General features: G+C 68.9%; 52 protein-coding genes, 4 tRNA genes and 1 pseudogene (1 of these 57 running past the window's edge). 13 read left to right on the top strand and 44 right to left on the bottom strand.

The annotated features are described in order from the left end of the window. Window positions 1-380, bottom strand: the 5' portion of a protein-coding gene (locus tag I004_RS37310) for a MarR family winged helix-turn-helix transcriptional regulator (protein WP_051344548.1). It extends 136 nt beyond the left edge of the window; the window shows 380 of its 516 coding nt (coding positions 1-380); it begins with the start codon at window positions 378-380; its stop codon lies beyond the left edge, outside the window. A gap of 97 nt (window positions 381-477) precedes the next feature. After that, window positions 478-1422 carry a helix-turn-helix domain-containing protein gene (locus I004_RS0100280; protein ID WP_028433859.1) on the bottom strand — a complete coding sequence of 315 codons (945 nt, stop codon included), beginning with the start codon at window positions 1420-1422 and terminating at the stop codon, window positions 478-480. A 69-nt stretch (window positions 1423-1491) separates the two neighbouring features. Between I004_RS0100280 and I004_RS0100275 the strand changes: the two genes are divergently transcribed. After that, window positions 1492-2454, top strand: a complete 963-nt coding sequence (locus tag I004_RS0100275; RefSeq protein ID WP_037974500.1) for an NADP-dependent oxidoreductase — start codon at window positions 1492-1494, stop codon at window positions 2452-2454. Between the two features lie 76 nt (window positions 2455-2530). Here I004_RS0100275 and panD read toward each other — a convergent pair whose 3' ends face one another. From panD to rplK, 14 genes are all read right to left on the bottom strand, one after another. Then, window positions 2531-2962, bottom strand: coding sequence for an aspartate 1-decarboxylase (gene panD, locus I004_RS0100270; protein ID WP_028433857.1), 432 nt, complete (start codon window positions 2960-2962; stop codon window positions 2531-2533). 177 nt (window positions 2963-3139) lie between these two features. Further along, entirely contained in the window at window positions 3140-3697 is a 558-nt protein-coding gene (locus I004_RS0100265) for a YceI family protein (protein ID WP_028433856.1), read from the bottom strand. A 190-nt stretch (window positions 3698-3887) separates the two neighbouring features. Continuing rightward, window positions 3888-5081, bottom strand: a complete 1194-nt coding sequence (gene tuf, locus I004_RS0100260) for an elongation factor Tu (protein WP_028433855.1) — start codon at window positions 5079-5081, stop codon at window positions 3888-3890. Window positions 5082-5303: 222 nt separating this feature from the next. Then, window positions 5304-7427, bottom strand: a complete 2124-nt coding sequence (fusA, locus tag I004_RS0100255) for an elongation factor G (protein ID WP_028433854.1) — start codon at window positions 7425-7427, stop codon at window positions 5304-5306. A 39-nt stretch (window positions 7428-7466) separates the two neighbouring features. Then, entirely contained in the window at window positions 7467-7937 is a 471-nt protein-coding gene (rpsG, locus tag I004_RS0100250) for a 30S ribosomal protein S7 (protein WP_028433241.1), read from the bottom strand. Window positions 7938-7939: 2 nt separating this feature from the next. Beyond that, entirely contained in the window at window positions 7940-8311 is a 372-nt protein-coding gene (rpsL, locus tag I004_RS0100245; protein ID WP_003948652.1) for a 30S ribosomal protein S12, read from the bottom strand. Window positions 8312-8629: 318 nt separating this feature from the next. Beyond that, on the bottom strand, window positions 8630-9163 hold the full coding sequence (locus I004_RS0100240; RefSeq protein WP_028433853.1) for a DUF1707 and DUF4190 domain-containing protein: 534 nt from the start codon (window positions 9161-9163) through the stop codon (window positions 8630-8632). A gap of 88 nt (window positions 9164-9251) precedes the next feature. Further along, complete coding sequence (locus tag I004_RS0100235; RefSeq protein WP_028433852.1) at window positions 9252-13151, bottom strand: DNA-directed RNA polymerase subunit beta'; 3900 nt, start codon at window positions 13149-13151, stop codon at window positions 9252-9254. Window positions 13152-13278: 127 nt separating this feature from the next. Further along, a complete protein-coding gene (gene rpoB / locus I004_RS0100230; protein ID WP_028433851.1) occupies window positions 13279-16764 on the bottom strand; it encodes a DNA-directed RNA polymerase subunit beta in 3486 nt (1161 codons plus the stop codon). Between the two features lie 517 nt (window positions 16765-17281). Continuing rightward, window positions 17282-17671, bottom strand: a complete 390-nt coding sequence (gene rplL, locus I004_RS0100225; protein WP_028433850.1) for a 50S ribosomal protein L7/L12 — start codon at window positions 17669-17671, stop codon at window positions 17282-17284. Between the two features lie 117 nt (window positions 17672-17788). Then, entirely contained in the window at window positions 17789-18328 is a 540-nt protein-coding gene (rplJ, locus tag I004_RS0100220; protein WP_028433849.1) for a 50S ribosomal protein L10, read from the bottom strand. Window positions 18329-18624: 296 nt separating this feature from the next. Further along, on the bottom strand, window positions 18625-19518 hold the full coding sequence (locus I004_RS0100215; RefSeq protein WP_028433848.1) for an SCO4651 family lipoprotein: 894 nt from the start codon (window positions 19516-19518) through the stop codon (window positions 18625-18627). A gap of 153 nt (window positions 19519-19671) precedes the next feature. Further along, on the bottom strand, window positions 19672-20394 hold the full coding sequence (rplA, locus tag I004_RS0100210; protein WP_028433847.1) for a 50S ribosomal protein L1: 723 nt from the start codon (window positions 20392-20394) through the stop codon (window positions 19672-19674). Between the two features lie 100 nt (window positions 20395-20494). After that, complete coding sequence (rplK, locus tag I004_RS0100205; protein ID WP_028433846.1) at window positions 20495-20929, bottom strand: 50S ribosomal protein L11; 435 nt, start codon at window positions 20927-20929, stop codon at window positions 20495-20497. Window positions 20930-21125: 196 nt separating this feature from the next. Here rplK and I004_RS31260 point away from each other — a divergent pair, with 196 nt between their 5' ends. Then, a complete protein-coding gene (locus I004_RS31260) occupies window positions 21126-21584 on the top strand; it encodes a GNAT family N-acetyltransferase (protein WP_486579626.1) in 459 nt (152 codons plus the stop codon). A gap of 188 nt (window positions 21585-21772) precedes the next feature. Here the strand turns inward: I004_RS31260 and nusG are convergent, their stop codons facing one another. From nusG to I004_RS0100185, 3 genes are all read right to left on the bottom strand, one after another. Next, window positions 21773-22621, bottom strand: a complete 849-nt coding sequence (nusG, locus tag I004_RS0100195) for a transcription termination/antitermination protein NusG (RefSeq protein WP_028433845.1) — start codon at window positions 22619-22621, stop codon at window positions 21773-21775. A gap of 71 nt (window positions 22622-22692) precedes the next feature. Then, window positions 22693-22974, bottom strand: coding sequence for a preprotein translocase subunit SecE (gene secE / locus I004_RS0100190; RefSeq protein ID WP_028433844.1), 282 nt, complete (start codon window positions 22972-22974; stop codon window positions 22693-22695). A gap of 110 nt (window positions 22975-23084) precedes the next feature. Continuing rightward, window positions 23085-23157, bottom strand: a tRNA-Trp gene (locus I004_RS0100185). A 175-nt stretch (window positions 23158-23332) separates the two neighbouring features. Between I004_RS0100185 and I004_RS0100180 the strand changes: the two genes are divergently transcribed. Both I004_RS0100180 and I004_RS0100175 read left to right on the top strand, forming a co-directional pair. Beyond that, window positions 23333-24571: a pyridoxal phosphate-dependent aminotransferase gene (locus I004_RS0100180; protein ID WP_028433843.1), complete on the top strand. Its 1239-nt coding sequence runs from the start codon at window positions 23333-23335 to the stop codon at window positions 24569-24571. A 161-nt stretch (window positions 24572-24732) separates the two neighbouring features. Next, complete coding sequence (locus tag I004_RS0100175) at window positions 24733-25746, top strand: adenosine deaminase (protein ID WP_037974498.1); 1014 nt, start codon at window positions 24733-24735, stop codon at window positions 25744-25746. A 40-nt stretch (window positions 25747-25786) separates the two neighbouring features. Here I004_RS0100175 and I004_RS0100170 read toward each other — a convergent pair whose 3' ends face one another. Next, window positions 25787-26437 carry a TetR/AcrR family transcriptional regulator gene (locus I004_RS0100170; RefSeq protein ID WP_028433841.1) on the bottom strand — a complete coding sequence of 217 codons (651 nt, stop codon included), beginning with the start codon at window positions 26435-26437 and terminating at the stop codon, window positions 25787-25789. Between the two features lie 111 nt (window positions 26438-26548). Between I004_RS0100170 and I004_RS0100165 the strand changes: the two genes are divergently transcribed. Next, a complete protein-coding gene (locus tag I004_RS0100165) occupies window positions 26549-27193 on the top strand; it encodes an NAD(P)H-binding protein (RefSeq protein WP_028433840.1) in 645 nt (214 codons plus the stop codon). An 88-nt stretch (window positions 27194-27281) separates the two neighbouring features. Here I004_RS0100165 and I004_RS0100160 read toward each other — a convergent pair whose 3' ends face one another. The 6 genes from I004_RS0100160 to I004_RS0100135 all read right to left on the bottom strand — a co-directional run bounded on the left by I004_RS0100160 (window position 27282) and on the right by I004_RS0100135 (window position 29911). Beyond that, complete coding sequence (locus I004_RS0100160; protein WP_486579625.1) at window positions 27282-28409, bottom strand: UDP-N-acetylmuramate dehydrogenase; 1128 nt, start codon at window positions 28407-28409, stop codon at window positions 27282-27284. An 8-nt stretch (window positions 28410-28417) separates the two neighbouring features. Continuing rightward, the gene (locus I004_RS0100155) at window positions 28418-28852 is read right to left on the bottom strand and encodes a MaoC family dehydratase (protein WP_028433838.1); all 435 of its coding nucleotides are present in this window, start codon (window positions 28850-28852) and stop codon (window positions 28418-28420) included. Next, window positions 28852-29331 (bottom strand): MaoC family dehydratase N-terminal domain-containing protein, encoded by a 480-nt coding sequence (locus I004_RS0100150; RefSeq protein ID WP_028433837.1) that lies wholly within the window; start codon window positions 29329-29331, stop codon window positions 28852-28854. Before I004_RS0100150 ends, I004_RS0100155 begins: the two co-directional genes overlap by 1 nt. 133 nt (window positions 29332-29464) lie before the next feature. Then, window positions 29465-29629 (bottom strand): 50S ribosomal protein L33, encoded by a 165-nt coding sequence (gene rpmG / locus I004_RS0100145; RefSeq protein WP_028433836.1) that lies wholly within the window; start codon window positions 29627-29629, stop codon window positions 29465-29467. A 90-nt stretch (window positions 29630-29719) separates the two neighbouring features. After that, window positions 29720-29792 (bottom strand) — tRNA-Met (locus I004_RS0100140). 46 nt (window positions 29793-29838) lie between these two features. Beyond that, a tRNA-Thr gene (locus I004_RS0100135) sits at window positions 29839-29911 on the bottom strand. Window positions 29912-30426: 515 nt separating this feature from the next. Between I004_RS0100135 and I004_RS31255 the strand changes: the two genes are divergently transcribed. Together I004_RS31255 and I004_RS0100125 are read left to right on the top strand one after the other, a co-directional pair. Continuing rightward, window positions 30427-31632 (top strand): amidohydrolase family protein, encoded by a 1206-nt coding sequence (locus I004_RS31255; RefSeq protein WP_486579722.1) that lies wholly within the window; start codon window positions 30427-30429, stop codon window positions 31630-31632. A gap of 62 nt (window positions 31633-31694) precedes the next feature. Further along, window positions 31695-32366, top strand: a complete 672-nt coding sequence (locus I004_RS0100125; RefSeq protein ID WP_028433835.1) for an SDR family oxidoreductase — start codon at window positions 31695-31697, stop codon at window positions 32364-32366. 48 nt (window positions 32367-32414) lie between these two features. On the opposite strand, the gene I004_RS0100120 is transcribed toward I004_RS0100125, so the two are convergent. Then, window positions 32415-33377: a YihY/virulence factor BrkB family protein gene (locus tag I004_RS0100120; RefSeq protein ID WP_078510699.1), complete on the bottom strand. Its 963-nt coding sequence runs from the start codon at window positions 33375-33377 to the stop codon at window positions 32415-32417. Window positions 33378-33513: 136 nt separating this feature from the next. Continuing rightward, window positions 33514-34236 carry a GAP family protein gene (locus I004_RS0100115; RefSeq protein WP_486579624.1) on the bottom strand — a complete coding sequence of 241 codons (723 nt, stop codon included), beginning with the start codon at window positions 34234-34236 and terminating at the stop codon, window positions 33514-33516. Window positions 34237-34360: 124 nt separating this feature from the next. Here I004_RS0100115 and I004_RS31250 point away from each other — a divergent pair, with 124 nt between their 5' ends. Then, complete coding sequence (locus tag I004_RS31250; RefSeq protein ID WP_051344547.1) at window positions 34361-34810, top strand: DUF7144 family membrane protein; 450 nt, start codon at window positions 34361-34363, stop codon at window positions 34808-34810. Window positions 34811-35221: 411 nt separating this feature from the next. Beyond that, entirely contained in the window at window positions 35222-35656 is a 435-nt protein-coding gene (locus I004_RS0100105; protein ID WP_028433832.1) for a hypothetical protein, read from the top strand. Between the two features lie 469 nt (window positions 35657-36125). On the opposite strand, the gene I004_RS40025 is transcribed toward I004_RS0100105, so the two are convergent. The 4 genes and pseudogenes from I004_RS40025 to I004_RS31240 all read right to left on the bottom strand — a co-directional run bounded on the left by I004_RS40025 (window position 36126) and on the right by I004_RS31240 (window position 41606). Next, window positions 36126-36911 (bottom strand): MSCRAMM family protein, encoded by a 786-nt coding sequence (locus I004_RS40025; protein ID WP_486579721.1) that lies wholly within the window; start codon window positions 36909-36911, stop codon window positions 36126-36128. A gap of 57 nt (window positions 36912-36968) precedes the next feature. Continuing rightward, window positions 36969-39164, bottom strand: a pseudogene (locus I004_RS31245) (MMPL family transporter); the annotation flags it as partial. Between the two features lie 111 nt (window positions 39165-39275). Further along, window positions 39276-39866 carry a TetR/AcrR family transcriptional regulator gene (locus I004_RS0100095; RefSeq protein ID WP_028433831.1) on the bottom strand — a complete coding sequence of 197 codons (591 nt, stop codon included), beginning with the start codon at window positions 39864-39866 and terminating at the stop codon, window positions 39276-39278. 1173 nt (window positions 39867-41039) lie between these two features. Continuing rightward, window positions 41040-41606, bottom strand: coding sequence for a GrpB family protein (locus I004_RS31240; RefSeq protein WP_078510697.1), 567 nt, complete (start codon window positions 41604-41606; stop codon window positions 41040-41042). 181 nt (window positions 41607-41787) lie between these two features. Here I004_RS31240 and I004_RS0100080 point away from each other — a divergent pair, with 181 nt between their 5' ends. Then, a complete protein-coding gene (locus I004_RS0100080) occupies window positions 41788-42366 on the top strand; it encodes a DUF4352 domain-containing protein (RefSeq protein ID WP_158676969.1) in 579 nt (192 codons plus the stop codon). 195 nt (window positions 42367-42561) lie between these two features. Here the strand turns inward: I004_RS0100080 and I004_RS0100075 are convergent. Next, a tRNA-Tyr gene (locus I004_RS0100075) sits at window positions 42562-42643 on the bottom strand. Between the two features lie 189 nt (window positions 42644-42832). On the opposite strand from I004_RS0100075, the gene I004_RS0100070 reads away from it, so the two are divergent. Further along, window positions 42833-43321 (top strand): YajQ family cyclic di-GMP-binding protein, encoded by a 489-nt coding sequence (locus I004_RS0100070; RefSeq protein WP_028433829.1) that lies wholly within the window; start codon window positions 42833-42835, stop codon window positions 43319-43321. 317 nt (window positions 43322-43638) lie between these two features. On the opposite strand, the gene htpX is transcribed toward I004_RS0100070, so the two are convergent. The 11 genes from htpX to I004_RS0100015 all read right to left on the bottom strand — a co-directional run bounded on the left by htpX (window position 43639) and on the right by I004_RS0100015 (window position 55086). Next, complete coding sequence (gene htpX / locus I004_RS0100065) at window positions 43639-44499, bottom strand: zinc metalloprotease HtpX (RefSeq protein WP_028433828.1); 861 nt, start codon at window positions 44497-44499, stop codon at window positions 43639-43641. A gap of 192 nt (window positions 44500-44691) precedes the next feature. Next, window positions 44692-46338, bottom strand: coding sequence for an NADH-quinone oxidoreductase subunit N (locus I004_RS0100060; RefSeq protein ID WP_078510695.1), 1647 nt, complete (start codon window positions 46336-46338; stop codon window positions 44692-44694). Then, a complete protein-coding gene (locus I004_RS31235) occupies window positions 46335-48203 on the bottom strand; it encodes a complex I subunit 4 family protein (RefSeq protein ID WP_486579720.1) in 1869 nt (622 codons plus the stop codon). The genes I004_RS0100060 and I004_RS31235 overlap by 4 nt, the downstream gene beginning before the upstream one ends. A 26-nt stretch (window positions 48204-48229) precedes the next feature. Beyond that, window positions 48230-50260, bottom strand: a complete 2031-nt coding sequence (locus I004_RS0100050) for an NADH-quinone oxidoreductase subunit L (protein WP_028433826.1) — start codon at window positions 50258-50260, stop codon at window positions 48230-48232. Next, window positions 50257-50676 carry an NADH-quinone oxidoreductase subunit NuoK gene (nuoK, locus tag I004_RS0100045; protein WP_028433825.1) on the bottom strand — a complete coding sequence of 140 codons (420 nt, stop codon included), beginning with the start codon at window positions 50674-50676 and terminating at the stop codon, window positions 50257-50259. Before nuoK ends, I004_RS0100050 begins: the two co-directional genes overlap by 4 nt. Continuing rightward, window positions 50676-51245: an NADH-quinone oxidoreductase subunit J gene (locus I004_RS31230; protein ID WP_051344546.1), complete on the bottom strand. Its 570-nt coding sequence runs from the start codon at window positions 51243-51245 to the stop codon at window positions 50676-50678. The genes nuoK and I004_RS31230 overlap by 1 nt, the downstream gene beginning before the upstream one ends. Beyond that, complete coding sequence (locus I004_RS0100035) at window positions 51242-51880, bottom strand: NuoI/complex I 23 kDa subunit family protein (RefSeq protein ID WP_028433824.1); 639 nt, start codon at window positions 51878-51880, stop codon at window positions 51242-51244. The genes I004_RS31230 and I004_RS0100035 overlap by 4 nt, the downstream gene beginning before the upstream one ends. Then, window positions 51880-52842, bottom strand: a complete 963-nt coding sequence (locus tag I004_RS0100030; RefSeq protein WP_028433823.1) for a complex I subunit 1 family protein — start codon at window positions 52840-52842, stop codon at window positions 51880-51882. The genes I004_RS0100035 and I004_RS0100030 overlap by 1 nt, the downstream gene beginning before the upstream one ends. Continuing rightward, window positions 52839-54014: an NADH-quinone oxidoreductase subunit C gene (locus tag I004_RS31225; protein ID WP_078510694.1), complete on the bottom strand. Its 1176-nt coding sequence runs from the start codon at window positions 54012-54014 to the stop codon at window positions 52839-52841. The genes I004_RS0100030 and I004_RS31225 overlap by 4 nt, the downstream gene beginning before the upstream one ends. Then, complete coding sequence (locus tag I004_RS0100020) at window positions 54011-54724, bottom strand: NuoB/complex I 20 kDa subunit family protein (protein WP_028433822.1); 714 nt, start codon at window positions 54722-54724, stop codon at window positions 54011-54013. Before I004_RS0100020 ends, I004_RS31225 begins: the two co-directional genes overlap by 4 nt. Then, window positions 54715-55086 (bottom strand): NADH-quinone oxidoreductase subunit A, encoded by a 372-nt coding sequence (locus tag I004_RS0100015; RefSeq protein WP_028433821.1) that lies wholly within the window; start codon window positions 55084-55086, stop codon window positions 54715-54717. Before I004_RS0100015 ends, I004_RS0100020 begins: the two co-directional genes overlap by 10 nt. Before the next feature lie 383 nt (window positions 55087-55469). Between I004_RS0100015 and I004_RS0100010 the strand changes: the two genes are divergently transcribed. Then, on the top strand, window positions 55470-56309 hold the full coding sequence (locus I004_RS0100010) for a serine protease (RefSeq protein WP_028433820.1): 840 nt from the start codon (window positions 55470-55472) through the stop codon (window positions 56307-56309). 194 nt (window positions 56310-56503) lie between these two features. Beyond that, on the top strand, window positions 56504-57671 hold a 1168-nt coding region (locus I004_RS0100005; RefSeq protein ID WP_037974648.1), incomplete at its 3' end, for a sensor histidine kinase.

Here is a 57671-nt window from a genome sequence, read left to right as displayed (position 1 = left end):
CTTCTGGTCTCCTCCGGCGAGAGCCGTCCGACGATGCCCTCCAGCGCTTCCCGTCGCGCCCGCAGCATCCGGCGGCCCAAGTCCTCGCCGGCCTCGGTCAGCCGGAGCCCGCGGGTACGGCCGTCGGGGCCCGGCCCGCGCAGCAGCAGCCCCGAGTCGACGAGGCGTCCCACGACCCGCACGCAGCCCGAGTGCGTCATGGCGAGGGTCGCGGCCAGGTCCGAGACGGACTGGCCGGGCCGTGCCCGCACGGTCAGCACCGCGGCCACGGCCGCCGGGTCGAGCCCGGATTCCTCCCGGAGCGAGTGGTCCAGCAGGTCTCCGAGGCCGACGGCCAGGGCGCCGAGCCAGTTAGCCGTCAGTTCCTTCGTCGGTGCCATCGAAGAAGTGTGACACAGACACATGTTTCCCGCATACGTGTGCGCACGGCCGGGGTCGGACCAGGACGGGGGCGGTCGCGGAGCGCCCCGGCGTCGTCTAGACGGGATCGGCGGTCCGGAAGGTGCGCCTGTACGCGAGCGGCGAGACTCCGATGGCCGCCTGCAGGTGCTGCCGGAGCGAGGCCGCCGTCGCGAAGCCCACCCGGGAGGCCACCTGGTCCACGGACAGTTCGCTGCTCTCCAGCAGATGGCGCGCCCTGACCACGCGCTGCTGGATGATCCAACGGCCGGGGCTCATCCCCACCTCGCCGCGGAACCGGCGGGCGAAGGTGCGGCCACTCATCCTCGCGTGCCCCGCCAGGTCGGTCACCGTCAGCGGCAGATGCAGTCGCTCAAGTGCCCACTGCCTGGTCGCGGACGTGCCCGCGGCGGGGGCGTCCGGAACGGGATGCTCGATGTACTGCGCCTGGCCTCCGTCCCTCCAGGGCGGGACCACGCAGCAGCGCGCCACGCTGTTCGCCAGTTCGGCGCCGTGGTCCTTGCGCACGACGTGCAGGCACACGTCCATGCCGGAGGCGGCACCGGCCGAGGTCAGCACGTCGCCGTCGTCGATGAACAGCACATCCGCGTCCAGCGCCACGGCTGGGAAGAGACGCCGGAAGTCATCGGCCAGCGCCCAGTGCGTGGCTGCCGGACGGCCGTCGAGCCGGCCGGCCGCGGCCAGCACGAAGGCCCCGGTGCAGATGGACACGGTACGGGCGCCCGGCGGGATGAGATCGAGCGCTCGAGCGACCGGCTCCGACAGCGGAGCCGTGGCCTGCGACATGTCGAAGGGAGGGATCACCACCGTGTCGGCCGTCCTCAGCACCTCCGGGCCGTGTCCGACGACGATGCCGAAGTCGGAGTCGCTGCGCACCGGGCGCCCGTCGACGCTGCAGGTGATCACCGCGTAGTGACCGCCCGCGGAGCCGAACACCCGGTTGGGGATACCGAGTTCGAAGGGATAGACGCCGTCCAGGGCCAGAACCACGACGCGATGCATGGCATGATCCTATCGGATGCTGGCAATCCTGCCATTGCCGGTGGCAGCCGAAGACGACAGCCTTTAGGCATGAGACAAACCGAAACATCCGGCACCATGCGTGCGATCAGCCAGGACGAGCTGGGCGATCCCGGGGTGCTGAAGGAAGTCGAGCTGGAGCGGCCTGAGCCGGGGCCGGGCCAGGTCCTCGTCAGAGTCCGCGCCGCCGGGCTCAACCCGACGGACTGGAAGCACCGGCGGCTGCGCCTCTTCCTCGGCGATCCCCCGTACGTCCTGGGCTGGGACGTCTCCGGCGTGGTGGAGGCCACCGGGCTCGGCGTCACCTTGCACGAACCCGGCGACGAGGTCTTCGGGATGCTGCCGTATCCGCACGGGGCGGGCTCCCACGCCGAGTACGTCACCACACCGGCGCGGGCCGTCTTCCGCAAGCCCGCCGGGCTGTCACACGTGCAGGCCGGCGCCCTGCCTCTCGCGGCACTGACAGCCTGGCAGGCGCTGGTCGACACTGCGGGGCTCCGCTCGGGCCAGCGCGTGCTGATCCATGCCGCGGCCGGCGGCGTCGGCCACCTGGCCGTGCAGATCGCCAAGGCCAAAGGCGCCCACGTGACGGGCACAGCCAGCTCGGGCAAGCACGAGATGCTCCGCGAACTCGGCGCGGACGAGCTGATCGACTACCGGGAGACGGACTTCGCGGAGGCGGCTCGCGACATGGACGTCGTCCTCGACACCATCGGCAGCGACGACTACCGCAACCGCTCCCTGCGGACCCTCCGCCCGGGCGGCACCCTCGTCTCGATCATCCTGCGGGAACAAGAGGCGTTGGCCGAGGAGGCGAGGAAGCTCGGCGTCCACGGCACGGTCATGCTCGTCGAGGCCGACCAGGCCGGCATGGGCGCCGTGGCGGCACTTGCCGCGGAGGGCAAGCTGAAGGCGGTCATCGCCGGAACGTTCCCGCTCGCGGACGCGGCCAAGGCCCACGAGCTGGGTGAGACCGGACGCACCACCGGAAAGCTGGTGCTGGAGGTCGACTGAGCCGACGGCTGCGGCACCGGCGCGGTCCGGCGCCGCGGCCGTCGCAATCCGGTCCGCGCCCTCGCCGGCACCCGGGTCAACTGGCCATCGACGTGGCGGACGCGTGCGGACCGCGGACGGTCTCGCCACCGGGCACGGGCTCGCCGGCGTCGGTACCCGTACCGACGATGCGGTTGTCCGCGTCCACATGGACGACGGCGGGCCGCAGCCGCCGGGCCTCAGCGTCGTCGACCTGCGCATAGCTGATCAGGATGACCAGGTCACCGGGGTGGACGAGGTGGGCGGCGGCTCCGTTGATACCGATGACGCCCGAGCCGCGCTCGCCCTCGATGACGTACGTCTCCAGACGCGACCCGTTGGTGATGTCGACGATGTGGACCAGCTCGCCCGGCAGCAGATCGGCGGCTTTCATCAGTTCGGCGTCGACCGTGACGGACCCCACGTAGTGCAGATCGGCCTCGGTCACGGTGGCACGGTGGATCTTCGACTTGAACATGGTGCGCAGCATGCGTCGCTCCTGAGGGAAGAAGGTCGCGCCCTCGCGAAGAGGTGCGCGCCGACCCGGCCATCGTAGGCGACCGCACGAGGAGACCCGCAGGACGGGCACAGGCAGCGCGGTCCCACGGAGCGGCCCACGTCGTGGCCTCGTGGCTCACGACGCGGGCCGCCGCACGCTTGCGGTCGATCAGCCCTGCTTGACGGCCGAGATCTCGAACTCGAGCGTCACCTTGTCGCTCACGAGGAATCCGCCCGTCTCCAGGGCGGCGTTCCAACTCACGCCGAAGTCCTGGCGGTTGATCGTGGTGCTGCCCTCGAGACCGATCCGGCTGTTGCCGAACGGGTCGGTGGCCTGGCCCTCGTACGTGAACGGGACGGTCACCGGACGGGTCACGCCCTTGATGGTGAGGTCGCCGGTGACCTCGAACGTGTCGTCGCCGTTCTGCCGGACCCCCGTGGACCGGAAGGTGATCTCCGGGTGCTCGTCCATCTTCAGGAAGTCGTTGCTCCGCAGATGGGCGTCGCGGTCCGCGTTGCGGGTGTCGATGCTCTCGGCCTTGATGACCAGCTCCACCGACGACTGCTCGGGCTTCTCACCGTCGACACGGGCGGTGCCGGTGAAGTCGTTGAAGGCTCCCCGGACCTTGGTCACCATCGCATGACGTGCGACGAAACCGATGCGGGTGTGGGTCGGGTCGAGGGCGTACTCCCCGGTCAGCGTGGCGTAGTCGTTGGCAGTGGTCATTGCGTTCCTCCAAGGGTCACGATGCTTACGCCAGCACCAACCTTGTTGAAGGATTAACTATTCCTGCCGGAGCTCTGCCTCCACTCCCCGATGCCGGACCTCCCCGTCACAGCACGGAGGGCCCGCACGACCGGAGTCGTACGGGCCCTCCCCCGACTTCAGCAGCCGGGTAACGCTCAAGGCGTCGAGGTCACTTGACGATCTTCGTGACCTGACCGGCGCCCACGGTACGGCCACCCTCACGGATGGCGAACTTGAGGCCCTCTTCCATGGCGACGGGCTGGATGAGCGAAACGCTCATCTCGGTGTTGTCGCCCGGCATGACCATCTCGGTGCCCTCGGGGAGGGTCACGACGCCGGTCACGTCGGTGGTGCGGAAGTAGAACTGCGGACGGTAGTTGTTGAAGAACGGGGTGTGCCGACCGCCCTCGTCCTTCGACAGGATGTAGGCCTGACCCTCGAACTCCGTGTGCGGGGTGACCGAGCCCGGCTTGATGATGACCTGGCCGCGCTCGACGTCCTCGCGCTTGATGCCGCGGAGGAGCAGACCGACGTTCTCACCGGCCTGGCCCTCGTCGAGGAGCTTGCGGAACATCTCGATGCCGGTGACGGTCGTCGAGGTCTTGGTCTCCTTGATGCCGATGATGTCGACATTCTCGTTGACCTTGAGCACACCGCGCTCGATACGGCCGGTGACGACCGTGCCGCGGCCGGTGATCGTGAAGACGTCCTCGATCGGCATCAGGAACGGCTTCTCGACGTCACGCTCCGGCTGCGGGATCGCACCGTCGACGGCGTCCATGAGCTTGGCGACCGAGTCGGCCCACTCCGCGTCGCCCTCGAGGGCCTTGAGCGCGGAGACCTTGACGACCGGTACGTCGTCACCCGGGAACTCGTACTCCGAGAGAAGCTCACGGACCTCGAGCTCGACGAGCTCCATGATCTCCTCGTCGTCCACCATGTCCGCCTTGTTGAGGGCGACCACGATGTACGGAACGCCGACCTGGCGGGCCAGGAGCACGTGCTCCTTGGTCTGCGGCATCGGGCCGTCGGTGGCGGCGACCACGAGGATGGCGCCGTCCATCTGCGCCGCACCGGTGATCATGTTCTTGATGTAGTCCGCGTGCCCGGGGCAGTCCACGTGAGCGTAGTGACGGTTCTCCGTCTGGTACTCGACGTGCGCAATGGAGATCGTGATTCCGCGCTGGCGCTCTTCGGGCGCCTTGTCGATGTTCTCGAACGCGGAAGCCTCGTTCAGGTCCGGGTACTTGTCGTGCAGCACCTTGGTGATCGCCGCGGTAAGAGTCGTCTTACCGTGGTCGATGTGACCGATGGTGCCGATATTGACGTGCGGCTTAGTCCGCTCGAACTTCGCCTTCGCCACTGGGGTCCTCCTGTGGACTGGTGCTGTACACCCTCCACATTCTGCGGAGGGGTTCAGATGGTCGTTATGAACCGGTCAGGACCCCGAGGGGGATGCCCTTGACCAGTTCGCTTGGGGGGCTGGCGGACGGGGACCCCGGCACAGCCGACGGACGAGCCGAACGGTCTGTACCGAAGTGCCCCGAATGCCTTTGCTCCAGCCTAAGGGGTGAGGAACGGTGAGTTACTCGCCCTTGGCCTTCGCGATGATCTCCTCGGCGACGCTCCGCGGAACCTCGGCGTAGGAGTCGAACTGCATGGAGTAGTTGGCACGGCCGGAGGTCTTGCTGCGCAAGTCCCCGACGTAGCCGAACATCTCCGACAGCGGGACCAGGCCGGTGATGAGCTTGGCGCCACTCCTGTCGTCCATGGACTGAACCTGGCCACGACGGGAGTTGATGTCGCCGATCACATCGCCCATGTACTCCTCGGGCGTGGTGACTTCGACCTTCATCATCGGCTCCAGCAGTGCCGGGCTCGCCTTCCGCGCGGCCTCCTTGAACGCCATGGAACCGGCGATCTTGAAGGCCATCTCCGAGGAGTCGACGTCGTGGAAGGCACCGTCGAGCAGCGTCACGCGGACGCCGGTCAGCGGGTAACCCGCCAGCACACCGAACTCCATGGCCTCCTGGCAGCCGGCGTCCACGGACGGGATGTACTCCCGCGGGATGCGGCCACCGGTGACCTGGTTGACGAACTCGTAGCCGTCACCCTCGAGCGGCTCGACAGCGATCTGCACCTTCGCGAACTGACCGGAACCACCGGTCTGCTTCTTGTGGGTGTAGTCCACCTTGTCGACCGTCTTGCGGAGCGACTCGCGGTACGCAACCTGCGGCTTACCGACGTTGGCCTCGACCTTGAACTCGCGCTTCATGCGGTCGACCAGCACATCAAGGTGCAGCTCGCCCATGCCCGCGATGATCGTCTGGCCGGTTTCCTCGTCGGTCTTGACCTGGAAGGACGGGTCCTCCTCGGCCAGACGCTGGATCGCGACGCCCAACTTCTCCTGGTCGCCCTTGGACTTCGGCTCGATCGCGACCTCGATCACGGGAGCCGGGAACTCCATCGACTCCAGGATCACCGGGTTGCTCGCGTCGCAGAGGGTCTCACCGGTGGTGGTCTGCTTGAGACCCATGACGGCGACGATGTCGCCGGCACCCACCGACTCGATCTCCTCACGCTTGTTCGCGTGCATCCGGTAGATCTTGCCGATGCGCTCCTTCTTGCCCTTCACCGAGTTCATCACCTGCGAGCCGGTTTCCAGCTTGCCGGAGTAGACCCGGATGAAGGTGAGCTTGCCCAGGTGCGGGTCGCTCGCGATCTTGAATGCGAGCGCCGACATGGGCTCCTGCTCCGACGGCTTCCGCGTCAGGACCTCTTCGGGGTTCTTGACGGAGTGGCCCTCGATCGCCTCGACGTCCAGGGGGGACGGGAGGTAGCGGGCGATGGCGTCGAGCAGGGGCTGAACGCCCTTGTTCTTGAACGCCGTTCCGCAGAAGACGGGGGTCACGGTCGTGGTGCCCTCGGCGCCGGTGGAGGCGAGGGTGATGCGGCGGATCGCCGCGTAGAGCTGGTCCTCGGTGGGCTCCTGGCCCTCGAGGTACAGCTCCATCATCTCCTCGTCGTTCTCCGCGACGGCCTCGAGCAGATTGCCGCGCCACTCGTCGGCGGCCTCGGCGTGCGTGGCCGGGATGTCGACGGTGTCGTACATCTCGCCCATCTTCGCCTCGGGCGACCAGACCAGCGCCTTCATGGTGACGAGGTCGACGACGCCCTTGAAGTCCGCCTCGGTGCCGATCGGGATCTGCATGACCAGCGGTACCGCGCCGAGGCGGTCCACGATCATGTCGACGCAGCGGTGGAACTCCGCGCCGGTGCGGTCCAGCTTGTTGACGAAGCAGATGCGCGGCACGCCGTAGCGGTCCGCCTGACGCCAGACAGTCTCGGACTGCGGCTCGACGCCGGCCACACCGTCGAACACCGTCACGGCACCGTCGAGCACACGCAGCGCACGCTCCACCTCGACGGTGAAGTCGACGTGGCCGGGAGTGTCGATGATGTTGATGGTGTAGTCGACGTCGTTGAGCGGCCAATGAGTGGTGGTCGCGGCAGACGTGATCGTGATGCCGCGCTCCTGCTCCTGGGCCATCCAGTCCATCGTGGCAGCGCCGTCGTGGACCTCACCGATCTTGTAGCTGCGACCGGTGTAGAACAGGATCCGCTCGGTGGTCGTCGTCTTGCCCGCGTCGATATGGGCCATGATCCCGATGTTCCGGACCTTGGCCAGGTCAAGTGAAGTGGTAGCCATAAGGCTTCAGTCTTCTCTCGGTCTCGATGGGGTCTGCGACTACCAGCGGTAGTGCGCGAAGGCCTTGTTGGACTCGGCCATCTTGTGGGTGTCCTCACGCTTCTTCACGGCGGCGCCGAGCCCGTTGGAGGCATCGAGCAGCTCGTTCAGCAGACGCTCGGTCATGGTCTTCTCGCGGCGGGCGCGGGAGTAACCCACGATCCAGCGCAGCGCGAGAGTGGAGGAGCGGCCGGGGCGGACCTCGACCGGAACCTGGTACGTGGCGCCACCGACGCGCCGCGAGCGGACCTCGAGGGTCGGCTTGACGTTCTCCAGCGCGCGCTTGAGGGTGATGACCGGGTCGTTGCCGGTCTTCTCCCGCAGACCCTCCATGGCGCCGTAGACGATGCGCTCCGCAGTGGAGCGCTTGCCGTTCAGCAGCACCTTGTTGATGAGGGAGGTCACCAGAGGAGAACCGTAGACCGGGTCGATGATGACCGGGCGCTTCGGGGCGGGGCCCTTACGAGGCATGCTTACTTCTCCTTCTTGGCGCCGTAGCGGCTGCGAGCCTGCTTGCGGTTCTTGACGCCCTGCGTGTCGAGGGAGCCGCGGATGATCTTGTAGCGAACACCCGGCAGGTCCTTCACACGGCCGCCGCGCACGAGCACGATGGAGTGCTCCTGCAGGTTGTGGCCCTCACCCGGAATGTAGGCCGTGACCTCGATCCCGCTGGTCAGACGCACACGCGCGACCTTACGCAGGGCCGAGTTCGGCTTCTTCGGGGTGGTGGTGAAGACACGCGTGCAGACGCCGCGACGCTGAGGGGAACCCTCGAGTGCGGGCGTCTTGTTCTTCTCGACCTTGTCCTGCCGGCCTTTACGGACCAGCTGCTGGATCGTAGGCACAATTTCTCCGGTTTCTGTGTGCCGTCTCGGTAAAGCTAACCTGGGCCACTCTCCCGACCCACGAGGTCGGGCGTGTCGAAGACTGCAGAGTCCCGCGCGAAGGCGAAGGGCCCCTCAGGTGAGAAGCATGCAGATCCGGTGCCACCGTCCGCACGTCCCGAGCGTCTGATCGCTTACGAGAGCGCAGGGGGCACCCCAGGCACAAGGTCAGAGCGTACCTATCGCGTCGTCCCCGGTCAAAACAAGCCTCCACGCGGCACACGGGCCCCCGTAGCCCCAGGTCGGCGGCCCGTCAGAACAACGTGACAGGAAGGCCGCTCAGCTCGACGCCGTGGCGACGAGCGCCGTCAGACCGCTGAGCACAAGGAAGATCCAACTGAGAATCAGTCCGGTCGTCGCCGAGCCCTCGCCGCGCTCTCCCGTACGGCGGATCTCGTTGCGCGCCTTGTGCCCCAGGATCACACCGGGAGCCGCTCCGATCCAGAACAGATATGGGGCGTGGAGCCCCCACAGCAGCGGTGCGGTGATGAGGGAGAGGACAGGGGCCGCGATGCCGCAGACGAGCGCCGCAGCCGCCGTGCTGTTGTGCCGGCGGGGAACCGCGTACGGCACGATGTGCTGCGGCTGGAAGGGCATCAACTGGCCATGTGCGACGGAGCGTTGAAAGGTCGGAGGGACGGCGCTGGGCCCGTTGGGCACATCGCTCGTCAGCTGCTGGAGCTCCTCCACCGTTCGGGCCGCGAGAGCCCGCCCCACTCGGTAGTCGTACTCGTCCTTGGTCAGCCGGCCCTCCGCGTAGGCGGCCTTCAGTACGTCTCCCGCCCGGTCCCGGTCGGCGTTGCCAGCGAGCATCCGCACCACCCCCTTTGATTCATCATGCACAGAGGGCGACCGTCCCGGTAGGGACGGCCGCCCTCTGTAGCAGAGCTATGACCTCGGGTCAGGCGTTGTACGGACCGTAGTCGTAGTCCTCCAGCGGGACCGCCTGGCCGGAGCCGGTGCCGAACGGCGAGTAGTCGATGTCGTCGTAACCGACGGCCGAGTACATCGCGGCCTTGGCCTCCTCGGTGGGCTCCACCCGGATGTTGCGGTAGCGGGACAGGCCCGTACCGGCCGGGATGAGCTTACCGATGATGACGTTCTCCTTGAGGCCGATCAGGGAGTCGGACTTGGCGTTGATCGCCGCGTCCGTGAGGACCCTGGTCGTCTCCTGGAAGGACGCCGCCGACAGCCACGACTCGGTCGCCAGCGAAGCCTTGGTGATACCCATCAGCTGCGGACGGCCGGAGGCCGGGTGGCCGCCTTCCGCCACGACGCGACGGTTCTCACCCTCGAACTTCGTACGCTCCACGAGCTCGCCCGGCAGCAGCTCCGCGTCACCGGACTCGATGATCGTCACACGGCGCAGCATCTGCCGGATGATGATCTCGATGTGCTTGTCGTGGATCGACACACCCTGCGAGTTGTAGACCTTCTGGACCTCGCCGACCAGGTGCACCTGGACCGCACGCTGGCCGAGAATGCGCAGCACGTCGTGCGGGTTGGTGGCACCCACGGTCACCGCCTGGCCGACGGTGACATGGTCGCCCTCGCCCACCAGCAGCCTGGCGCGCTTCGAGACGGGGTACGAGGTCTCGTCCGAGCCGTCGTCCGGGGTGACGACGACCTTCTTGGTCTTCTCCGTCTCCTCGATACGGACCCGGCCGGCCGACTCGGAGATCGGCGCGACGCCCTTGGGCGTACGGGCCTCGAACAGCTCGACCACACGCGGCAGACCCTGCGTGATGTCGTCACCAGCCACACCACCGGTGTGGAAGGTACGCATCGTCAGCTGGGTGCCGGGCTCACCGATCGACTGGGCCGCGATGATGCCGACGGCCTCGCCGATGTCGACCAGCTTGCCGGTGGCCAGCGAACGCCCGTAGCACATGGCGCAGGTGCCGACCGCCGACTCACAGGTGAGGACGGAGCGGGTCTTGACCGTCTCGACGCCGTACCGCACCAGCTCGTCGATGAGCACGTCGCCCAGGTCGGTGCCGGCCGGGGCCAGCACCTTGCCGTCGACGACGATGTCCTCGGCGAGGCAGCGCGCGTACACGCTCGTCTCGACGTCCGCCGCCTTGCGCAGCACCTCGTCCGCACCCTTGGCCGCGATCTCCAGCTTGAGGCCGCGGTCGGTGCCGCAGTCCTCCTCGCGGATGATCACGTCCTGCGAGACGTCGACGAGACGACGCGTCAGGTAGCCGGAGTCGGCGGTACGCAGAGCGGTGTCCGCGAGACCCTTACGGGCACCGTGCGTGGAGATGAAGTACTCCAGCACGGAGAGACCCTCACGGAACGACGCCTTGATCGGCCGCGGGATGGTCTCGTTCTTGGCGTTGGACACCAGACCGCGCATACCGGCGATCTGACGCATCTGCATCATGTTCCCTCGGGCACCCGAGTCGACCATCATGAAGATCGGGTTCGTCTTCGGGAAGTTGTCGCTCATCGCCTCGGAGACCTCGTTGGTCGCCTTGGTCCAGATCGCGATGAGCTCCTGCGTGCGCTCGTCCTTGGTGATCAGGCCGCGCTCGTACTGCTTCTGGACCTTCTCGTCCTGAGCCTCGTAACCGGCGATGATCTCCGGCTTGGCGTCGGGCACGACGACGTCCGAGATGGCGATGGTGACGCCGGAACGGGTCGCCCAGAAGTAACCGGCCGACTTCAGGTTGTCCAGCGCCGCCGCCACGGTGACCTTCGGGTAGCGCTCGGCCAGGTCGTTGACGATCTGGGAGAGCTCCTTCTTGCCGACCGAGTACTCGACGTACGGGTACTCCTCGGGCAGCAGCTCGTTGAAGAGCGCACGGCCCAGCGTCGTACGCAGCCGGAAGCCGTCGCCGGGCTGCCACTCGGGCTCACCCTGCTCGGGCAGCGGCGGCGTCCAGTCCGCCGGCGGTACGGAACCGATCGGGAAGCGGACGTCGATCTCCGCCTGGAGCGAGAGCTCCCCGGCGTCGAAGGCCATGATCGCTTCGGCGGTCGAGTTGAACGACCTGCCGTCGCCGATGGTCTCGCGCTGCTCCTCGGTGGTGGTGAGGAAGAACAGCCCGAGCACCATGTCCTGCGTCGGCATGGTCACCGGCCGGCCGTCGGCCGGCTTGAGGATGTTGTTCGAGGACAGCATCAGGATGCGGGCCTCGGCCTGCGCCTCCGCGGACAGCGGCAGGTGCACGGCCATCTGGTCACCGTCGAAGTCCGCGTTGAACGCGGTGCACACGAGCGGGTGGATCTGAATGGCCTTGCCCTCGACCAGCTGCGGCTCGAAGGCCTGGATGCCGAGGCGGTGCAGCGTCGGCGCACGGTTCAGCAGAACCGGGTGCTCGGCGATGACCTCTTCCAGCACGTCGTAGACGACCGTGCGGCCGCGCTCGACCATGCGCTTCGCCGACTTGATGTTCTGCGCGTGGTTCAGGTCCACCAGGCGCTTCATCACGAACGGCTTGAACAGCTCCAGCGCCATCGCCTTCGGCAGACCGCACTGGTGCAGCTTGAGCTGCGGGCCGACGACGATCACGGAACGGGCCGAGTAGTCGACGCGCTTGCCGAGCAGGTTCTGGCGGAACCGGCCCTGCTTGCCCTTGAGCATGTCGGACAGCGACTTCAGCGGACGGTTGCCGGGACCCGTGACGGGGCGGCCGCGGCGGCCGTTGTCGAAGAGCGCGTCGACGGCCTCCTGCAGCATCCGCTTCTCGTTGTTCACGATGATCTCGGGGGCACCGAGGTCCAGAAGCCGCTTGAGGCGGTTGTTGCGGTTGATGACGCGGCGGTAGAGGTCGTTCAGGTCGGAGGTCGCGAAGCGGCCACCGTCCAGCTGCACCATCGGACGCAGGTCCGGCGGGATCACCGGCACGCAGTCCAGCACCATGCCCTTGGGGCTGTTGCTGGTCTGCAGGAACGCGGAGACGACCTTGAGGCGCTTGAGCGCACGGGTCTTCTTCTGGCCCTTGCCGGTACGGATGATCTCGCGGAGCCGCTCCGCCTCCTCGTCCAGGTCGAAGGTCTCCAGGCGCTTCTGCAGGGCAGCAGCACCCATGGAGCCGTCGAAGTAGGTCCCGAAGCGGTCGCGCAGCTCGCGGTAGAGCAGCTCGTCGCCCTCCAGGTCCTGGACCTTGAGGTTCTTGAAGCGGGACCACACCTCGTCGAGACGGTCGATCTCACGCTGCGCGCGGTCGCGGAGCTGCTTCATCTCGCGCTCTGCGCCCTCGCGCACCTTGCGCCGGACGTCCGCCTTGGCACCCTCGGCCTCGAGTTCGGCCAGGTCGGACTCCTGCTTCTTGGCGCGTGCCTCCAGGTCGGCGTCGCGGCGCTGCTCGATCTGCTGGCGCTCGACACCGACGTGCGCCTCCAGGGACGGCAGGTCGCGCGTGCGGCGCTCCTCGTCGACGTACGTGATCATGTACGCCGCGAAGTAGATGACCTTCTCCAGGTCCTTCGGAGCGAGGTCCAGCAGGTAGCCCAGGCGCGACGGAACGCCCTTGAAGTACCAGATGTGGGTGACGGGTGCGGCCAGTTCGATGTGGCCCATCCGCTCACGGCGCACCTTGGCGCGGGTCACCTCGACGCCGCAGCGCTCACAGATGATGCCCTTGAAGCGGACGCGCTTGTACTTGCCGCAGTAGCACTCCCAGTCCCGCGTCGGACCGAAGATCTTCTCGCAGAAGAGTCCGTCCTTCTCGGGCTTGAGGGTGCGGTAGTTGATGGTCTCGGGCTTCTTGACCTCACCGTGCGACCACTGACGGATGTCGTCAGCGGTGGCGAGGCCGATCCGCAGTTCGTCGAAGAAGTTGACGTCGAGCACTCTCGTCAATCCCTCTCAGGGTTGTGTCGATGAATGGTCTGAGCGGGGTTTGGAGGGGTCGCCTCCAGGCCCCCAGGGCCGAAGGGGGAGGCCGGAACGCCTGGCGAACGCGTTCCGGCCGGACCCGTCAGACCTCTTCGACGCTGCTCGGCTCACGCCGGGACAGGTCGATACCGAGCTCTTCCGCCGCGCGGAAGACGTCCTCGTCCGTGTCACGCATCTCGATGGACATGCCGTCCGAGGACAGCACCTCCACGTTGAGGCAGAGCGACTGCATCTCCTTGATGAGCACCTTGAACGACTCAGGGATGCCCGGCTCGGGGATGTTCTCGCCCTTGACGATGGCTTCGTAGACCTTCACGCGGCCGGTGACATCGTCCGACTTGATGGTGAGGAGCTCCTGCAGCGCGTACGCGGCGCCGTACGCCTCCAGGGCCCACACCTCCATCTCACCGAAGCGCTGGCCACCGAACTGTGCCTTACCGCCCAGCGGCTGCTGGGTGATCATGCTGTACGGACCGGTCGAGCGGGCGTGCAGCTTGTCGTCGACCAGGTGGTGCAGCTTGAGGATGTACATGTAGCCGATCGAGATCGGGTCCGGGAACGGCTCACCGGAGCGGCCGTCGAACAGGTGGGCCTTGCCGGAGGGCAGAACCATCCGGTCGCCGTCCCTGTTGGGGACCGTGGCCTGGAAGAGGCCGGTGATCTCGTCCTCGCGCGCACCGTCGAAGACCGGGGTGGCCACGTTGGTGCCCGACGAGACCTCGTCGGCGCCGATCTGCTTCAGGCGCCGTGCCCACTCCTCGTCGATGCCGGCCACGTTCCAGCCCTGGCTGGCGAGCCAGCCCAGGTGGATCTCCAGCACCTGTCCCGGGTTCATGCGGGACGGGACGCCGAGCGGGTTGAGGATGACGTCGACGGGCGTGCCGTCCTCGAGGAACGGCATGTCCTCGACCGGGAGGATCTTGGAGATGACGCCCTTGTTGCCGTGCCGGCCGGCGAGCTTGTCACCGTCGGTGATCTTCCGCTTCTGCGCCACGTACACGCGCACCAGCTGGTTCACACCGGGGGGCAGCTCGTCCCCTTCCTCGCGGTCGAAGACGCGTACGCCGATGACCTTGCCGGTCTCGCCGTGCGGCACCTTCAGCGAGGTGTCACGGACCTCGCGGGCCTTCTCACCGAAGATCGCGCGCAGCAGCCGCTCCTCCGGCGTCAGCTCCGTCTCACCCTTCGGGGTCACCTTGCCGACGAGGATGTCGCCCGCCTCGACCTCGGCGCCGATGCGGATGATGCCGCGCTCGTCGAGGTCGGCGAGGACCTCCTCGGAGACGTTCGGGATGTCCCGGGTGATCTCCTCGGGGCCGAGCTTGGTGTCGCGCGCGTCGACCTCGTGCTCCTCGATGTGGATCGAGGAGAGGACGTCGTCCTGCACCAGGCGCTGGCTGAGGATGATCGCGTCCTCGTAGTTGTAGCCCTCCCAGGGCATGAAGGCGACCAGCAGGTTCTTGCCGAGCGCCATCTCACCCTCGTCGGTGGACGGGCCGTCGGCGAGGACCTGGCCGTCGATCACGCGGGAGCCCTCGTCCACGAGCACCTTCTGGTTGAAGGAGGTGCCCTGGTTGGAGCGGGTGAACTTCGCGACGCGGTACGTGGTGTACGTGCCGTCGTCGTTGGCCACCGTGACGTAGTCGGCGGAGACCTCCTGGACGACACCGTCCTTCTCGGCCTTGATGACGTCGCCGGCGTCGACCGCGCAGCGGTACTCCATACCGGTGCCGACCAGCGGCGACTCGGCCTTGATGAGCGGCACGGCCTGCCGCATCATGTTCGACCCCATGAGCGCGCGGTTGGCGTCGTCGTGCTCGAGGAAGGGGATCATGGCCGTCGCGACCGACACCATCTGGCGCGGCGAGACGTCCATGTAGTCCACGTCGTCGCCCGGGATCAGGTCGACCTCGCCGCCACGGCGGCGGATGAGCACCCGGTCCTCGGCGAAGCGCATCTCCTCGGTGAGCGGCGCGTTCGCCTGTGCGATGACGAAGCGGTCCTCTTCGTCAGCCGTCAGGTAGTGCACCTCGTCGCCGACGACACCGTCGACCACCTTGCGGTACGGCGTCTCGACGAAGCCGAAGGCGTTCACCCGCCCGTACGAGGCGAGCGAACCGATCAGACCGATGTTCGGGCCTTCCGGCGTCTCGATCGGGCACATGCGGCCGTAGTGCGAGGGGTGCACGTCACGGACCTCGAAGCCCGCGCGCTCACGGCTCAGACCACCCGGGCCCAGCGCCGAGAGGCGGCGCTTGTGGGTGAGACCCGAGATCGGGTTCGTCTGGTCCATGAACTGCGACAGCTGGCTGGTGCCGAAGAACTCCTTGATGGAGGCGACGACCGGCCGGATGTTGATCAGCGTCTGCGGCGTGATCGCCTCGACGTCCTGGGTCGTCATCCGCTCACGGACGACACGCTCCATACGGGCGAGACCCGTGCGGACCTGGTTCTGGATCAGCTCGCCGACGTTGCGCAGACGGCGGTTGCCGAAGTGGTCGATGTCGTCGGTCTCGATGACGATCTGGTCGCCCTCGGCCGAGGTCGACTCGGTCTCCCCGGCGTGCAGCTTGACCAGGTACTTGATCGTGGCGATGACGTCGGCCGACGTGAGCACGCCCGAGTCGAGCGGCTCGTCTCCGCCCAGCTTCTTGTTGATCTTGTACCGGCCGACCTTGGCCAGGTCGTACCGCTTCGGGTTGAAGTAGAGGTTCTCGAGCAGCGTCTGCGCGGCCTCACGCGTCGGAGGCTCACCCGGACGCAGCTTGCGGTAGATGTCGAGCAGCGCGTCGTCCTGCCCCTGGGTGTGGTCCTTCTCCAGGGTGGCGCGCATCGACTCGTACTGGCCGAACTCCTCGAGGATCTGCTCGTTCGTCCAGCCGAGCGCCTTGAGGAGGACGGTCACCGACTGCTTGCGCTTGCGGTCGATGCGCACACCGACCATGTCGCGCTTGTCGACCTCCATCTCCAGCCAGGCGCCCCGGGACGGGATGATCTTGGCGGAGTAGATGTCCTTGTCGGAGGTCTTGTCGATGGAGCTGTCGAAGTAGACACCGGGCGAGCGGACGAGCTGCGAGACGACGACACGCTCTGTGCCGTTGATCACGAACGTGCCCTTGTCCGTCATGAGCGGGAAGTCGCCCATGAAGACGGTCTGGGACTTGATCTCGCCGGTCTCGTTGTTGGTGAATTCAGCGGTGACGAAGAGCGGAGCCGCGTACGTGAAGTCGCGCTCCTTGCATTCGTCGATCGAGTTCTTGGGGGGCTCGAAACGGTGATCGCGGAAGGTCAGCGACATCGACCCGGAGAAGTCCTCGATCGGGGAGATCTCCTCGAAGATCTCTTCCAGACCGGACTTCGTCGGGACGTCGTTTCCGCTCTCCAGCGCCGCCTCGACCCGGGACTTCCAGGCCTCGTTGCCGAGCAGCCAGTCGAAACTCTCGGTCTGGAGGGCAAGGAGGTTGGGAACCTCAAGAGGTTCCTTGATCTTCGCGAAAGAGATACGCAGCGGGGCGGTGCTGGCGCCGTTGTTCGAATTGGCAGTCGAGGCAGTGCGCGAGGCGGCCAAGAGGGGGTCCTTCCGAGGGCTCGGACTCTCTGCGCGCATACCGGTGCCCCTGGCGACGGGCAGGGAGCAGCTAACAGGCAGCGCAAAGGGTCAGTGTAGCCTCAAGGCCCACTGATGTCCAGAGCAGATTTCGGGACCGGGCTCGGTCCCGGTCTCCGCCTCCAGCCGGTGGCAATCTCTCCTCCGGGAGGACCCTGTCCTTTGTTCCCTCCGGGAGGGCCCCCTAGTTGTTCATCTCCGCCGCGGCCCGTCCCGACGGCCTCGGTACGTCGGGACGGAACGTGCTTGCCGCAACACTTCCCGCTTCGTGCTCGATCCATGCCTCGGAACCCGGATCGATGCGAACGGCGCGTCCAGAGAATTACGTGCCGAGTGGAGTTCGTCAAGGGCCCCACGGCGGCGGAGATCACGATACCCGCCGGTTCCGGGCACCCATGGGACCGCTTCGGAGACGCCGAAGGGCGACCACCCGGCTGGGTGATCGCCCCTGGCTGAGGGGGTCGTACGACCCCGTTGATCACTTGACCTCGACGGAGGCGCCGGCGCCCTCGAGGGACTCCTTCGCCTTCTCCGCGGCGTCCTTCGCGACCTTCTCGAGGACGGGCTTCGGGGTGCTGTCCACGAGCTCCTTGGCCTCCTTGAGACCCAGGGAGGTCAGCTCACGCACGACCTTGATGACCTGGATCTTCTTGTCGCCGGCGCCGGTGAGGACGACGTCGAACTCGTCCTGCTCCTCGACCTCCTCGGCGGCACCGCCACCCTGGCCGGGGGCGGCGACGGCGACGGCGGCCGGAGCGGCGGCCTCGACGTCGAACTTCTCCTCGAACTTCTTCACGAAGTCGGAGAGCTCGATGAGGGTCATCTCACTGAACTGCTCGAGCAGCTCGTCCTGGCTGAGCTTCGCCATGGTGGCGGTCCTTCCACTAGTCCGGCTGGTGCCGTGTGTACGTATCGACGGGTTCGTCAGACTTCGAGCCCGCTGCGACCGGGTGCGTGTGCTTGCCCGGCCTCGACGGGAGCCGAATTACTCGGCACCGCCCTGCTCGACCTTGCTGCGCAGCGCGTCCGCGGTACGGGCGAACTTCGACAGCGGGGCCTGGAAGGTCGCCGCGGCCTTCGCCATGGACGCCTTCATGCCGCCGGCCAGCTTGGCGAGCAGCACCTCGCGGGATTCGAGCGCCGCGAGCTTGTTCAGGTCGGCGGCGCTGTAGAGCGCGCCGTCGACGATGCCGCCCTTGATTTCCAGGGCGGGGTTGTCCTTGGCGAAGTCACGAAGACCCTTCGCCGCCGCGACCGGGTCACCGGTGACGAAGGCGACGGCCGACGAGCCCGTGAAGAACTCGTCGAGCTCGTTGAACCCGGCCTCTTTGGCCGCGATCTTGGTCAGAGTGTTCTTCACCACGCGGTACTGGGCGTCCCCACCGAGCGAGCGGCGCAGCTCCCTGAGCTGGGCAACCGAAAGCCCTGTGTACGCGGTGACCACTGCGGCGTTGGAGTCACGGAACTTGTTCGTGATCTCCTCAACGGCGGCGATCTTGTCGGGCGCGACCTGCTCCCTCGCCATGAGCCTCGGCCTCCTTCCGGGTGATGAGACCGCTCGGAAGGGGCTGGAACGACGAAACGCCCCAGCGCAGGCGCATGGGGCGTGGCTCGACCGGGACGACGTACGTCTCCCCCGGGAGCTTTCCTCATCACCTACGCGGGTCGCCCGCAGCTAGCGGATCCTTCGGCCGCCGTGCCTCTTGGATGAGCACGACGACGACCAGCGGTCTTTGGCTTCGTACGAGATTACGCGAAGGCCCCCTCCGGCACCAAATCCGATGTCTGAGGGGGCCTTCCGAAATGCCTGCCGGACGGCGCTCAGCTGCGGCCGGGCAGCGCGTCCTCGAAGGCCAGGGTGTCGGACGCGGCGGGCGCCTCGACGGAGACGTCGGTGCCGTAGTCCGAGTAGTAGACCGTCGAGTCCAGGTTGCCGTTCTTGCCCTTGGCACGCTCCTGCTTCTTCACGATCAGGTCGTCGCCGTCGATCCAGAGGTCGACCTTCTCGGTGTCGAAGCCCTGCTGCTCGAGCTGGTCGGAGAGCTGGTCCAGTTCCTTCTCGGACAGGTTCTTGGACTGCATGCGCGCCAGCTCGGCGACCTCGACGGTGCCGCTGTAGTGGTCGGTCTTCTTGCCCCTGACGGTCTCCGAGCCGACCTTCTTCACCTTGCCGCTGGCCAGGAGCAGATCGACCGAGCGGGCCGGGTTGTTGTTCTGCATCTGGTCCTTGATCAGTGCGCCCGACGGGCCGGCCTGCTTCGCCAGCCTGTCGTAGTCGTACTTCATCCAGTGCTTGCCCTTGCCGGCCGTGGAGGCGAACTGGTCACCGAGGTTCACGTACATGGCGTCCTCGGTGTAGCGGGCCGGCATGGGCTTGCCGCTCGTCGGGAGGGCGCTCGCGCCGGCGCCCTGCTGCGTGACGGTCATCTCGGCGGTGGTGCCGCCGCCGGACCAGTCGATCGAGCCCTCGGTCTTCGTGGAGATCTCGCCCTGCGGGGTGCCCTGCTTCTGGTCGCCCTCGACCTTCGCGGACTTCTTCTCCTCGGTGCTCTTCGACGCCTGCTCCAGCTCGCTGACGGCCACCTGGGCCGGTGAGAGGCCCTCCTTGTCCTTGGAGCCGCCGCCGGAGTCCGTACCGCCGGAGCCGCCGCAAGCCGTGAGACCGGCCGCCATCACAACTCCGGCCGCCATCATGGCAATTCGGGCCTGGCGCATCTGATTCCCCCTGTTTTTCCACTTGTTGAGCAGTACGCACAGGACCTTATCCCGGCCGGAGCCGGCTCGTGTGCAACACAGCACCGGGCCCCGCCCTCCGGGGAGGACGAGGCCCGGTGTTCAGTGCGGCCCGCGCGGGCCCGAGCGTGGCGCTCAGACGGCGGCGGGGTCCTCCTCGGCGAGGAGGTTGCGGATGCGGTTGGGGTCGACAGGGATGCCGGGGCCCATCGTGGTGGTGATGGACGTCTTCTTCACGTACCGGCCCTTGGCGGCCGAGGGCTTCAGCCGCTGAACCTCGTCGATCGCCGCGGCGTAGTTCTCGACGAGCTGTGTCTCGTCGAAGGACGCCTTGCCGATGATGAAGTGGAGGTTGGCGTGCTTGTCGACACGGAACTCGATCTTGCCGCCCTTGATGTCGTTGACGGCCTTGGTCACGTCGGGCGTGACCGTGCCGGTCTTCGGGTTCGGCATCAGACCACGCGGACCGAGCACGCGGCCGAGGCGGCCGACCTTGCCCATCAGGTCCGGGGTGGCGACGACGGCGTCGAAGTCCAGACGGCCGCCGGCGACCTCCTCGATCAGCTCGTCGCCGCCGACGATGTCGGCTCCCGCGGCCTCCGCGGCTGCTGCACGGTCACCGGTCGCGAAGACCAGGACCCGGGCGGTCTTGCCGGTGCCGTGCGGCAGGTTCACGGTGCCGCGCACCATCTGGTCGGCCTTGCGCGGGTCGACGCCCAGACGCAGGGCGACCTCGACGGTCGCGTCGAACTTCTTGGTGGAGGTCTCCTTGGCGAGACGCACGGCCTCGAGCGGGGCGTAGAGGCGCTCCCGGTCGATCTTGGCGTCCGCCTCGCGGAAGTACTTGCTGCGCTTCACTTCTGCTCCTGAGTGTGTCGTCGTGCGGCTGTGACCACACGGCGGTTACGGAGTCGTGGTGCGGGCCTGCGCGGGCCCTTCCACGGGAGGGACGGGCCGGTCAGCCCTCGACGGTCACGCCCATCGAACGGGCGGTGCCGGCGATGATCTTCTCGGCCTGGTCCAGGTCGTTGGCGTTCAGGTCGGGCATCTTCGTCGTGGCGATCTCGCGGACCTGGTCGCGCGTGATCTTCGCGACCTTGGTCGTGTGCGGAGTGCCGGAGCCCTTGTCCACGCCCGCGGCCTTCAGGATCATCTTCGACGCCGGCGGCGTCTTGGTGATGAAGGTGAAGGAGCGGTCCTCGTAGACCGTGATCTCCACGGGGATGACCCAGCCGCGCTGCGACTCGGTCGCCGCGTTGTAGGCCTTGCAGAACTCCATGATGTTGACGCCGTGCTGGCCGAGTGCCGGACCGACCGGCGGTGCCGGGTTGGCGGCGCCGGCCTGGATCTGGAGCTTGATCAGCCCCGCGACCTTCTTCTTCTTGGGAGGCATGCTCTCTCCGGGTCTTTAGTGAGAGGTGATTCGTCCTCCACCCTGTGAACGGATGGAGGCATACCGCACCACGATAGCCCGTACCGTGGTCGGCCCTGAAATTGGCTGCTCAGTAACGCCGCGCGGGCGCCGTCGAACTGCCGGACAAATCCGGTTGATCGGCCCGTCGGCTTCCGGTCGCAATGCCGGATGCTACGTGGCGACAAGGCCGGGCTGCGTGCACGGCAACGAGGCTGACGTACGGGCGCTCCACGTCCTCCACGACGACGTGGTGACCCGTTCGCGCGAGGACACCCGGCCCTGGCAACCGATACCTCCGGGATCGGCGCGCTCGCCCTTCGCCGTGGCCGAGCCGTCGGACGACACAGCCCGCTGCTCCGTGGTCGAACTCGAGACTCAGGCACTGGCCGGTGCGGCCCTTCTGTGGGCCATCGACATGCACAACAGGAAGGCGCACCTGGGGATTTCACTCCTCCTCGACTTCCGCGGCCGTGGCCTCGGCTCGGACGTCGTCCGCGTGCTGTGCGAGTACGGATTCGCGGTACGCGGCATGCAGCGCCTGCAGGTGGAGACCCTCGTGGACAACGACAGGATGATCCCGGCGGCCAAGAACGCGGGATTCACGGTCGAAGGCACGCTGCGGCGCTCGGCCTAGGTCTACGGGTCCTTCGCCGACACGGTCGTCCTCGGTCTGCTCGCCGACGAATGGGCTTCCTGAGCACGGGCCGCCGCCCGAACTCATCGTGTACGCAAGGGGGGCCCGCCGCGTACGGCCCACAGGGCACGAAAGAGCCCCTGCTCAACGCCCAGGCGCTGGTCAGGGGCTTTCGTTTGCTTTGTCGCTCAGTTCTTCTGGATCTGGTCGAAGCTCAGCTCGACCGGGGTCTCGCGGCCGAAGATCTCGACGAGGCCCTTGACCTTCTTGGAGTCGGGGTTGATCTCGTTGATCGTCGCCTGGAGCGTGGCGAACGGGCCGTCCGTGACGGTGACGGAGTCGCCGACCTCGAAGTCCAGCACCTGGACCTCGACCTTGCGCCCCGGGCCGCCCGCGGGCTTGCCCTCCTCGTCGGCGACCGCGGCCTTGGCGGCCTTCTCCTCGGCCTCCGGCGCGAGCATCTTGACGATCTCGTCGAGGGTCAGCGGGTACGGGTCGTAGGCGTTGCCGACGAAGCCCGTCACACCCGGGGTGTTGCGGACGACGCCCCAGGACTCGTTGGTGAGGTCCATGCGCACGAGGACGTAGCCCGGGAGCTTGTTCTGCCGGACCGTGCGGCGGTCGCCGTTCTTGATCTGGACGACCTCTTCCTGCGGCACCTCGGCCTGGAAGATGAAGTCCTCGACGTTGAGGGAGACGGCGCGCTGCTCGAGGTTCGTCTTCACGCGGTTCTCGTAGCCCGCGTAGGTGTGGATCACATACCACTCGCCGGGGAGGAGACGAAGCTCGTCGCGGAGCACGGCGACAGGGTCCTCGGCCTCCGGCTCCAGCTCGTCGGCCTCCTGCGCGGCGGCGTCCTCGGCGGTCTCCGCGATCTGATCCGACTCGACGTGGAGAGCGGCTTCCTCCGCCGGCTCACCGGCGGCGGCCTCGGCTGCTTCTGCCTGGTCCGCGTCGTCCGCACCCTCGACGATGTCGCGTGCGGTGTCGTCGCCCTCGCCGGGCTCGACGGCATCGTTCAGGTTGGGATCAGACACGGTGACTGCTTCTTCCTGACTTCATGGGTTCGAACATACGCAGAGCACCGCGCGGCAGTGCCTTCGCGGGCTCAGCCGAAAACGTACTTGACGGCCTCGGTGAACCCGTAGTCAATCACGGTCACAAGACCAATCATGATGACAACGAAGACAATCACCACGGAGGTGTACGTCGACAGCTGATGCCGGGTGGGCCAGACGACCTTGCGGAGTTCGGCGATGATCTGGCGGTAGAACAACCCCAGACGACCGAAGGGGCCCTTCTTGCCTCGCTTGCCCCCACGACGGGGCTTGTTGCCCTCCGACGATCCGCCGGGCTCTGGGACCTGGGTGGTATCCGTGATCTCCGTCACTCGTCCTCACCTGATCCGGGTCGATGCCGCGCGGCATCCGGCCCGGCCGCACAGCGGTGCATTTCAGTACGTACGCAAGCACTCACACGCCGCTCGGGCGGTGTGTGGAGCAGGGCCGGAGGGACTCGAACCCCCAACCGCTGGTTTTGGAGACCAGTGCTCTTCCAATTGAGCTACGACCCTTTGTGATTCCCCAACTTACCCCATCGGAACGACTGCTCGTTGATTGCAGCGGGCGACGAGCCGGGAACCGACGACGTGTGAGTGTACGTGGTCGCCGCCCGGGCGTCGAACACGTAAGGCAACCCCCGCGCAATCCCCGGTGCCGGGGTCCGGGGCCGTCTGGGACCATGCCTCTATGAGCGCTGCAACGCCACCTGCACAGTCACCCACCGAACGACGTGTATCGGCCCGTGTCGGGTCGATCTCCGAGTCCGCGACGCTCGCCGTCGACGCCAAGGCGAAGGCCCTGAAGGCCGCCGGGCGTCCGGTGATCGGCTTCGGCGCGGGCGAACCGGACTTCCCGACGCCCGACTACATCGTCGACGCGGCGGCAGAAGCATGCCGCGACACGAGGAATCACCGGTACACACCGGCCGGTGGCCTCCCCGAGCTGAAGACCGCGATCGTCGAGAAGACGCTGCGCGACTCCGGCTACGAGATCGACCCCGCGCAGGTGCTGGTCACCAACGGCGGCAAGCAGGCGATCTACGAGTCGTTCGCCGCCGTCCTCGACCCGGGCGACGAGGTCATCGTCCCGGCGCCGTACTGGACGACCTACCCCGAGTCGATCAGGCTCGCGGGCGGCGTGCCCGTGCCCGTCGTCGCGGACGAGACGACCAACTACCTCGTCAGCATCGAGCAGTTGGAGGCGGCGCGCACGGAGCGTACGAAGATGATCGTCTTCGTCTCCCCCTCCAACCCCACCGGCGCCGTCTACTCACGCGCGCAGGTCGAGGCCGTCGGTAAGTGGGCCGTGGAGCACGGTCTGTGGGTCATGACGGACGAGATCTACGAGCATCTCGTCTACGGCGACGCCACCTTCACCTCCCTCCCCGCGGTCGTTCCCGAGCTGCGTGACAAGTGCGTGGTCGTCAACGGCGTCGCCAAGACGTACGCGATGACCGGCTGGCGCGTGGGCTGGATCATCGGCCCGAAGGACGTCGTGAAGGCCGCGACGAACCTGCAGTCGCACGCCACGTCGAACGTCAGCAACGTGGCGCAGGTCGCCGCCGTCGCGGCGGTCTCGGGCGACCTCGACGCGGTCGCGGAGATGCGCACGGCCTTCGACCGCCGGCGTCGCACGATCGTGCGGATGCTGAACGAGATCCAGGGCGTCGTCTGCCCCGAACCGGAGGGCGCCTTCTACGCCTACCCTTCCGTGAAGGGCCTGCTCGGCAAGGAGATCCGCGGCAAACGCCCGGCCACGAGCGTCGAGCTGTCGGAACTGATCCTGGAGGAGGCGGAGGTCGCGGTCGTTCCGGGCGAGGCCTTCGGCACCCCCGGCTACCTGCGGCTCTCCTACGCGCTCGGGGACGAGGACCTGGCCGAGGGCGTCTCGCGCATGCAGAAGCTGCTGGGCGAGGCCCGCGACTGAGCAGTCAGGTCGAGGGCTCCGCGTAGTCCCTCTCCCCTTTCCTTGTTCGTCAGGACGGTCCTCCGGTGTACGCACCGGGGGACCGTCCTGACGTTCGGCCGAGCGCTCGTTCAGGGATGGGCGGCTACCGGCATCCGGGAGGTTTGCGGCAGGATCTGTGGATGGCTGTCCGAGATCTGCGCACCTTGCCCAAGGCCCATCTGCATCTGCACTTCACGGGTTCGATGCGTCCGTCCACGCTGCTGGAGCTCGCCGACAAATACGGCGTGCACCTGCCGGCCGCGCTGAGCGGCGGCGAGCCCCCCAGCCTGAGGGCGACGGACGAGCGGGGCTGGTTCCGCTTCCAGCGGCTCTACGACATCGCCCGCTCCTGTCTGCGGGAGCCGGAGGACATCAGGCGGTTGGTGCGCGAGGCCGCCGAGGAGGACGTCCGGGACGGCTCTCAGTGGCTGGAGATCCAGGTGGATCCGACCTCGTACGCGCCCCGTCTGGGCGGCCTCATCCCGGCGCTGGAGATCATTCTGGACGCCGTGGAGAGCGCGGCCCGTGACACCGGCCTCGGGATGCGGCTCGTGGTGGCGGCTAACCGGATGAAGCATCCCCTCGACGCCCGTACGCTCGCGCGGCTGGCCGTCCGCTTCCGGGACCGGGGCATCGTCGGCTTCGGGCTCTCCAACGACGAACGCCGCGGATTCGCCCGCGACTTCGACCGTGCCTTCGCGATCGCGCGCAACGGCGGGCTCCTGGCCGCACCGCACGGCGGCGAGCTGACAGGGCCGAGCAGCGTGCGCGACTGCCTGGACGACCTGCACGCCTCCCGGGTGGGGCACGGCGTACGGGCGGCCGAGGACCCGGCGCTGATGGCCCGGCTCGCGGAGCGGAACGTCACCTGCGAGGTCTGTCCCGCCTCGAACGTCGCCCTGGGTGTCTACGACAAGCCGGAGGACGTGCCGCTGCGCACGCTCTGGGACGCGGGGGTGCCCATGGCTCTTGGCGCCGACGACCCGCTGCTGTTCGGGTCCCGGCTGGCGGCCCAGTACGTCATCGCACGGGAGGCGCACGAATTCACGGACCACGAACTGGCCGAACTGGCACGGCAGTCGGTGCGTGCGGCGTCGATGCCGGCGGAGGTGCGCGAGGAGATGCTCATCGGTATCGACGAGTGGCTCGCCTAGGCTCCGGACGTTCCTCGCTCCTGGCCCTCGTCCGAGCCTGCTACGTGGCCTCGTCCGGGCCGATGCCGGCGAGCAGCGTACGCACGACGCCCGCTGCGAAGTCCTCCAGCGGCTGCGCCGCCTCCGCACCGCCCCCGATGCTCAGCAGAATCGCGCGCTGGTTGCATGCGCCCAGCAGGAGCGCGGCCGCGGCCTCCGGGTCGGCGCCGGGGCGGATGCGTCCAGCCTCGCGCTCGGAACGCAGATAGCCCGCGAGCGCCTCGACCGGCTTGTGCGGCCCCGTGCCGAGGCTGCGCATGGCCGCGTCGTGGCGGTGCAGCAGCTTCGGCTCTGCGAAGAGGGACGCCGCGATGGGGAAGCTCTGCTCGTAGAAGCGGGCCGCGCTCACGGCGATGTCGACGAGGTTCTGCTCGACACTGCGGCGGCCCCCGTGCCCGTCCCCCGCTGCGGACTCTCCGTTGAGCTCGTGCAGCAGCGGATTGAGCGGCGGCAGCCGCTCCTTCAGCACGTGCACGAAGATCTCCTCCTTGCCGGCGAAGTGCTTGTAGAGGGCGGCCTCCGAGCAGTTCGCGGCGCGGGCGATCTCCTTCGTCGTGGCCCGGACGAGGCCGATGGTGCGCATCCGTTCCTCGGCGGCGTCCAGGATGCGTTCCCGGGTGGAACGGGCGGGATCCGTTGGGCGAGTGGGCATTCACTCACCTTAGTGACAGAGTGGTGAGTGAACACTTACCCACCACGTCCCGTCCGGGTGACACGGTCCGCCGAACGACACCGCCTCGGGACCGACGGAAGGACGGGACCGATGCGCTTCACGGTCTTCGGGGCAACCGGCGGCACCGGCCGCCAGCTCGTGCGGCAGGCGCTGGACGCCAGGCACGAAGTCACCGCGGTGGTACGGGATCCCGCCCGGCTGCCCGTGCCGGAAGGAGGTTCCGCACGGTTGGAGGTCGTCATCGCCGACGTCACAGCCCCGGAAGCTCTGGCGCCCGCGCTGGCGGGCCGCGACGCGGTGTTGTCGGCGCTCGGCGCACCGAGCAACAAGGCCGCAGGCATCGCCTCACGCGGGACGCGGGCGATTCTTGCCGCCATGGAGACCAGCGGAGTGCGCCGCTACATAGGGGTGAGCGCCGCTCCGGTGGCGCCGTTCGGCGAGGACGAGAGCCTGCTCTTCCGCACCGTTGCGGTGCCGCTCGTGCGCCGGGCGCTGCGCCGGGTGTACGCGGACCTGGCAGTGATGGAGGACGCGGTACGGGCGAGCGGCCTGGAGTGGACGCTGGTGCGGCCGCCCAGGCTGACCGACCAACCCGCGAACGGCACGTACCGGCGGACGATCGGAGCCAATGTGCCGCGCGGCCGCACCGTCCCGCGTGCCGATCTGGCGGCGGCGATCCTGGCGATGGTGGAGGATCCGGCGACCGTGAGGCAGGGCGTCGGGATCGCGTCCTGAACCGCCCCCGGGCGCGGGCATGCAGGCGTCTGCGTGCCGGACGTGATGCGGCCGGCAATCCGAACTGGCCCAGGGAGCCGGGCAGTTGCTACAACGAGCAGCCGACGGTCACAGGCTCGTTGACCAGGGTGACGCCGAAGGCCTCGCGCACTCCGTCACGCACCTCACGGGCCAGCGCGAGCAGGTCGGCCGTCGAGGCGTCTCCCCGGTTGGTGAGCGCCAGGGTGTGCTTGGTGGAGATGCGGGCCGGGCCCGTCCCGTAGCCCTTCGTGAATCCGGCGCGGTCGATGAGCCAGGCCGCCGAGGTCTTCGTACGGCCGTCCTCAGCCGGGAAGGCCGGCGCCGCGACATCGCTGCCGAGGCGCTCGGCGACGCGGGCGGTGAAGGCGGCGAACTCCTCGTCGCCCAGGATGGGGTTGGTGAAGAAGGACCCCGCCGACCAGGTGTCGTGGTCCTCCGGGTCGAGCACCATTCCCTTGCCCGCGCGCAGCTTGAGGACGGTCTCACGCGCGGTCTGCGCCGACACCCGGTCGCCCGGCTCGACGCCGAGGACGCGTGCCGTCTCCGCGTACTTCAGCGGCGCCGACAGGCCGCCGGCGTCCTCCAGTTCGAAGCGGACACGGAGGACGCCGTAGCGGGACGGGTCGGCCTTGAACCGGCTGTGGCGGTAGGAGAAGCCGCACTCCGAGTTCGGGATGGTGACCGTCTCGTCCGTGCGGCGGTCGTACGCGACGACGTCGGTGATGGTCGCGGAGACCTCCTGCCCGTACGCGCCCACGTTCTGGATCGGCGTCGCGCCGGCGGAGCCGGGGATGCCGGCCAGGCACTCGATGCCGGCGAGGCCCGCCTCGACGGTGCGGGCAACGGCGTCCGACCAGTTCTCACCCGCGGCCAACTCCAGGCGTGTGCCGGAGAGTTCGAAGCCGGCGGTGGCGATGCGCAGGGCGGTGCCCTGGAAGCCCTCGTCCGCGATCACGAGGTTGCTGCCGCCGCCGACGATCAAAAGGGGGGTGCCCGCGGCGTCGGCCTCACGCACGGCGGCGACGACCTCTTCGTCGGTCGTGGCCGTGCGGAGGCGGGCTGCGGGACCGCCCAGGCGGAAGGTGGTCAGCGGGGCGAGGGGCGCGTCATGGAGTTCCTGCACGCGCTCAAGCGTACGAGAGCGGGCGGGCCGGTCGCCCCTGGCGGCGCCCGTACCAGTGAGCCTCTGACGCACGTCGCCGCTCAGGCCAGACGGACGACGGCCCGGGACAGGCCCAGAACCTTCTGGCCCGCGCTCATCACCGTCAGGTCCACCCGCACGGTGCGCGCCTCGTCGTCGAGCTTCGCCGCCACCTTGCCGCTGACCTCGATCGCGGCGCCCTTGTCGTCGTCCGGCACGACGACGGGCCTGGTGAAGCGCACCCCGTACTCGACGACGGCCGCGGGATCGCCCGTCCAGTCGGTGACGACCCGGATCGCCTCGGCCATGGTGAACATGCCGTGGGCAATGACGTCGGGCAGGCCGACCTCCTTGGCAAAACGCTCGTTCCAGTGAATGGGGTTGAAGTCACCGGAGGCACCCGCGTAGCGCACGAGGCGTTCGCGGTCGACGGGGAACGTGCTCGCGGGCAGTTCCGTCCCGACCTCGACGTCGGCGTATGCGATCTTCGCTGCCATCACGCTCCCCCTGTCCCCTGCGCGGACGGCTCCTCCTCGGGGCCGCGGGCGACCAGCTTGGTGTGGGCGGTCACCACGTGCTCGCCCGATTCGTCATGCACCTCGCCGCGTACGTCGAGGATGTCGTTGCCGGCCATCGACTTGATCGCCTCGATGGTCGAGGAGACCGTGAGCCTGTCCCCCGCCCGTACGGGACGGGTGTAGGCGAACTTCTGGTCGCCGTGCACAACTCGGCTGTAGTCGAGGCCCAGTTGAGGGTCCTCGGTGACCTGGCGGGCCGCGCGGAATGTGATGGCGAAGACGAACGTGGGCGGCGCGATCACATCGGGGTGCCCGAGGGCCTCGGCCGCCGCAGGATCCGTATAGGCCGGGTTGGTGTCGCCGATGGCCTCGGCGAACTCGCGGATCTTCTCGCGTCCCACCTCGTACGGGGTGGTGGGCGGATAGTTCCGCCCGACGAAGGACTGGTCTAGCGCCATGGGCGCGTCACCTCCTGAACGGTGATGATGCAGCGGCCGTCGGCCTACGGGCCCCGGAAGCGGCCGCGAGCCGCGGCGGGCAACGACACGAGGCCGCCCCCGGTGCGGGGACGGCCTCGTGACAGGGCCTGGTTCAGCGCGTCTCGCGGTGCGCCGTGTGTGTGTTGCAGCGTGGGCAGTGCTTCTTCATCTCAAGACGGTCCGGGTTGTTGCGCCGGTTCTTCTTGGTGATGTAGTTCCGCTCCTTGCACTCCACGCAGGCCAGCGTGATCTTCGGGCGGACGTCTGTGGCAGCCACGTGAGTGCTCCTTGACGGACAGATGGGCCAGAACGCAGGAAGAGTAGCCGATCGAAGGACCGAACCCACAATCGGCTACATTCGGTGAAGTAGCGGTGACCGGACTTGAACCGGTGACACAGCGATTATGAGCCGCTTGCTCTACCGACTGAGCTACACCGCCACGATGCGCGGACTCCCATCTCCCGACGGGAGATCTCACACATCAGAGCCCCAAAACGGAATCGAACCGTTGACCTTCTCCTTACCATGGAGACGCTCTGCCGACTGAGCTATTGGGGCGAGCGGTGAAGACATTACACGCCTGACAGCCAAACGTGAAATCCGTATCGCACCCGTCCAGCGCCGTTCGGGGGCCGTGCTTCCAGGGTCTCATCCTGCCTCCCCGAAGGCGCCAACGTCCCCACGCACCACGTCAGTACGACTATTGGCCTCCTCCTCGCCGGTGCCCCGCACGCGCCCTACTCTCTACTCACGCTGCGTGATCATGATCATCCGCCGATGTGGGGAGTGCAATGGCCGACAGCCAGTCAGATGGGCCGGGCGACGGCGAAGGTCCGCGCGACGAATCTGACGCGACCCGGGGCCGGGACGGCGCCGGGAACGGCCGGACGAACGGCGACCCGGCCGGTGATGCCGCCGAATCCCGGAACGACGCCCCCCGCGAGTCCGAATCCGCAGGGACCGACGGCCCCAAGGCGGATGCCTCTCCGGCGCGTGACTCGCACGGCGCGTCCGCCCGCGAGTCCGCCACCCCCCGCGACGTCACCGGTGACAGCACTTCCCCGCGCCCGCTCATGCTGTGCGGCGCGCGTCTCGCCGACGGCCGCACCGTCGACGTCCGCCTGGGCGGCGGCCGCATCGAAGCGGTCGGAACGGCCGGCAGCCTTGCGCAGGGTCCGCAGCCGGGCGGCGCCTCGCGCGTCGACCTCGCCGGATATCTGCTGCTCCCGGCGCCCGCGGAGGCACACGCGCACTACGACACGGCGCTGACAGCCGTGTCCCCCACCTCGGCCGGGCCGCCTCGCAGCGCGCCCGAGGACGTCCAACGCCGCACGACGGAGGCGGCCCTTCAGCAACTCGGACTGGGCGCGACCGCGACGCGGACCCATGTGCACATCGGCGACGTCGCGGGCCTGCGCTCGCTGGAGGCGGTGCTTCAGGCACGCCGGGCGCTACGCGGGCTCGTGGAGCTGAGCACCGTGGCGGTGCCCCGGCTGCTGACCGGGATCGCGGGTGCGGACGGTCTGTCGATGCTGCGGGACGCTGTGAAGATGGGTGCTTCCGTCATCGGCGGCTGCCCGGACCTCGACCCCGACCCGGCCGGCTACGTGGATGCCGTGCTGGAGGTCGCGGCGGAGCACGGCTGCCCCGTCGACCTGCACACGGACGGCGCCGATCCGGCGCGGCTGTCCAGGCTGGCCGCCGCGGCGGGCGGGCTGCGGCCCGGAGTCGCGATCGGGCCGTGCGCGGGTCTGGCCAGGCTCCCGCACAAGCCCGCGGTGCGCACCGCCGAACGACTTGCAGCCGCAGGGGTCACCGTCGTCTGCCTCCCGCAGGGAAACTGCGGTGTGCTGGAGCGTCCTTCGCAGACGGCGCCTTCGCGCGTGGCGCCCGTACGGCTGCTCAGGGCGGCGGGCGTCACCGTAGCCGCGGGGAGCGGGGCGCTGCGGGACGCCGCGAACACGGTCGGCAGGGGCGATCCGCTGGAGGCCGCCTTTCTGCTGGCGTCGCACGGCGAGGCCGGCCCGGAGGACGCCTACGACACGGTCTGCGCACGGGCACGCACGACGATGGGCCTGCCCGAGGTGCGGGTGGAGGCCGGCTTCCCCGCGGAGCTTCTGGCCGTGCGCGGTACGGAATTGGCAGGGGCGCTGTCGCTCGCGTACAGCCGGGTGGTCGTGCACCGGGGGCGTGTTGTCGCACGCACCAGCGCGGCGCGTGAGTTCTGCGACTTCACCGGCACGTCCGAGTTCGATCTGCCGCGGCAGTCGCAGGGCTGAGCGTCCGCCGGGCTGACGGTGCCTCATCATCGTCCGCTCGGCGGTGACGTACGGTCGGAGGCATGCGCACAGTCATCGCCGGTGGACACGGTCAAATCGCACTGCGGCTGGAGCGTCTGCTCGCTTCGCGAGGGGACGAGGCCGCCGGCATCATCCGCAGGCCGGAGCAGGCGGACGACCTGAGGGCGGCGGGTGCGGAGCCGATCGTCTGCGACCTGGAGTCGTCCACCGTCGAGGAGGTCGCCGGCCATCTGCGCGGCGCCGACGCCGTGGTCTTCGCCGCAGGAGCGGGCCCCGGCAGCGGCGCGGCGCGCAAGGAGACGGTCGACCGTGCGGCTGCCGTGCTGTTCGCCGACGCGGCGGAACAGGCAGGCGTACGGCGCTACATCATCGTCTCGTCCATGAACGCGGACTCCGGGCTCACCGAGCCACCGCCCGGCATGGACCCCGTGTTCGCCACGTATCTGCGGGCCAAGGGCGCGGCGGACGACGACGTGCGGGCGCGCGGCGGCCTCGACTGGACGGTGCTGCGGCCGGGGCGCCTCACCGACGGCCCCGGTACGGGCAGGGTGCGGCTCGACGAGCGCACGGGACGCTCTGAGGTGCCGCGCGACGACGTCGCGGCGGTGATCGGGGCGCTGCTGCACGCGCCCGGCACGGCTGGTCTGACGCTCGAACTGGTCAGCGGTGACACACCTGTCGACGAGGCGGTGGCGCAGATCGCACTGCGCTGACGCGTGGCGATCGGCGGGGCTGGTGCCTTCGGGCCGGACCGGCCTGGATCAACCGTCCGCGCTGCGGCGCAACTTGGCGAGTTCGGCGTTGAACTGCGCGCCGACGAGCAGCGCGAGGTTGGACATCCACAGCCAGACCAGGAAGACGACGATCCCGGCGAGCGACCCGTACAGCCGGTGGTAGGTGCCGAAGTGCGAGGCGTAGAGCGCGAAGCCGAGTGACGCGACGAGCCACAGCAGCACCGCGAGCGCGCCGCCCGGAGCGCGCCTTCGTACACCTCGTGTCCCGGCGGGCCCGGTGCGGAAGACCACCAGCACGAGCACCGCGACCAGACCCACCAGCAGCGGCCACTTCATGGTGTTCCAGGCGCCGGCTGCGAAGCCGCCCATGCCGAGGAGCCCGCCCGCGGTACGCGCGACCTCACCGCTCAGCATGAGCACGAACACACTGGAGACGAGCAGCGTGAGCAGCACCAGCGCCGTCAACACGATCCGGGGAACGGTCCGCCAGACCGGACGGTGGTCCTCGACGCCGTGCATCGCGTGCAGCGCGCGCCGGAAGACGCTGAGATAACTGGACGCGGACCAGAGCGACCCCGCTGTGCCGAAGACCGCGAGCAGCCAGGCCGCCGTGCTCTGCGCGGCCATGTCCTTCAGCACGCCCGCCATGAGCTCGCCCGACTCGGCGGGCAGGACGGTCGTGACGCGGGCGATGAGCTCCCGCGTGGCGTCCGTACCGGCGAGTCCGACGGCCGAGACGGTGACGAGCAGGGCGGGAAATATCGCGAGCACCGCGTAGTAGGTGAGGGCGGCGGCCCAGTCGGTCACGTCGTCGTTCCAGACGGAGACGGGCGTGCGGCGCAGCGCGACGCGGCAGTCCGCAGCGCTGGGCAGGAGGCCCGCGGTGCACGAATCGCCGAGGACGCCTCCCCTGGCCGCCGGAGCCGGTGTTCCGGGAGCCGGCGCGGACCCGCTCCCGCCGTCCGCTCCCCCGGCATCTCCCCCGGTCACGCGTGTCCTCACTCGTATCCCTCCGCCTTGCTGCTGTCCGCTCGGGTGCGGCTTGTACGCGTCTGGCCGTCTTCGCCGCGCGGAAACATCGAGCGTATGCGCACGGCGCCGGCGGGTCGCAGGCCGGCCGTGCCCGTCAGCTGCCGCCGAGGATGATCAGGATGAAGATCACGCAGCAGAAGATGCTGACCAACCAGCTGTGCGACTCGAGCCAGTCCCTCACCCGCGGCATCGCCGCCTCCGTCCAGTGACGGAAGAGCGTGAAGACGATCACAGGCAGGGCGGCGAGGAACACGACCGCACCCAGGAACGGCAGCACCCCCGCATAGCCCGAGGCGTCGCCGCGCAAGGAGATGCCCACGGTCAGCATGACGATGATGTCGGACGGCATCAGCAGGATCAGCAGCAGCCCCGTCCTGAACGCCTGGGCGGGGCTCGCGGAGAGCAGCCCGGTCAGCCACTTCGGCGGCTGTGACGTCCGGCGACCCAGATACGTCTTGACCGCGAGCGCCACCAGCAGCGCGACGAGGACGTACTGGACGATGCGGCCCGCGGAGCTGCGGCCCGCCGAGTGGCCGGTGCCACTTCCAAGATGCAGCAGGTCCGCCAGTCCGAACGCCGCCGCGGTGCCCGCGGCGGTGGACACCAGGATCCCGGCGATGAACGCGCCGGAGAGCCGGTACGGGCGGGGAGTCGTCGTCAGGATGACGGCCGAGATGATCTGGGGCCCGGCCAGCATGGTGATCGACAGCGGCAGTACGTCGAGCGTCACGGCACCAGCTTCCGCCTCACGGCGCCCGCCGGCCGGGTGGCGAGCCGCGGGGCGCCCGCCGGTGGCGGCCGGCTGTGGCTTGGACATGGAGCTCTGCAGCCCCTCCGAGCTGGGAAAACGTCTCCGGTCGCGGGCTGTGGCGATTCTGCCAAACTAGGACATAAGCACCTGAACAGGTGAAGGTAGACCTTGCAAGAGGGAGGGTCTCGACATGGCAACTCACGCTGCCGGCGGCGCGCATGCGGGCACCGCCGTTCGCGGTACCGGCAAGCCGGCGATGTTCACCGGCTGGACGAAGCTGGCCGGTGCGCTGATGTTCTTCGGTGGGCTGCTCGCCGTTTCGTCCGGTGTCGCAGCCCTGCGCCAGGACGCCGTCTTCGCGTCGACGCAGAGCTACGCCTTCGATTACAGCCTCACGGGCTGGGGATGGGTGCATCTGTTCCTGGGCGCAGCAATAGCGGTCGCCGGCATCGCTGTGATGCTGACGGGTGCTACATGGGCCCGATGGATCGGCATAGCCCTTGCCGGCCTGGGCATGATCGCCAGCTTCATGTGGCTGCCCTACTTCCCGCTCTGGGCAGTGATCACGCTGGCGGTGGACGTGTTCATCATCTGGGCGCTGTGCGCGGGCATGGGCACACGATCCCAGGCGACCACGTAACACCGCGAGGCGATGGCCCCGGACCAAATGTTCGGTCCGGGGCCATCGTTGTGCCCGCGTCCGGTCTCCCCCATGGGGCGGGGAAATCCGGGGGCGGCGCCGCGCGTCCCGGCCGTACGGTCCCCTTGGCCGCAGACCCCGCCGTCCAGCGGGACTGGCTGCGTTTCCATCAGGCAGCAGTACGGGCCGGAATCGAGCCACTGCACGCCCGGCGAACAGCCGTCGGCAGCGGTCAGCCGCATACGGCGGGGAGTTCGGTGGCGTCCAAGCGGTCGATGTCGACGAGACCAACGTGGGCCACGCCTGAGTGAAAGCGGTGTTCCCGCTCGGGGCGGCCGGAAGTGCACGGGTACGGATGCGCTCGCCAGACAGATCACGACCCGCATCTGCAAGAGAGAGGGGAGTGCACGAATGGTGGGCAAGAGAAAGATCGCCGCAGCGCTCGGTGCCACCGCCGTCATCACACTCATGGGAGCCGGTGGAGCACAGGCTCAGGATCAGACCGGTGGGGAGCGGCCCAAGGGCTGCACCGACAGCGGCTCCGCGGGCAACGAAGCCGCTCGCGCGAAGTACGTCGCCCTGGTCTGCAAGGGCAAGGTGTTCGCCCTGACCGTCGACGAGCGGACAGCGCCCGGGACGCCCATCGGTGGCTGGGTCAACGTGGGAGCCCCCCGCCACGTCACCGATGTATCGGTGGCATCCAACACCCGGGACGTTGCCGGCGGTCCGGTGTTCATCACCGTGCTGACCAAGAAGGGACAGGCGTGGGAGGGCTCGTGCGCTGCCGCCGTCGGCCAGCCGCTCGGGCCGTGCACCTTCACGCAGCTGCCCAGGCCGCCCCACTGATCAGGACACACACCCGACCGATGCCCGTCGGCGGTCCACTCCTCGCGTGATCCACTTCCGGCGGCGCTGTGACTTCTCGCCGTCGAACCCCGGTGCCGTACGAAGGCACCGGGGTTCGACGTCTGCGGACGGCCTGGGCCCCGACGGGCCAGGGCTCCCCTTGCCCAGGAGTACGGCGACGAAGAGAGACCTCGCGGGTCCGGTCGACCGCCTCGAAGTCGAAGGGCTCGGCCGACGACGACAGCAGAGGAAGACCGTCCCGCCCCTGGCGCCGGCCGCCGCGGGCCCGTCAGAAGTGGGCGTTCTGCACCCATCCCCAGCGCTATTGCTGGTCACTGGCCTCTTCTTGCCTGTCGCGGCGCTAGGATTCGAAACGCCACCCCTCAAGTGCGTCCCGTTGCACCGCAGTTACGGACCGCATGGAATCTTCGGTTTGGTCGACTCACCGAACCAACGACGAACCTTCAGGTCACTGGTCCCGGGGGTGGCTGAGCCAGATGTCCTGGCCCTCTCTGTCCGTGCCTGCCACGGCGACGGCCTCTGCGACCGGTGGGTAGCTGCTGGCGACGAGGGTGTACTCGCCGTCCATCAGGTCGGCGAAGTCGTACTCCCCGTCGGAGCCCGTGGTCGCGGCGCAGACCATGTTGCCCGCGGCGTCCAGCAGCGTGACCCTGGCGTCGACGAGCGGGCGGCCATCCTTGACCCTCACGGTGCCGCTGATCCTTGCGCGGGGCTGTAGTTCGACGTCACGCCGGGTCTGACCGCCGGCGACCTTGACCGACTCGGCGGTGGGACGGTACGCGGAAGCGCTGAACGCGAGGGTGTAGGGCCCGGCGGTGAGTCCCGTGAAGGCGTACTGGCCTTCCGCGTCGGTCTTGGCGCTGCCGATCACCTTGCCGCGGATATCGGTGGCCACGATCACGGCCTCGCCGACCGGGAGGCCGTCGGTGCCGCGCACGGAGCCGGTCAGTCCGCAGGAGCCGGCGAGCACCAGGTCGAAGTCGACCGGGCTGTCGGCGACCACCAGGCTGGCGGCCTGCGGGTCGCGTTGATCCGCGGCGGCGATCAGCACGTAGCTTCCGCTCCCCGGCGTCGGCAGCGTGTACCGTCCGTCGGCCTCGGTGGTTGTCCGGACAAGCTGGTACCCGCTGGGGTCGATCAGGGTCAGCGTCGCGGATGCCACCGGGCCGCCGTCAGCACTCTTGACGAGGCCGCGGACCTCGCTGACGCCTGGGTGGTTGACGGCGAGAGGCAGGCTTGGTGCCTTCTCGTCGAGTGGTGTCCAGGGCTCTGCCGGAGGCGGCGCGTGCCCGTCCGGGTCTCCGTCCTCGGGCGCCGCCCCGCGCAGCTTCTCGCCCTCGACGTCGACGTTCGGCAGAGCGCGGCCGAGCCACTTGGGCAGCCACCAGGCCGCCCTTCCGAGCAGTGCCAGGACCGCCGGGACGATGGCCATGCGCACGATGAACGCGTCGAAGAAGACGGCGACGGCGAGCCCGAAGCCGATCATCTTCACCATCGACTCGCTGGACCCGATGAAGCCCGAGAACACCGCGATCATGATGACGGCTGCGGCGGTGACCACCCGGGCTCCGTGCCGGAATCCGGTGACGACCGCCTGACGGGGCGGTTCCCCGTGGATGTACGCCTCGCGCATCCGCGTCACGAGGAAAACCTCGTAGTCCATCGCAAGGCCGAAGACGACACCCACCATGAAGATGGGCATCATCGACATGACAGGGCCGGTCTCCTCCACAGCCATGACGTCGGCGAGCCAGCCCCACTGGAAGACGGCCACGACGGCGCCGAACGCGGCGAGTACGGAGAGCAGGAAGCCGAGCGCGGCCTTGAGCGGCACCAGGATCGAGCGGAAGACGACGATCAGGAGCAGAAAGGCGAGGCCGACGACAAGCGCCAGGTAGGGGAGCAGCGCGTCGTTGAGTTTCTGCGAGACGTCGATGTTCATCGCCGTGCTGCCGGTGACCAGCACCTCCGCCCCTGTGTCGGCCCGGATGTCGTCGCCCGCGTCCCGGACCGCCTGTGCCAGGTCCTCCGTCTCCGTGGATGAGGGCTTGGAGTCGGGCACCACCGTGATCATCGCGGTGTCGCCGGTCTTGTTGTACGTCGCCGGGGTCACGGTGACCACGTCGTCGAGGCTCCCGACGGACCGGGTCACCTCTCCGACAGCGGTCTTCGGGTTGTCGGCGGACTTCGCGTCGACGACGACCATCAGCGGACCGTTGAAGCCGGGCCCGAATCCTTCGGAGAGCAGGTCGTACGCCTTGCGCTGCGTGGTGGACGTCGGCTGCGATCCGTCGTCGGGAAGGCCCAGCTCCAGCGAGGCGGCCGGGACCGCGGCCGCCCCTAGGCTCACGACGCCGAGCAGCAGCAGGGCGACGGGGTGGCGCACGACGAAGCGGGCCCAACGTGTCCCCATGTTCGGCTTCCCAGTGGCACTCGCGGCCTTCTTGCGGCCGCCACCCAGCAGCCTGCTCTTCTTGCCTGCCGGACGCACCTTCCGGCCCGCGAGACCGAGCAATGCCGGGATCATGGTGAGTGCGATGAGGACGGCGATGACGACTGTCCCCGCTGCCGCGACGCCCATCTTGGTAAGCATCGGGATGTTGACGACGGCCAGGCCCACCAGCGCGATGACGACGGTGAGACCGGCGAAGACCACGGCAGAACCGGCGGTGCCGACGGCCCGGCCGGCGGCGTCCTCGCGTTCCCGGCCCTCGGCGAGCTCGGCGCGGTAGCGGGAGGCGATGAACAGGGCATAGTCGATGCCGACCGCGAGGCCGATCATCATCGCCAGCGTCGAGGTGGTGGAGCCCAGGTCGAGCCTGCTGGCCAGCACGGTGATCGTGGAGATGCCTATGCCCACCCCGATCAGCGCGGTGAGGAGCGGGAGCCCGGCCGCGATCAGTGAACCGAAGGTGATGACGAGGACGACTGCGGCGACGGAGACGCCGATGACCTCGGTGGAGCCGGTCTTGGGCACCGCCTGGAGCGCGTCCCCCCCGACCTCCACCGTCAGCCCGGAGTCCCGCGCGTCCTCCGCGATCTCCTTGAGGGCGTCCCTGGAGGAATCCTCCAGCTCCATGCCCGAGACCTTGTACGACACCTGCGCGTAGGCGACCGACCCGTCCCGGCTCACGGCCTTGCTCCGGAACGGGTCGCTGACGGCGGCCACTTGGGAGTCGTCGCCGAGTTCCTTGACGGTGTCCCCGACGACATCCTTGTGGGCCGGGTCCGTCATCTTCTCGCCGTCGGGTGCCTTGAAGACGACGCGCGCGGTCGCCCCGTCGGCACTGGAACCGGGGAACCGCTCGTCCAGCAGATCGAAGGCCTTCTGCGCCTCGGTGCCGGGGATGGAGAAGGACGTGGTACCGGCCGCGGGCGCCTGTGCTGCGCCCACGCCCGCCAGCGCCAGCAGCGCCACCCAGAACAGGGCGACGAAGTGCCGTCGCCGGAAGGCGAATCGGCCGAGTTTGTAGAGGAATGTGGCCACGAGGACGTACTCCCGGTCCAGCTCGTTGGGTCTGTCGGGCAGGGGGCATCGGACCGACGGCGTGAGCGGCCGCGCGTCAGGTGAATCGGGCAGGGGCGGGGAGTCCCGGGTTCAGGCGCCGAGGGCGGGGAGGACCACGGCGTCGATGTAGGAGGTCAGAAAGGCTTGCGTGGGCGGCTGGGCATCGATCATGGTTCGGGCCGCGAACGCGCCGACCATCATGTGCAGGACATAGTCCAGGGCGGGGTTGTCGGCACGGACCTCGCCCCGGTCGACCGCCCGTTGCAGCACCGGGCGGAGCTCTTCCAGTTCCGGCTCGATCAGCAACTCCCGGAAGGCCTGCAACAGGTCGGGATTCGCGTGCACCGCCATGGCCAGCCCCCGCATCAGCGCGGAGTCCGCCTCCATCTGGCAGTCGTCCTGACACAGAGCCAGCGCATGCAGGTCGCCGCGCAGGGACCCGGTGTCGATGTCGGCGAGATGCAGTGGCTTCTGGTGCCGCAACGCCCTGACGACCAGCTTGGCCTTGCCACCCCACTGGCGGTAGAGGGTGGCCTTGCTGGACCGGGTACGGGCAGCCACGGCGTCCATGGTCAGGGCGTCGTATCCGACCTCCCGGAGCAGGTCGAGCACGGCCAAGTACAGCTCGCTCTCGCGCTCTGGCGTGATCCGGCTGCGACGCACCGTTGCGGCTTCAGCCATGATCGACACTCCTTCTCGGAACGAAACTGTCTCGTACACCAGAGACTGTAACGCAGGCTTCGCGCGAAACGAAACCGTCTCGTACCGTGGGGCCCGGGTGCACGTAAGAAACGCACAGGATGGAGAAGACTTCTGGCGTCTGCTCAGGATCGGTCGCAGCGGCAACATCCTCGGCCGGTCGACGACAAAAGATCAGGTCAACGCCATGAAATGGCCCAGTCCCAGCCGCGGGTCTCATAACCGCGGTCCCGTTGCGAAACACGATGGGCGGTCCGTGCCCTCGTTATCCCGGGCATGGACCTCCAACCCATTCGGCCTGCTCCGTTGACTGCTGTTCCCCGGCCCGGGCCGCGGCAGGACAGCTCGCGGGGGCGGACCGATGGCGGACACAGGCCCCGTCGTACGAGAATGCGGCGGGGCTTTGCGACGGCCGATCGGAGCACAACACATGGGGGTTGAAGGTGAGTCAGTTACCACGCACTGCGGGAGTCATCGACGGGCGCAAGAGGTCGTGGTTGCGAGTCGCCACACGCACCCCAGGCTGGCCCCGCCGATTCCTGTGGTTGAGCGTGCTGTTGGCTCTCCTCACCGTCCCGTTCGTCGCCAGCCTCACCACGCAGTCAGCCGGGTGCCCGCCAGACAAGATCTGTAGTTGCGATCCCAAGGACCCCGACTGCCCTGATGAACAGGCAGGCGAGACAGCCGAAATGATCTCGGCAGTGGGAACAGCGGCGAGCGGACTCGGTGCCCTCGTAGCCGTGGGCTTGTCCTGGTACACGACGCAACGCCGTTCATCGACACCGCCGATGCCGCAGACACCACCGATGCCGCCGAAGCCGCCTGGACCCCCGGAGAGCGAGGGCTACCTGTAGGCCCCGGCGGTCGCGTCACGACCCGCCGGGCTCGTCTTCCTCGGTGGCTTCTCGAAGTTCGCCATGCTCGTCCAGGCGCCAGCGCACCTCGTTGGCATCGGTGAACAACATTACGGGCCGTTCTGATTCGAGCGCTGCGGGGCTCAGGACGGGAGTGACGAAGACGCCCCGCCGACCACCTCCGAGGACAGGAATCCGCTCACGATAGGTCGCACCGGTGCGGTCTTGACCATCCCATAACACTGCTGCCTCACGCGGCAATTGGGCTCGGCCGAATATCACCGCAACATCGCGGATAGGTTCACGGCTGCCATTGAGTACATTCGCCGTACTCCGGCCTCGGAGGCTGGGAGGCAGCCAGGATCTCTTGCACGAATGGCGCCTTGTGCTTCGTGTACGCCTCTCGGTCGTCGCGGAAGCGCACGGCAAGCTCACGCTTGAGAACGGCGTAGCGCTCCGCTAGCGCCGTGTCTGCCCGAAGCGCGTCACGGAACGCTAGCTCGTCCAAGTAGCGAGGCGATCCAGTGGGAACCAGATGAAGGTGGTGCGTCCGCCGCGCCGGGTGGGGCTTGCAGAACCAATGCATGACCTCGCTCCGGTAGGGCCAATACGAGTAGCCCAGCGCAGCAGCCTTCTCGATGCAGGGGCGAGAGTGCTCAAGGCTCTCCACGCCAACAAGGATGTCGATGATCGGCTTGGCAGGGAGCCCCGGGACTGACGTGCTTCCCACGTGGTGAATCCCACTGGGGATCCAGGGAGCAAGATGCTCTTGCAAGATGGCAGCCTCAGCATCGAACTTCGAGGCCCAAGCTGCGTCGTAGTCGACGACGAGGACAGGTTCGTTCTCCTGATCTCCTTCTTCGGTCATCGCTTCACTGTAGGGCGATGTCCTGTGCCGCCAGGACCACTCATTGAGACCGTGCCCGCTGCGTGGCCAATGGGGCGGGCAACACGGCCTGACGTGCCTACCCGGCTGATGTGACGTGCGCTGCGGCTGGACGTGGATGACCATGAGGGAGATGCGGTCGACCACGATCGGGAGGCGCCTCATGCTGCGAAACGTGCGGGCCGGGGCCCCGGCGGCCGCCCTACTGCTCGCCTTCGCTATGGCCGGCTGCGGCGGCGAGCCCTCAGAGCCAGCCCCCACCTCACCCACCGAAGAAGAGTCCCCGACTGACCAACCCGAAACTGACACGCCCACCCTGAAGGTAGGCGGCACCGCCGAGTTCTCCAGTCAGTTCACCGGGGAGCAAGGCACGACCCTGCGGGTCAAGGTCAACAGCGTCGACTACCGGACGAAAACGACGGAGGAAGGGGCATCGAGCACCCCCGACCGTAAGTACTTCGCGCTCGTGTCACTGACCGTCAAGAACACCGGAGACACGCCAGGCTCCTTCGAGGGTGCAAACTTCGTGTGGGTGTCACCAGACAAGGAGCGCATCCAGGACGCCGGCGTTGCCGGGGTGCTCGGCGTCCCCAACGCTGAAGCAGCCAGTACGACGTTCCAGCCCGGCCAGAGCGCCACGGGTACCGAAGTGTTCGACCTGCCGCAGAAAGGCGGGCAACTCGACTACGAGATCGACCAAGGCGCCGCACCACTACTGACGATCAACCTACCGGCGGAGTGAACCACCCTGGGCCCGTCCATGGACCGCCCGTAACCGCAGGTGGGCCCACAGAATCCCGTCCACGCCTCGTCCAGAGAGCCTGGTAGAGAGCGTGACGGGACGGCACACAGCGAGACAGTCCGGCACCCTCGATACGCCGCACAGAAGAAGACCCCCGCCTGCTCTCATGCAGGTCAGGGGCCTTTTCTTCGGCTGTGGCGGCGCTAGGATTCGAACCTAGGAAGGCTGAGCCGGCAGATTTACAGTCTGCTCCCTTTGGCCGCTCGGGCACACCGCCTGGGTTTTGCTGCCCGGCCCGCCCTTGGGCGGTGCTCCGCGGCAACGGTGTAAACCATACCCGATGACCGGGGGTGCTTCGCCACCCGGTTGATCAGGGGTGCGAGCGCTGCTCAGTGGCTAGGCTGACCGCGCGGTGCGCGTCGCGGACCGCTTCTCTGACGGATCAATCACGAGGAGCCAACTCACCATGGCGGACTCCAGTTTCGACATCGTCTCGAAGGTCGAGCGGCAGGAGGTTGACAACGCCATCAACCAGGCCTCCAAGGAGATCTCGCAGCGTTACGACTTCCGCGGCGTGGACGCCTCGATCGCGTGGTCGGGCGAGCGGATCGAGATGCGGGCCAACGCCGAGGAACGGGTGAAGGCCGTTCTCGACATCTTCCAGTCCAAGCTGATCAAGCGCGGGATCTCGCTGAAGGCGCTGGACCCGGGAGAGCCGCAGTCCTCCGGCAAGGAGTACAAGATCTCCGCGACGCTGAAGGAAGGCATCGCGCAGGACGAGGCCAAGAAGATCGCGAAGGTCATCCGCGACGAGGGCCCCAAGGGCGTCAAGGCCCAGGTGCAGGGCGACGAGCTGCGGGTCTCCTCCAAGAGCCGCGACCATCTGCAGGAGATCATCGCACTGTTGAAGGGCAAGGACTTCGACTTTCCACTGCAGTTCGTGAACTACCGCTGAGCAGCGACGCGTTGACCTCCGGCACTGCCCGGCGCGTACGTCGCCGGGTCACGGCATGCGGCACTCAGGGGCACGGCGAGGCACGGCACCGCGAGCCGTCCCGGTCGTGCCCCGTGCCGTGACGGTGCCGCGGCCGTGCGGCAGTCCGGCCCCGGGACGTCGTGTGAGTGAGGTCACCGCATGAGCGAACAGCGCATGGACGGTGAGGAGTTCTTCGCGGGGCACCCTTGAGGGCCGAGTACCGGCCTGGGAACACGCGGCCTGACCGAGGGCTCCATCCGGGCCCCGGTTACCCCGTCAGCCCCGTACCGGTCCGCCTACCGGCGCCGCCCCGCCATGCGCTCCAGGCGCGCCACCCGTTGGGCCATGGGCGGGTGCGTGGAGAAGAGGCGGGCCATGCCCTCGCCGCGGCGGAACGGGTTCGCGATCATCAGATGGCTGGCCGCCTCCAGCCTCGGCTCCGGCGGCAGCGGCAACTGCTTCGTGCCCGCTTCGAGTTTGCGAAGCGCGGACGCCAGGGCGAGCGGATCGCCGGTGAGCTTGGCGCCGGACGCGTCCGCCTCGTACTCGCGGGAGCGGGAGACGGCGAGATGGATGACGGTGGCCGCGAGGGGCCCCACGATCATGATCAGCAGCATGCCGAAGATGCCCGGACCCTCGTCGTCGTCGCTGCGCCCGAAGGGGATCAGCCAGGCGAAGTTGACGAGGAACATCACCACTGAGGCGAGGGCGCCGGCGACCGAGGAGATGAGGATGTCGCGGTTGTAGACGTGACTCAGCTCATGGCCGATGACGCCGCGCAGCTCGCGCTCGTCGAGCAGGCGCAGTATGCCGTCGGTGCAGCACACGGCCGCGTTGCGGGGGTTGCGTCCGGTGGCGAAGGCGTTCGGCGCCTGCGTGGGCGAGATGTACAGGCGCGGCATCGGCTGCCGGGCCGCCGTGGACAGCTCGCGCACCATCCTGTACAGCTCCGGCGCCTCGAACTCGCTGACCGGTCGTGCACGCATGGCGCGCAGCGCGATCTTGTCGCTGCGCCAGTACGCGTAGCCGTTCGTGCCGAGGGCGACGAACAGCGCGATGACGAGGCCCGCACGGCCGAAGAAGCTGCCGATGACGATGATGAGTGCCGACAGTCCCCCGAGGAGCAGGGCTGTCCTCAGCCCGTTGTGCCGGTGCACAGTACGCCCTCCAGTGGTGCAGCAGGGGAACCCTGAGCCGCGTGGTCCTGCCACGGTTCGCTGGAACCTCTCCGCCCTGGTCAACGCCGGGAGCCGGACAACAGTTCCCTGCCAGGGACGATGTAGCCCGTACGGCCCTGCGGGGCCTTCCGCCTCCGGCCTCCGGGGCCCTGCTGCCCTGGCGGGAGCCCGCTAGCGCAGGCCCCCGGCGGTGAGCGTGAGCACCAGATCCGGGTCGAGGGACAGGGCCACGCCGGCTGCCGCGGTGAGGGCGATCCCGGCGGCCAGCGGCGGCGCCATGCGGGTCCGCTGCTGCTCTCCGCCGGCCCGCGGGGCGACGGCGGGGGGCCGGAAGGCGAGCGCGGTCCAGCGCAGGTAGTAGAAGAGGGCGATCACCACGTTCACGGCCATGATCACGGCGAGCCAGCCGAGGCCGTTGCCGACGGCCGTGGAGAAGATCGCCACCTTCGCGAAGAGGCCGATCACGCCGGGTGGCAGGCCGGCGAGGCAGAGCAGGAAGAAGGCCAGCGCCAGTGCGGCCAGCGGGTGGGCCGCGTACAGGCCGCGGTAGTCGGCCAGACGGTTGGCGCTGCTGGTGCGGCTGATGTGTGCGACGACGGCGAAGGCGCCGAGGTTCACCACCGCGTACATCAGCAGATAGGCCACGGTGGCGCCGACGGTGGACAGGGCCGGGCCGGAGGGCTCGCTGCCGCCGACGTCGGATGCTGCGGCGGCGAGGGGCACCAGCAGATACCCGGCCTGCCCGACGGAGGACCAGGCGAGCAGCCGCACGGCGCCGTGAGCGCGGTCGGCGCCCTGGCGCAGCGCGGCGGCGTTGCCGGCGGTCATCGTGACGGCCGCGAGGACGGCGAGTGCCGTGCCCCACAGTTCCGCACGGGAGGAGAACGCCTGGACGAGGAGCAGGACGAGGCCGGAGATCCCCGCCGTCTTGCCGACGACCGAGAGGAACGCGGCGACGGGCACGGGCGCACCCACATAGGTGTCGGGGACCCAGAAGTGGAAGGGGACGACCGACGCCTTGAAGGCGAAGCCGACGAGGGTGAGGGCGATGCCCGCGCTGCCCAGGGCGTCCAGCTGGGGATCGGCCCTGGTGAGGCCCTCGCTGATCCCCTTGAAGTAAAGGGTCCCGGTGACGGCGTAGAGGAAGCTCGCACCGAGGAGGGTGACGGCTGTGGCGGTGACGGAGGAGAGGAAGAATTTCAGCGCGGCCTCTGCCGATCCGCGGCTTCCACGGCGCAGTCCGACGAGCGCGAAGGCGGGCAGCGAGGCGGTCTCCAGCGCGATGACGAGGGTGACCAGGTCGCGGGAGGCGGGGATGAGGGCGGCACCGGCGGTGGCGGAGAGCAGCAGGAACCAGTACTCGCCGGCCGGCAGCCGCAGGTCGCGCACCGCGGGCATCGAGAGCAGCGCGGTGACGAACGCGGCGCCCAGCACGAGGAATTGGAGCACCAGCGCGAGGGTGTCGGCGGAGTAGGCGCACACCTGGGACCCGTCGGGCAGACAGAAGGTCTCCAGGTTCTTCGTACGGAGGAAGAGCAGGGGCAGGGCCGCCAGCAGCAGCGTCACGGCGGAGGCCGGCCCGAGGAGCCGCTTGCCGCGCTCGGACAGGAAGAGGTCGGCGACGAGCACCGCGAGTCCCGCCACGGCGGCGATCGTCGGCGGGGAGATCGTGAGCCAGTCGACGGACTGCACGGCGGAGTCCGCGAGATGCGTGGGCTCCCCGAGGCTCGTGACGTGCGAGGAGTGGGGGGAGTTCGTCGCGTGCAGGGGCTGTGCCGCCAGCACGGCCTCCGCTGCACCGTGGGCGAGGACGGTCATCGGCTCACCCCCGGCAGGAGGTTCTGCACGGCGGGGTCGGTGAGTCCGAGGAGGAGCGCGGGCCACAGTCCGGCGGCGACGGTGAGGACGACGAGGGGCGTCCAGGCCGCGTATTCGTAGCTGCGCAGATCAGGCAGGTGCAGGGTCGCAGGCTCGGGGTGCGGGTTCTCCTCTGCCTCCTCGGATTCGGCGACCGCGGCCGTGCCGGGCTCCGGGCCCTGGAGTTCCGGGCGTTCGCGGACTTCGGGGGCTTCGCGGGCCTCGAGCGGGTCGCCCATGCAGACACGGCGCACGACGACGAGCATGTACGCGGCGGTCAGCAGCGTGCCGAGGCCGCCGATCGCCATGTAGGTGACGAACGCGCCGCGGTTGAGGCCGCCGGCCGGGTCGTAGGAGCCGAGCAGCGTCAGCATCTCCCCCCAGAATCCGGCGAGTCCGGGCAGCCCGAGCGAGGCGACGGCGCCGAAGGCGAGGAGCCCGCCGAAGCGCGGGGCGGTGCCGTACAGCGCGCCGCCGGTGTCTCCCGCGAGGGTGTCGAGGTCGGTGCTGCCCGTCCTCTCCTTGAGCGCGCCGACGAGGAAGAAGAGCAGGCCGGTGATGAGGCCGTGCGCGATGTTCGCGAAGAGGGCGCCGTTGACGCCGGTAGGTGTCATCGAGGCGATGCCGAGGAGCACGAAGCCCATGTGCCCCACGGACGAGTACGCGATGAGCCGCTTGAGGTCGCCGTGCGCGCCGCGGCGTGCGAGGGCGAGGCAGGCCAGTGATCCGTAGACGATGCCGATCACGGCGAGGGCGCCGAGGTACGGCGCGAAGGTCCGCATCCCCTCGGGCGCGATCGGCAGCAGGATGCGTACGAAGCCGTACGTGCCCATCTTCAGCAGGACGCCGGCCAGCAGGACGGAGCCAAAGGTCGGCGCCGCGGTGTGGGCGTCGGGCAGCCAGCTGTGCAGCGGCCACATCGGGGTCTTCACGGCGAGGCCGATGCCGATGGCCAGTACGGCCAGGATCTGCGTGGTGCCGCTCAGCGCCGGGTGGCCGTCGGTGGCGAGTGCCACCATGTCGAAGGTGCCGGCCCTGAGGCCGATGAGGAGCAGCCCGAGCAGCATCACGACGGAGCCGAGCAGCGTGTAGAGGATGAACTTCCAGGCGGCGCGGCTCCGTTCGAGGGGTTCGGCCACGCCCCAGCGGGCGATGAGAAAGTACATCGGGACGAGCACGGTCTCGAAGGCGAGGAAGAAGAGCAGCAGGTCGAGCGTGGCGAACGTGGCGAGCGTCCCGGTCTCGAGGAGCAGGATCAACGCGACGAACGCCTGCGGGCTGCCGTTGCGGCGGTCGGGGGCATCCTCCGGGCTGCTGTCCCCCGTGCCGTCTGCGGACGGGCTGTCGGCGTCGTCCACCGCGGCGGCCTTGTCCTCCTGCGCCGCCTCCTCGTCCGGAGTGGCTTCCTCGTCCTTGGCGGCGTCACCGTCCGCACCGGCGTCCGTGTCCGAACCGGCCTCCCCGTCCGAACCGGCGGGCGCGGCCTTGGCGTTGGTGCCGTAGCTGTGGAGCGCGCAGAGGAACGCGAGCAGGGCGGTCAGCACGAGCAGCGGCAACGAGACGCCGTCCACCCCGAGACGGAGATGGATGCCGAGGGAGGGGATCCACTCGACGTCCGACTCGGCCTGCATGGTGTCCGCCCGGCCGGTGTCGAAGCCGAGCGCGAGAACCACCGTGGCGGCGAGGACGACGCCCGTGACGGTGACGCCGTGACGGAGCACGGCCTGCGCCGGACTGCGTCCCTTGAGGCCGGGCGGCGCAGGCAGCAGGGCAGCGGCCGAACCGAGCAGGGGAAGGACGAGGACGGCGATGAGGAGTGCCTGCATGACGGTGTTGCTGAGCGAGATCACTGTCAGGCCCCTCCGGTTCCGGCGGCGACGAGGACGACGGCCACGGTGAGCAGCAGCGAGCCCACGATCAGCGCGCCGAGGTAGGTCTGCGTGTTGCCGGTCTGCGTGCGGCGCACGAGGCTGCCGAGCAGCCGGGGCCCGAGGCCCGCCCCTCGCACGTAGGTGTCGATGACTTCACGGTCGACGAAGTGCACCAGGCGTGCCGCGGCCCTGGTGGGGCGTACGAACAGCGCGCTGTAGGCGGCGTCCAGGCGGAAGCCGTGCGCGGCGGTCCCGTGCAGGGGACCCAGCAGCAGACGTCCCGGGTCGGCGGGGTCGGGGGCGGAGGCGATGTCTCCGTACACGGGTTCGTGCGTGGCGATGGCCTCGGCCTCGGAGAGGGCGGGGTCGCCGTGCGGGTGTGCGACGACGGCACCCATGGGCGCGCGGGAGGCGGCGGGCGCGGTGGTGTGCCGCCACGCCGCGTACATCACCAGGCCGCCGGCGAGCGCGATGCCGGTGGCGAGCACGGACGTCGGCAGGGAGGGAGCGAGCGATTCGCTGTCGAACCAGCCCGGCAGCGTGCCGAAGGCGAGTCCGAGCCCGATCGACGGCACGGCCAGGACCCACAGCACGACGTTCATCACGACCGGTTCGCGCCCCTGTTCCTCGGCGGACTCGCGCGGCCCTTCGCCGCGGAACGCGAGCAGCCACAGGCGTGTGGCGTACGCCGCGGTCAGCAGCGCGCCGAGCATCCCGGCCACGAGCACGATCCAGCCGCCCGCCGGGGTGACGCCGCCGTGCGCGTCGGCGAACGCGGCGTGCTCCGCTGCGCCCAGCACCGCCTCCTTGGAGAAGAAGCCGCTGAAGGGGGGCAGGGCGGCCAGGGCGAGCAGGCCGATCGTCATCGTCCAATAGGCGTCGGGGGCAACCTTGTTGAGGCCGCCCATGCGGGACATGGCGGCGAGCGAGTTGGTGCCTGCCGCATGGATGACGACGCCCGCGGCGAGGAAGAGCAGCGCCTTGAAGGCCCCGTGCGTGAGGAGGTGGAAGACGGCGGCGCCGCGGTCGGCAACCGCCAAGGCACCTGCCATGTAGGCGAGTTGACCGATCGTCGAGTAGGCGAGGACGCGTTTGATGTCGTCCTGCGCGAGCGCGGCGAGAGCCGATCCGACGATCGTGACCGCCGCCATCACCGCCAGCACGACGAGCGCGGCGGCCGAGGCCGCGAAGACCGGCAGCAGCCGGGCGACGAAGTACACGCCGGCCGCGACCATCGTGGCCGCGTGGATCAGTGCTGAGACGGGCGTGGGACCGGCCATCGCGTCCGGCAGCCAGGTGTTCAGCGGGAACTGCGCGGACTTGCCCGCGACACCGGCAAGCAGCAGCAGAGCGACAAGAGTTGGGTGCGTCAGCTCGAACTGCGCGAGCTGGGAGGTGAGTTTGCCGGTGATCCCGCTGATGCGGAACGTCCCCGCCTCGGTGGCCAGCACGAGGATGCCGATGAGGAAGGGCACGTCGCCGAGCTTGGTGACGAGGAACGCCTTGATCGACGCGTCCCGTGCGACGCGCGTCTCCCAGTAGTGCCCGACGAGGAAGTACGAGCAGATGCCCATGACTTCCCAGCCGACGAGCAGCACGATGAGGTCGTCCGCGTAGACGACGAGCAGCATCGCAGCGGTGAAGAGGGAGACGAACGCGGCGTAGCTGGCGTAGCGCGGATCCTCTCGCAGATAGCCGGTCGAGTACAGCTGCACGCAGGAGGCGACGACACCGACCAGGACCGCGACGAGGACGGCGAACCCGTCGAGCTGCAGGGCCAGTTGGACGGGGAGGGCGGAGGAGCCGGTCGGCGTGAGCTCGGTGGCGGCCTTGAGGGGCTCTCCGCCGCCCTGCCGCACGGCGACCGTGATGGCGAACGCCGTGGAGAGGAGGGTGGGAAGCACGGCCAGCGGCCTGGCGAAGCCGGGTGCGCGGCGGCCGGTGAGGAGGCCCGCGACGGCGCCCAGGAAGGGCAGCAGGGGAACGAGGGCGGCAAGGGTCGTGGTGCTCACGCTGTCTGCCTCCCGCTGTCGGTGGATGCCGTCACGCCGGCCGTTCTCCCGCCCGCCGCACCGCCGGGTTCGTTGCCGTGGTCCGTCTCGTCCCCGTCCGTGCCGGGGCCGCCCTCTCGGAGGTCTCTGAGCCGGTCGATGTCGGAAGTGCCGCGGCTGCGGTACACCAGCAGCACGATGGCCAGTCCGATGCCGATCTCGGCGGCGGCGATGGCGATGGTGAAGAGGGCCAGCGCCTGTCCCGTGTGGAGCTCCTCGCGGAGCCAGACGTCGAAGGCGACGAGGTTGAGGTTGACGGCGTTGAGCATCAACTCGACCGACATCAGCATGAGGATGGCGTTGCGGCGCGCGAGGACACCGTAGAGACCGGTGGAGAAGAGCAGGGCTGCGAGTACGGCCGGATAGGCGAGATGCATCAGCGCTGCCCCTCCTCGTTCTTCTCCGGCGCCGCCCGCCGGGAGAGGACTATGGCACCGACGAGCGCCGCGAGCAGCAGTACGGACAAGGCTTCGAAGGGAAGCACCCAGCCGCGGAAGAGGGCCTCGCCCGTGACCCGGGTCGATCCCCGGGCGGGGACGTCCAGGTCGATCCAGGTGGTGCGGAAGGCGTCGACGACGAGCGTGACAAGGGTTGCCGCCGAGACGACGCCGACGAAGAGCGCGATCCACCGGTTGCCGGAGTCGGCGTCGGGCGAGGGCCCTATGGGCGCCTTGGTGAGCATCAGGCCGAAGAGGAGGAGGACGACCACCGAGCCCACGTAGATCAGGACCTGCACCCAGGCGATGAACTCGGCCGTGAGGAGCAGGTATTCGACGGCCACACCGCCGAGCGCCGCCACCAGCCACAGGGCGGCGTGCACGAGCTGCTTGGTCGTGACGGTGACGAGTGCGGCGCCGAACGTGGCCAGCCCGACGAGCACGAAGACGATCTCGACCCCTGTGGGTGAGAGGAACCCGGGATGGGCGGCTGCCGCGGCGAGGATCACCGATCGCCCTCCTGCTCGTCCTGCCCCGTCGCGGACGGGCCGGACGGGTCTGTCCCGGTCTCCTGCTCGGACCCGGTCTCCTGCTCGGACCCGGTCTGCTGCTCGGACTCGGCCTGTTGCGCGGCGAGTTTGTCCGCGGCCTTGTGCGCGGCACCGAGCTCCTTCGGCTCCTCGGCCGCGGGGTCCAGAGGGGGCGGCTCCGGCACCGTCCACATCCACTCACGGAGCTTGTCCCGCTCGTGGGTGAGGTCGCGGATGTCGGTCTCGGCGTACTCGAACTCCGGTGACCAGAACAGCGCGTCGAAGGGGCAGACGTCGATGCAGATGCCGCAGTACATGCACAGCGCGAAGTCGATCGCGAAGCGGTCCAGGACGTTGCGGCTGCGCTCCCGGCCCCCGGGGGTGGCGGCCGGCATCGTCTCCTTGTGCGAGTCGATGTAGATGCACCAGTCGGGGCACTCACGGGCGCACAGCATGCAGACCGTGCAGTTCTCCTCGAAGAGCCCGATCACCCCACGGCTGCGCGGCGGCAGTTGGGGCAGGGAGTCGGGGTAGTGCGCGGTGACCGAACGGCGCGTCATCGTACGAAGGGTGACGGCCAGCCCCTTGGCGAGTCCGGAGCCGGGCACGGGCATTACTGGATCACCACCTTGACGACGCCGGTGAGGGCGATCTGGAGAAGAGCGAGCGGGACGAGCACGGTCCAGGCCAGGCGCTGGATCTGGTCCTCACGCAGACGTGGATAGCTCACCCGCAGCCAGATGACGACGAAGGCGAGGACCGCAGTCTTCAACAACGTCCACACCCAGCCGAGTTCACCGGCGGACGGGCCGTGCCAGCCGCCCAGGAAGAGCACGGCCGTCAGCGCGGAGAGCACGACGATGCCCGCGTACTCGGCGAGCAGGAAGAGCGCGAACCGCAGTCCGGTGTACTCGGTGTAGGCACCGAAGATGATCTCGGAGTCTGCGACCGGCGCGTCGAACGGCGGCCGCTGGAGCTCCGCGAGACCGGCGGTGAAGAAGACCAGCCCGCCGATGATCTGCCACGGCAGCCACCACCACTGCCAGGCGTCCAGGATGCCCGGGAGCGAGAGGGTTCCCGCGGCCATCGCGACGGAGGCGGCGGCCAGCAGCATGGGGAGTTCGTACGCCAGGAGCTGCGCCGCCGTGCGGAGCCCGCCGAGGAGCGAGAACTTGTTGTTGGAGGCCCACCCGCCCATCAGCGAGCCGAGCACGCCCACGCCCATCACGGCGAGCACGAAGAAGACGCCGGCGTCGACGACCTGGCCGACGGCGTCGCCCTTCCCGACGGGAATGGCGATCAGCACGATGAGGTACGGCAACAGCGCGATTGCCGGGGCGAGTTGGAAGACCCGGCGGTCGGCACCGCTCGGCACGATGTCTTCCTTCTGCGCGAACTTCACGCCGTCCGCGACGAGTTGCGCCCAGCCGTGGAAGCCGCCCGCGTACATGGGGCCCACGCGGCCCTGCATGTGGGCCATCGCCTTGTGCTCGGCCTGCCCGACGATCAGCGGAAGCAGCAGGAAGGCCAGCAGCACGGCGAGCAGCCGCCAGAGGACGTCTGCCACATCCATCAGGCGCCCTCCTCCGTCTGCGCGTCACCGGATCCGCTGCCGGCGTCGCGCTCACCCCGGTCACCGTCACTCGCGTCACGTCCGCCACCGCTGTCACGCGTGGCCGAGCGGGCATCGTGCCACGGCGCGTCGGAGGCAGGGGAGGCACCGGACGCACCCGGCGTCCGCTTCTCCTCCGGAGGCTGCTCCTGCGTGCGGTCCGTTGCCTGGTCCTGGGCCTGTTCCGGCGCTCGGCCCTGCGCCTGGTCACGTGCCTGACGCTGCGTCGTGTCCTCCGTCGCGCCCGTCTCCCCCGCACCGCGCTGGCTGGCCGAGCCCGCGCTCGCCGACCGCTCTCGCCGGGCGGGACGTTCCGCCGCACCCGCACCCGCACGCCCCGCACGTCCGCGCGCGGGCCGGGACGGTACGGGCGGGAGCTGCCCCTTCAGCGGGCCCCACTCGTTGGGGTCGGGTACGCCGGGCGGCAGCATCTGCCTGCGCTTCGGCGCCCCGTGGGACGACTCGCCGGGTTCCACCGCACCGGGCCACGCCTTGGCCACTCGTGCGGCGAGGACGAAGTCCTTGCGCAGCGGGTGCCCTTCGAAGGACTCGGGCAGCAGCAGAGGAGTCAGATCGGGGTGGTCGGTGAAGGCGACCCCGAACATCTCGTGGGTCTCGCGCTCGTGCCAGGCCGCGCCCGCGAAGACGCCGGTCGCCGAGGCCAGTACGGGCGCCTCGTGCGGCACGGTCGTACGCAACAGCAGCTTGTGTACGGGACCACCCGGCCGCCCCGCATCCGGCAGGGCAACCACGTGCGCGCAGACCTGGAAGCCCGTGCCCGGCTCGTCCACGGCGCTCAGCCAGTCGAAGAAGCGGCAGCCGAGGGCGTCGCGGGCGGTCTCCAGCGCGGGAATCCAGGAACCGGGCGGCACATCGACGGTCAGCAGGCCGTACGCCTCCTCCGCGCGCGCCCCCTCGCCGAACAGCGCCTCGGCACCGTCGGGCAGCCAGCCGGCCGGAGTCGTCGCGGACTCGGGCAGCGCGGGGACGGCCGCCTCGTCGTGTTCCGGTGCAGGTTGCTCCGGTGCGGGTTGCTCCGCGGACGAGGCCGGCGCTCCTTCCGACCCGCTCGCCTCGCTCGTCTCGCGCGCCTCGCCCGGCTCATCGGGCTGCTTCGGCTCGTCGGGCCCCGTCACCGGCCTTCGCCCTCCTCCGGCGCGCGACCCGGCTCCCCACCGGTGTCCGCGTCCTTCGCGGGCGGCGGCGCGACCAGGCCGCTCTTCAGCGCGGCGGCCGACGGACGGCGCCCGGCGCCCTTACCGGACTCAGGCCCGGCGGACGGCCCGTACCGCTCCGCCGTCGACTCCCGCGCGATCTTCTCCTGAAGCTTCAGCACGCCCTGAAGCAGCGCCTCGGGCCGTGGTGGGCAGCCCGGCACGTAGACGTCGACGGGGATGATCTGGTCGACGCCCTTCGTGACGGAGTACGAATCCCAGTACGGGCCACCGCAGTTGGAGCAGGCCCCGAAGGAGATCACGTACTTCGGCTCCGGCATCTGCTCGTACAGCCTCTTCACGGCGGGCGCCATCTTGTCCGTGACCGTCCCCGAGACGACCATAAGGTCCGCCTGCCTGGGGCCGGGCGCGAAGGGGATGACGCCGAGGCGGATGAAGTCGTGCCGGGCCATCGAAGCGGCGATGAACTCGATGGCGCAGCAGGCGAGTCCGAAGTTGAAGACCCAGAGGCTGTACCGGCGGCCCCAGTTGAGGATGACCTTCATCGGTTCGGGGGCGAGCCTCGCCAGCGGGCCGAGCGCCCTCGCCGCCACCGTTCCGGCGCCGGATGCCGCCGACGGTGCCGGGTCCGGGAGGTCCACCGGACCTCGCCCCGTGTTCGTCACGTCCATTCCAGGACGCCCTTCTTCCACGCGTACAGCAGGCCCACGGTGAGGAATCCCAGGAAGATGAACATCTCCGTCAGCGTGATGCCGCCGAAGCCGGGCTCCGCGAAGACGGTCGCCCACGGAAAGAGGAAGACCGAGTCGACGGCGAAGATCACAAACAGGAAGGCGTAAACGTAGTAGCGGATCTGCGTATGGGCCCAGCCCTCTCCGACCGGGTCGACTCCGCATTCGTACGTGAGGAACTTCTCCCGGGTCGGCACCACCGGCCGCAGCAGCCGGCCGGCCCCGAAGGCCACGGCGACGAAGAGCACTCCGACCACCGCGACCAGCCCGACGACCGAATAGCCGTGGAAGTAGTCCGGCACGTCCGCCCTTCCTCACTCGCAGGCTGCTCGCCGCTCGCTGTGTCGGTGTCCCCGGCGCGGTGCCGGCCGCGAGGGCCGCGGTCCGGCGCGCACCGTGGGCGACTTTCACCACGCCTTCCGCGTCATGCGTCCAGCGCTTTGTACGCAGGGGAGTCTAGGGCGTGCGCACAATCTTTCACCCGGCGGGACCGGGCAGCCGAATCCATGCCGCATGTGCCCCTGTATGGGGCCGTTGTCGCCGGAAACCGCCTCTTGCCATGCCGCGTACGGCCGGAGAAAATCGCACAACGCTTGTCGGGGGCCACTCAATTCCCTGTTTTTCACGGCGATTTGGTGCGTCTCTGCCGGGCTACGCGCGTAACCCCCCACGAGAGGAAAAACCCGTGCAGAAGCAGCGGAAGAAGATAGCAAGACTCATAGCGGGTGCCGCCGTGGCTCTCGCCGCCGTGAGCCTTGCACCCATGGGCATCGCCATGGCCGGTGAGGACGGCGCGGCGAAGGCCACCTCGCAGTCCAGCGTCGAGCAGCACTCCGACGACATCAGCGCCAAGATCGTCGGCGGCACCGAGGCCGAGAAGGGCGAGTTCCCGTGGATGGTCCGCCTGTCCATGGGCTGCGGCGGTGCGCTGTTCGAGAAGGACGTCGTCCTGACGGCCGCCCACTGCGTTGACGGCAGCGGCGAGAACGACAGCATCACGGCCACCGGCGGCGTCGTCGACCTCGAGGACTCCGACAAGGTCGAGGTGAAGTCCACGGAGGTCCTGCAGGCCCCGGGCTACGACGGCAAGGGCAAGGACTGGGCGCTGATCAAGCTGGCCGAGCCGATCGACCAGGAGACGCTGCCGATCGCCGAGGACGACGCCAACAACAAGGGCACCTTCACCGTCGCCGGCTGGGGCGCGGACAAGGAAGGCGGCGAGCAGCAGCAGAAGATGCTGAAGGTCGACGTTCCGTTCGTCGACGACGACACCTGCAAGGGTGCCTACTCCGAGCTCGTCGTGGGCGAGGAGCTGTGCGCCGGTGACATGGAGAAGGGCGGCATCGACAGCTGCCAGGGCGACTCCGGTGGCCCGATGTTCATCAAGGACGACAACGACAAGTTCGTCCAGGTCGGCATCGTGAGCTGGGGCGAGGGTTGCGCCCGCAAGGGCAAGCCCGGTGTCTACACCGAGGTGAGCAACTTCGCGGCCGACATCAAGAAGGCGGCGGCCGACCTGGGCTGACGCCCGGCCGTACGGCCCCGTTCATGTGACGACGACGCCCGCGCCTGCGCCTCCGCGCAGCGCGGGCGTTGTCGTGCGCGAGCGTCGTCGTGCGCTGGGGCGAGGGGCGACCGGGGCCGTGGTGGGGTTAACCCCACGTCGTCCCCCCGCCGGACCCCATGGCGCCACCCCCCGTCACCCGGCAGTCTTGGCCCATGACCGCGAGTGCACACCTTCCTGGTGCCGGGGAACCTCACGACGAACGCCTTCCGCCGCCGGCGCCGGTGCTCGGCGCGCAGACGTGGCGCGAGGTCGTTCATCTGCTGAGCAACATGCCGGTCGGTGTGGCGGGCTTCGCCTACGTCACGGTGTTCATCTCTGCGGGTGCGGCGCTCTCGTTCACGCTGGTCGGGCTTCCGCTGCTCGCGATCACGCTGGTCGGCGTCCGTCCGCTGGGACGGTTCGAGCGGGCGCGTGCGCGGAAGCTGCTGCGCCTCCACGTGGACGAGCCGAGCCCGCTGCGTGCGCGTGAACGCGGGTTCCTGCCCTGGCTGTGGACGCGGTTGAGGGACTCGGTGGCTTGGCGGCACGTGCTCTACTTCTTCGTCCGCCTGCCCTGGGACTGGCTCACCTTCGGGCTGATCCTGCCGGCGCTGTTCGTGGCCTGGCCGGTGCTGCCGTGGCTGACGCGCGGCCTGACCAATGTCGACCGCGCGTTCGTACGTGCACTGCTCTCCCCCTCGGACGAGTTGGAGCGGCGCATCGCCGAGCTGGAGTCGGATCGTGGTTCGGTGGTCGACACCGCGGCCGCGGACCTGCGCCGCATCGAACGCGACCTCCACGACGGCGCCCAAGCACGCCTCGTCGCCCTCGCCATGGACCTCGGCCTCGCCAAGGAAAAACTCCTCGAAGACCCCGAAACAGCCGCCGCCATGGTCGGCGAAGCACACGGCGAAGTGAAACTCGCCCTCCAAGAACTCCGCGACCTCGCCCGCGGAATCCACCCCGCCATCCTCACCGACCGCGGCCTGGGCCCCGCCCTCTCAGCACTCGCCGCACGCTGCACCGCCGACGTCACCGTCACCGTCGACCTCGACACCCGCCCCGCCCAAGCCATCGAAGGCATCACCTACTTCACCGTCTCCGAACTCCTCCAGAACATCAGCAAACACTCCGCCGCCCACACCGCACGCATCGACCTCTGGCGCACCCACGACCGACTCCTCCTCCACGTCACCGACGACGGACACGGCGGCGCCAACACCACCACCGGCACCGGACTCGCCGGACTCACCGAACGCCTCACCGCCGTCGACGGCCTCCTCATCATCAACTCCCCCACCGGCGGCCCCACCACCATCACCGCCGAACTCCCCTGGCGTG

The organism is Streptomyces sp. TAA486 (assembly GCF_000426165.1).
Note: the sequence above shows the minus strand (reverse complement) of the source record. Positions and strands in the feature narration are given on the sequence as shown.

Excerpts from the sequence above, each read along its gene's own strand:
- I004_RS0100175 (WP_037974498.1), top strand. The coding sequence starts at position 24,733 with ATGGCTGTCCGAGATCTGCGCACCTTGCCCAAGGCCCATCTGCATCTG.
- I004_RS0100265 (WP_028433856.1), bottom strand. The coding sequence starts at position 3,697 with ATGACCACTGCCAACGACTACGCCACGCTGACCGGGGAGTACGCCCTC.
- I004_RS0100275 (WP_037974500.1), top strand. The coding sequence starts at position 1,492 with ATGAGACAAACCGAAACATCCGGCACCATGCGTGCGATCAGCCAGGAC.
- I004_RS0100155 (WP_028433838.1), bottom strand. The coding sequence starts at position 28,852 with ATGGCAGCGAAGATCGCATACGCCGACGTCGAGGTCGGGACGGAACTG.
- I004_RS31240 (WP_078510697.1), bottom strand. The coding sequence starts at position 41,606 with ATGACCGAAGAAGGAGATCAGGAGAACGAACCTGTCCTCGTCGTCGAC.
- I004_RS0100280 (WP_028433859.1), bottom strand. The coding sequence starts at position 1,422 with ATGCATCGCGTCGTGGTTCTGGCCCTGGACGGCGTCTATCCCTTCGAA.
- rplL (WP_028433850.1), bottom strand. The coding sequence starts at position 17,671 with ATGGCGAAGCTCAGCCAGGACGAGCTGCTCGAGCAGTTCAGTGAGATG.
- I004_RS0100070 (WP_028433829.1), top strand. The coding sequence starts at position 42,833 with ATGGCGGACTCCAGTTTCGACATCGTCTCGAAGGTCGAGCGGCAGGAG.
- I004_RS0100020 (WP_028433822.1), bottom strand. The coding sequence starts at position 54,724 with ATGGACGTGACGAACACGGGGCGAGGTCCGGTGGACCTCCCGGACCCG.
- rplK (WP_028433846.1), bottom strand. The coding sequence starts at position 20,929 with ATGCCTCCCAAGAAGAAGAAGGTCGCGGGGCTGATCAAGCTCCAGATC.
- fusA (WP_028433854.1), bottom strand. The coding sequence starts at position 7,427 with ATGGCTACCACTTCACTTGACCTGGCCAAGGTCCGGAACATCGGGATC.
- I004_RS0100150 (WP_028433837.1), bottom strand. The coding sequence starts at position 29,331 with ATGGCGCTAGACCAGTCCTTCGTCGGGCGGAACTATCCGCCCACCACC.
- I004_RS0100215 (WP_028433848.1), bottom strand. The coding sequence starts at position 19,518 with ATGCGCCAGGCCCGAATTGCCATGATGGCGGCCGGAGTTGTGATGGCG.
- I004_RS0100095 (WP_028433831.1), bottom strand. The coding sequence starts at position 39,866 with ATGGCTGAAGCCGCAACGGTGCGTCGCAGCCGGATCACGCCAGAGCGC.
- nuoK (WP_028433825.1), bottom strand. The coding sequence starts at position 50,676 with ATGCATCTCGCCTATCCGGCCGTACTCGCAGCCCTGCTCTTCTCCACC.
- I004_RS0100105 (WP_028433832.1), top strand. The coding sequence starts at position 35,222 with ATGGTGGGCAAGAGAAAGATCGCCGCAGCGCTCGGTGCCACCGCCGTC.
- I004_RS0100125 (WP_028433835.1), top strand. The coding sequence starts at position 31,695 with ATGCGCACAGTCATCGCCGGTGGACACGGTCAAATCGCACTGCGGCTG.
- rplJ (WP_028433849.1), bottom strand. The coding sequence starts at position 18,328 with ATGGCGAGGGAGCAGGTCGCGCCCGACAAGATCGCCGCCGTTGAGGAG.
- panD (WP_028433857.1), bottom strand. The coding sequence starts at position 2,962 with ATGCTGCGCACCATGTTCAAGTCGAAGATCCACCGTGCCACCGTGACC.
- I004_RS0100165 (WP_028433840.1), top strand. The coding sequence starts at position 26,549 with ATGCGCTTCACGGTCTTCGGGGCAACCGGCGGCACCGGCCGCCAGCTC.
- I004_RS31255 (WP_486579722.1), top strand. The coding sequence starts at position 30,427 with ATGCTGTGCGGCGCGCGTCTCGCCGACGGCCGCACCGTCGACGTCCGC.
- I004_RS0100060 (WP_078510695.1), bottom strand. The coding sequence starts at position 46,338 with ATGACCGTCCTCGCCCACGGTGCAGCGGAGGCCGTGCTGGCGGCACAG.
- I004_RS0100180 (WP_028433843.1), top strand. The coding sequence starts at position 23,333 with ATGAGCGCTGCAACGCCACCTGCACAGTCACCCACCGAACGACGTGTA.
- rpsG (WP_028433241.1), bottom strand. The coding sequence starts at position 7,937 with ATGCCTCGTAAGGGCCCCGCCCCGAAGCGCCCGGTCATCATCGACCCG.
- I004_RS0100035 (WP_028433824.1), bottom strand. The coding sequence starts at position 51,880 with ATGCCCGTGCCCGGCTCCGGACTCGCCAAGGGGCTGGCCGTCACCCTT.
- I004_RS0100080 (WP_158676969.1), top strand. The coding sequence starts at position 41,788 with ATGCTGCGAAACGTGCGGGCCGGGGCCCCGGCGGCCGCCCTACTGCTC.
- I004_RS0100240 (WP_028433853.1), bottom strand. The coding sequence starts at position 9,163 with ATGCTCGCTGGCAACGCCGACCGGGACCGGGCGGGAGACGTACTGAAG.
- I004_RS0100170 (WP_028433841.1), bottom strand. The coding sequence starts at position 26,437 with ATGCCCACTCGCCCAACGGATCCCGCCCGTTCCACCCGGGAACGCATC.
- I004_RS31250 (WP_051344547.1), top strand. The coding sequence starts at position 34,361 with ATGGCAACTCACGCTGCCGGCGGCGCGCATGCGGGCACCGCCGTTCGC.
- I004_RS31235 (WP_486579720.1), bottom strand. The coding sequence starts at position 48,203 with ATGCAGGCACTCCTCATCGCCGTCCTCGTCCTTCCCCTGCTCGGTTCG.
- I004_RS0100115 (WP_486579624.1), bottom strand. The coding sequence starts at position 34,236 with ATGTCCAAGCCACAGCCGGCCGCCACCGGCGGGCGCCCCGCGGCTCGC.